Genomic DNA, 47,693 nt, shown 5'->3' on the forward strand with positions numbered 1-47,693 from the left:
CAGATATTGCCCGTGGCCCACCAGGTGGATGCGGGCTATCTCCTTGCCTTCTCGCAGCATGGGCAGCTCCACCGGCCCCGGCAGGATCAGGTGGGCCAGTTGCCGCTCCAGGCTCGACCAGGGGGTGGTGATGGCCCGGCTCCAGCTCGCCAGCACCTGGCCATTGGCCAGGTGAATGCTGGCGCTGGCCACATCCTCGTGGGAGGTGATGGCCTGCAGGGCGTCTCTCGCCGCCTCCTCGTCATGGAACACCACGGCCGCCTCCGTGGTGTAGCTGATGGCCCGCGCCACCAGCTCCAGGTTGTGGTCCGCATAGAGGCGCAGGGCCAGCAAGGCGGTGATGGTCAAAAACAGGCCCGCCATGCAGACGGCGGTGAGGGACGTCATCATGTGGGTGCGCCCCAGGCTCTGGCGCAGGGTGATCCGGGATGAATCGAGCGACACTTGATCCTTCATTGCGCCCCCTCCCCGGCCCTGGCCAGTTTGAGCACGGCCGGATGCACCCGCACCCCGCTGCGGGCGAGAGCATCCAGGTTGACCTTGAAGCGCACCCTGTCGACCCCGGCCTGCAGGCAGAAGACGGCGTCGGCGATGCACTCGCTGCTCTGCTCGCTGATGCTGAGGATGGGATGCCCCTTGAGGCGCTCGAACAGGGGCAGTCGCAGCTGTGAAGAGAGCACTCCCACATAGATCACGTCGCAGCGCAGGCCCAGGTTCTCGTCGTCGGTCTCATAGCGGTGCACGTCCACCGGGCGACCATTGGCCTGGCGCTCTATGGTGAGCAGGGCCCCCGCGTACTCCGTCGGTGCCGTGATGCACAGGCGCAGGGTGGCGGGCTCGCTCGGCCAGCGGGTATAGCTGAGGATGTCGAGGACGGTCTGACGCACTTGCTCGGCACGCGCCTCGGCACTGGTCAAGGGCTCCGCCTGCACCAGCGGGCAGAGCAGGGTGACCAGCAACACCAGGGCCCGGATCAAGGAGTGTGATTGCATGATGCCCTTGTGCTCACGTCAGTACCCAGGGGGAGGAAGGGGAGATGTGGAGCGAGCTTACCAGCCGTTTGACCAGGACCCATCCACTGCCATATCGGCTGCGTCACGGAGTGTCGCAGCAACCACAAGGGCCCCTGACGAGAGGGGCCCCTGACATCAATTCCACTCATTTCGCTACTTCTTGCCGATCCCGTATTCACGCAGCTTGTTGGCGATGGCGGTGTGGGAGACCCCGAGCCGCTTGGCCAGCTGGCGGGTGGACGGGAAGGCCGGGTAGAGCCGCGCCAGCAGCTGGCTCTCGAAGCGCTTGACCGCCTCGTCGAGTCCCCCCTCGAACCACTCGTCGATAAGGGGCATGGTATCCGCCGCCATGGGCAGGTCCACGTGCTCCGGCCCTATCTCGTCCCCTTCCAGCAAGGTCATGGCCCGGTAGAGGCAGTTGCGCAGCTGGCGCACGTTGCCGGGCCAGCGATAGGCGGTCAGGTATTCCGCCATGTTGCGGGTGAAGCGTGGGCGCGGACGCTGCAATTCACTTGCGAAGCGGGAGACGAACTGCTGGGCCAGGGCCATGATGTCCGCCTTGCGCTCGCGCAGGGGCGGCAGGCTTAGGCTCAGCACGTTGAGGCGATAGTAGAGATCCTCCCTGAACTTGCCCTCGTGCACGAGATCCAGCAACTGTTTCTGGGTGGTACAGATGAAGCGCACATTGACACGCACCTCCTGTTCGTCCCCGACCCGGCGGAAGACACCATCCTGCAGCACCCGCAGGAACTTGGTCTGCAGATGGGGAGACATGTCGCCTATCTCGTCCAGCATCAGGGTGCCGCCGCTCGCCAGCTCCAGTACCCCGCGCTTGCCCTCGGTGTTGTTGCCAAAGGCGCCGGGGGCATAGCCAAACAGCTCGCTTTCGGCCACGTTGTCCGGCATGGCGGCGCAGTTCAGCGCCATGAAGGGGTGGCTGGAGCGCAGGCTGGCGCCATGGCAGGCACGGGCCAGCAGCTCCTTGCCGGTACCTGTCTCCCCGACGATCAACAGAGGCGCGTCCTGCATCGCGAGCTTGGCGGCCTGGGCCAGCACCTCCTTCATCTTCTGGCTCTCGGCCTGCAGATGCTCGAACCCCCCCACCTCCACCGCGTGCAGGGCGCTGAAGTGCATGCCGACCCGGCGGGCGGACTTGAGCACCACCACGGCGCCGGCCAGGGCCTGCCTGCCCTTCTCTTCCGCCACGAAGAGCGGCATGAGATCCCCCAGGTACTCTTCACTGCCGAGGCTCAGCTTGCAGGTCTGGGGCCGGATCTCCCCCGCCTCCAGCCAACGGCTGAAGGAGAACCCCTTGACCAGGGAGCCCAGCGCCATGCCACGCACCTCTTCCGGCGGCAGCGCGAGCGTGGTGAGGGCGGACTGGTTGGCCTGGGTGATCTTCCCTTTGGCATCGAGTGAGAACACCAGATCAGGCAGCGCCTTGAGCAGGGCCTCGATCTCGTGGTGCTCCCGCTCGGAGGGCATATAGGGGATGGTCTTGACGTCATAGACGCCGGGAATGCGGCGAATGCCCGGCATCAGGTGCTGGAAATCGCTGAATTCCAGTTCGGGGAAGTTGAGATAGATGATGCCTGAGGTATCGATTTCGATGCCGCGCAGATCGATGTTGTGCTCCACCAGGCGGTCGAGCAGTTCCCGGGTCAGGCCCAGGCGGTCTTCACAGCTGACTTCAAGACGCATTCGGAACACAATTCCTAGCTAACATTCTGATTCATTGGATGATACAGACTCGATCCCGCCAGTGCGAGCGCTGACCCATAAAAATGCGGGCCCGCCCTGTTTTACCAGGCGGGCCCAGGGGGCAAAAAAAGGGGAAAACGGCTTACTTCAGCAGTTCGTCGGTGCGCGCCGCCATGATGAAGTCGTTGCGGTGCAGCCCCCCTATCTTGTGGGTCCACCAGCTCACCGTCACCTTGCCCCATTCGGTGAGGATGGCGGGATGGTGGAACTCCGCCTCCGCCAGCTCCCCCAGGCGGTTGGTGAAGGCCAGCGCCTCCTTGAAGTTGCGAAAGCCAAACTCCCGGCGCAGTTGCAGCTCACCGGCCACCACCAGGGGTTGCCAGTCGGGGATGGCGTGCATCAGCGTCGCCAGCTCCTCGTCGCTGACCTTGGGGGCATCGGCGCGGCACGCTTCGCATCGTTGGCTTGCCAGTTCGGACATGGGGGACTCCTTTCGTTGATCAGTCGGAAAATAGGTAACTAACCTCAGCTCGCCTGCTTGTCAGGGGCCGGGGCGAACAGGGGCGCATTGAGGCCGAGGCGGCGCGCCTCGGCGAGCGTCGCCATGATGTCTTGCTCCGCCAGCCGGTAGAGGGCATCCAGGCTCGGCAACACGTAATAGATGGGCTGCATGATGTCGATGCGATAGGGGGTACGCAGCACCTCCATCAGGCTGAAGGGCTGCAATCTGGGCTGTCCCCCCAGGGCATAGGCCGTCTCGCCGATGGAGGAGAGGATGCCGCCGCCGTAGATGCGAAGGCCATCGCTCCCCTGCCCCTTCCCGGCCGCCTCCTGCACCAGGCCGAACTCCACGGTGAACCAGTAGAGACGCGCGAGGAAGACCCGCTCCTCCTTGCTCGCCTTCTGGCCGAGCTGGCCGTAGACATGGGTGAAGTGGGCGAAGGCCGGGTTGGTGAGCATGGCGCAGTGACCGAACAGCTCGTGGAAGATGTCCGGCTCCTGCAGATAGTCGAGCTCGTCCCGGCGGCGGATGAAGGTGGCCACCGGGAACTGGCGGTTGGCCAGCAGCGAGAAGAAGCGATCGAAGGAGATGAGCGCCGGCACGGCCACCACGGACCAGCCGGTGGCGGGTTGCAGCACCCTGTTGATCTCTGCCAGCTGGGGGATCCTGTCCCGGGGCAGATCGAGGCGCGCGAGCCCGGCCACATACTCCTCACAGGCCTTGCCGCCGAGCTCCGCGAGCTGGCGCTCGATGAGGATCTGCCAGGTGCCGTGCTCCTCGTCGCTGTAGTGGATGACGCCCTGCTCGTCCGGTTTGTGTGCTGTATAGAGGCTGGCCATGATCCCTTCCATCCCGCGCCCCGTTTGGGCGCTCCTGCGTGGGCTCTGCGGGCGGAGGCCTGTTTGCACAGGCCCGCTCGCAGAGGTCTATGGGATCACTGTAACGGTTTGCCCCCTAAAAAAGCAGCCGACCCCGAGGTCGGCTGCTGCGCACAAATGTAAATAATTTGTGACGCCTGAATGTGCTCATCTGGCGCCGGTGTGGCCCGCCATGCGGTGGCGAAATCGCCTCACACCATCAGCGGTTGAGATAACCCGCCAGCTGACCGATAAGCCGCTTGCGCAGCTCGCCGAGCTTGGGTTTCTCGTCCCCGCACCAGGGCAACGGGCGACAGGCTTCTATGGTGCGCAGCCCGAGCCGCGCGGTGAGCAGGCCAGCCCCCACCCCTTGCGCGGCGCGGGCCGAAAGCTTGGCGGTGAGCTCGGCGCCGAGCAAGTCCATCCCCACCTCGGTGACGAGCTCGGTGGCGCCGGCATAGAGCATGTTGCGAAACACCTGACGGATCAGCTGGATGCGACTCCAGTAACCGAGTTCGATGGCATACACATCCGCGATGTCCTCGATCATCCTCAGGTTTCGCCACAACATCAGCATCATGTCGACGGTGGCAAGCGGGCTCAGAGCCACCAGCACGGCGGCCTCCCCCGACCATTTGGCGACCCGGGCCTGGGCCAGCTTGTCCCGCTCGGTCAACACCAGCTGGCTGTAGAGGGTCAGCACCTCACGGTCGCTGTGGCTCTCGTCGAGCTGGGAGAGCCAGTTGTTGTACCCCTCCCGCCCCTTGTCGCCGCTCTTCTGTGCCAGGGCCTCGCAGAAGGCCTGACCCTGTCCCACCCCCTGGTGGGCCAGCAGATCTTCGGCGCGCGAGCGCACATCCTGGCGCCGCTTGAGGGTGCGCAGGCGCAGCCACTCGCGCCCGGCCACGGACGCCGTGCCCGCCAGCACCAGGCCTGAGGCCAGCAGCCAGGCGCCGCCCCAGAGCGGGGACGAGGCGAATTGGTCGACGAGGAAGGCGCCAAATTGGCCAAGGGAGAGCAGCCCCACGGCCCCCAGCCCCCAGCCGAGCAGGCGGTGACTGCGGCGGGGCCTGACCGTCAGGGCCGGCTCCACCTCGGTGAAGTCGTCGAGCTCGTCCAGGCGCTCGAAGCTCGCCTCCTCCAGCCGCTGGGCCGGTGCGGGGGCGGGTTCTGGCGGCGCCACCTGCAACACGGGATCCAGCACCACCTTGCCTTGCAGCGGCCCCTCATCCAGGGGATGCGGTTTTGTCTGATCGTTCATCGCTTATGTTCCTCGGTGCCTGCCGGCAAGGGGTTGCCCCGCCAGCAGGCCAGCTGATTATTCGAGGTGATCCCCGAGCAGGAATTCCAGCGCGGCATCGAGCCGGATATGGGGCAGCGCCTGATGGGCGCTCATGGGCAGCGGGCGAAACGCCTGAAAATCGAAGCCCTGGTTTTGCCACCACTGAGCCGGCGGGATCTGGGACGGCACCTCCCCCGGGAACAGCAGCAGCGGCTCCCCCTCCAGGCTGGTGCCACGAATGGCGGGAAACTCCCGGCCGTTGGCCTGTCCCTTGCCCACCTCGGTGGCCTTGATGGCGGCAAGCGCCAGGCATTCGGTCTCTATGCCCTCGAAGCGCGCCTGGCCCCGGCCGCTGCTCACCAGATGCTGCAACAAGGAGACCAGGGGAACGTGCTGCTCCGGCGTCACGTGATCCGCCTTGCTCGCCACGAACAGGAGCTTGTCGATGCGCGGGGCGAACAGGCGGCGCCACCAGTTGCTCTTGCCGTAGGCGAAGCTCTCCATGATGCGGGCGATGGCCTGCTGCATGTCGCCAAAGCTGGCGGCGCCGGCGTTGAGGGGTTGCAGGCAGTCCACCAGCACGATCTGGCGATCGAAGCCGGCGAAATGCTGTTCGTAGAAGCCCTGCACCAGGTGCTGCTTGTACTGTTCGAAACGCTGCTTGAAGGTGGCGTAGAGGGTGCCGTCGGCGGGCTCATGGGCGGGGTTGTCCCACACCCAGGGCACGAACTGCAGCAAGGGGGCGCCGGCGTACTCCCCCGGCAGCACGAAGCGACCGGGCTGGATGAGGTGCAGGCCGAGCTCCCGCTTGCAGGCGTGCAGGTAGTCTGTGTAACGCTCAGCCAGCTCGCTCGCGGGTTTCTCCTCGAACGGCTGCTCCGCCTGCCAGTGCGGCTCAAGCCAGCTGGCTGCAAGTTGCTGCAGCTCGGGGCGGCGCAACTGCTGCTCAACCTGCTCGCTCCACTGCTCGTAACTGAGATCCAGCAGCGGCAAGTCCAGCAGCCACTCACCGGGGTAGTCCACCAGATCCACGTAGAGGGTGGAGATCTCCCCCAGGTGGCGGCGCAGGGGGTGGCGGGTGCGATAGCGAATTTCGAGGCGCACCTCGGCCACCCCGCGGGTGGGCTCCGGCCAGGCGGGGGGGTCGCCGAACAGGGAGTCGAGCCCCCGCTCGTAGGGGAAGGTGGGAATGTGGAGGTTTTGCTGGGGGACGCGGCGCGCCCCCAGAATGCGCCCCTGGCGCTGGGCATCCCAGAGCGGCAGACGGCCGTCGATGGCCGCGTGCTCCAGCTGGTTCACCAGCGCCGTGATGAAGGCGGTCTTGCCACTGCGTGACAAACCGGTGACCGCCAGCCGAATGTGGCGATCCCGCACCCGGTTCACCACGTCCGTGGCCTTGTGCTGCAGCACTGACCACTGTTGTTCAAGCTTGTTGCGTAGCAATTTTTTAGATGTCAAGGCGTGCTCAATCCTCTGTGCTGACGTGCCCCGGCCCCTCTCTGGCCCAGGGCGCGCCTATCGATGCATCACAGCTTGCTGAATTCCCGTTGCAAGTTGAACTCCTTGGAGGTGACCAGCTTCTCCATGCGCTGCAGCCTGGGCTCCAGGCTGTCGAGTTCCCGGGCGATGCGCCCCAGCGCCTGATGGGGGGTCACCCCCGCCTGCCAGCTGCGCGCCTTCATGCGCAGCTCGCCAAAGTCGGCATCCTGCTCCCGATAGAGGGTGACCGGTTTCTTGTCCAGCAGGAACCAGGCCGCGATATAGGCGGTGAAGGTGATGAAACCGGCGAAGATGAGGCCACTGATGGCCAGCAGCCGCACTATCCAGGTCTCCACTCCGAAGTACTCGGCGAGGCCGGCGCAGACGCCGGCTATCTTGCCCTGCTGGGGATCACGGTAGAGGTTGCGTTGGCTGTTGGCGGCGCTCATACCTTGTTCCTCCAGCCGGGGACCTCGGCGTCCAGGATCGACTCCAGGGCACCGACCCGCTCCTGCATCTTCTCGGCGCGCACCAGCAGCCCTTGCAGCTGTTCCCGCTCGTTATCGGCAAGGCCCGCCCCTATCCTGCCCTTGGCGCGATAGTGCAGCACCAGCCAGATGGGGGCGACGATCACCATGAAGACGATGAGCGGCGTCGCCAGGATGCCAATGATGTCTTCCATTCATTATTCTCCCTGCTTGGAGGATGTATCGCCCTGGCCCAGCTTCTGACGCATGGCCTCGAGCTCGCGACTGATCTGATCGTCCACTTCCAGCTCGGCAAACTGCTGGGCCAGGGCCTTGTCGGACTGGCCGAGGTCGGCGCGGGCTTCCATCTCGTCGATGCGGCGCCCCATGCGCTCGAACTTGCTGACCACGGCCTGGCTGTCGCCACGGGCCACCTGGCTCTGCACGTTCAGACGGCTGCTGGCCGCCTCGCTGCGAATGGCCATCGCCTTCTGGCGGGCACGGGCGTCTTCGAGTTTGGCCTCCAGCTGGCGAATTTCATCCCCCAGCTTGTCGATGCCGCTGTCCACCGCCTGTTGCTCACGATAGAGGGTCTCGGCCAGTTCGACCTGCTTCTTCTTCTCGATGAGGGCGGCCCTGGCCAGATCTTCGCGACCCTTGGTCAGCGCCAGTTCGGCCTTGGCCTGCCACTCGTCCACCCGCTCCTGATGGCGGCTGACCTGGCGGCCTATCTCTTTCTGGTTGGCGAGGAAGCGGGCCAGGTTGGAGCGCTCCTTCACCAGTTCATCTTCCATCTCCTGGATGATCAGGCGCACCATCTTCTGGGGATCTTCTGCCTTGTCGAGCAGGGCCGTCAGGTTGGAGTTGATGATGTCGGCCAGGCGGGAAAAAATACTCATGATTGTACTCCTGTGATGGGCATTGGGTTGTTTCTCCATTGACAATGGCAACTTGTGTGCCAATCTGGAACAAATTTTAACTTATTGATTTATATGGGTGCCTAGAACGAAATTCAAGGCCGCCGTCTCAAGGGGTGATAAAAATCACCAACTCTTGGTAAGATTGACCAGATTTTTCAACGAGCAGGGAGCAAGATGAGCACAACCACGGAGAGCTTGTTGGGTGAGTCCAACGCATTTCTCGAGATCATCGAACAGACGTCGCGACTCGCCCCCCTGCGCAAACCCGTGCTCATCATCGGCGAGCGGGGAACCGGCAAGGAGCTCATCGCCCACCGCCTACATTATCTCTCGGCCCGCTGGGATCAAAGCTTTGTCACCATCAACTGCGCCACCCTGAGCGAGAGCCTGCTGGAGACCGAGCTGTTCGGCCACGAGGCGGGCTCCTTCACCGGCGCCGCCAAGCGCCATCAGGGCCGCTTCGAGCGCGCCGACGGCGGCACCCTCTTCCTCGACGAGCTGGCCACCACCAGCGCCCGGGTGCAGGAGAAGCTGCTGCGGGTCATCGAGTATGGGGAGTTCGAGCGGGTGGGCGGCGCCAAGGCCCTCAAGGTGGACGTGCGCCTGGTGTGCGCCACCAACGAGGATCTGCCGGCCCTGGCCGACAAGGGGCTGTTTCGCCACGATCTGCTGGACAGGCTGGCCTTCGATGTCATCACCCTGCCCCCCCTGCGGGAGCGCCGTGACGATATCCTGATGCTGGCGGAGCACTTTGCCCACAGCATGACCCGGGAGCTCGGCTATCCGCTGTTTGCGGGTTTCTCCCGCAAGGCGACCCAGCTGATGCTCGACTACCCCTGGCCCGGCAACGTGCGGGAGCTGAAAAACGTGGTGGAGCGCAGCATCTACCGTCAGGGCAACCCGCAACTGCCCCTGGCGGAGCTGGTGCTCAACCCCTTCGACTCCCCCTGGCGCCCTCGCACCGCCAGCGCACAGGATACCCCCTCAGCGGAAGAGAGACCCATGGGGAGCACACAGCCCCTGCAGTTGCCCCTGGATCTCAAGAGCACTGTGGCCGAGTTCGAGATTAATTTACTCAAGCAAGGGATGCAGCAATCCCAGTATAATCAGCGCAAAGCGGCCCAATTGCTGGCCCTGAGCTACCACCAGTTCAGGGGCATGCTGCGAAAATATCAACTGCTCGACGGGGATGATGGCAGTGGCAATGCAGAGCACGACGGCCCCTGAGTGGTCGTTCGCCAAGGGCCACGCCGCCCCGATGATCGAATGTGGCAAGATTGCGGCCAGGATGTGGATGACGGGCCGCTAAGGCAGCCGCTCGGGTCCTCGCCACTCGCCAGCCCGGGTGCTGGCACCTTCGTATAAAAAATGGTTCCATAATGAGAATGCTCAAACCAATGCTGCTCGGGCTGCTGGTGCTGGTCACCGGCTGTCAGAAACAGGACGAGGCCTCCAAGACGGGGCTCATCTATTGCGTCGAGGGGGCACCCCAGACCTTCAACCCGCAGCTCGCCAACTCGGCGGTGACCCTGGATGCCAGCGCTCGCCCGCTCTACGATCGCCTGCTGGAGGTGAACGCCAATACCCTGGGCATCGAAGGGGGCCTCGCCACTCGCTGGCGCGTCAGCGATGACGGTCTGACGTACCGCCTCACCCTGCGCAAGGGGGTGAGCTTCCACCGAACCCCCTGGTTCAACCCGTCCCGCCCCTTCAACGCCGACGACGTGCTGTTCACCTATCAGCGCCTGCTGGATGAGCATCACCCCTTCCACCGCATCTCGGGGGGCGACTACCCCTATTTCTCGAGCCTCGGCCTCTCCTCCCTCATCAAGCGGGTCTACAAGCAGGGCCCCCATGAGGTGGTCTTCGAGCTGAACCGGCCGGACTCCTCCTTCCTCGCCACCCTGGCCAGCGACTACGCCATCGTGCTGTCGGCGGAGTATGGGGAGCAGATGCAAAAAGCCGGTACCCCGGAGCTGCTCGACAGCCGCCCCATCGGCACCGGCCCCTTCAGCTTCAAGGAGTACCGTCACAACGAGTACGTGCGCTATCTGCGCCACCCGGGCTACTGGGGCGGTGAGGCCAAGATCGAGCAGCTCATCTATGACATCACCCCCAAGTCCTCCAAGCGGCTCGCCAAGCTGCTGACCGGCGAGTGCGACGTGATGAACACCCCCTCCGCCAGCCAGCTGTCGGTGATCGACAAGGATTCCCACCTCAATCTGTCGGTGCAGTCCGGCATGAACGTCGCCTTCCTCGCCCTCAACACCCGCAAGGCGCCGTTCAACAAGGTGAAGGTGCGCCAGGCCATCGCCAGCGCCATCAATGTGCAGAACCTGCTGCAGGCGGTCTATTTCGAGACGGGACAGCCGGCGGCCAGCCTGCTGCCCCCCCTCTCCTGGGGCTACAACCCCTCCCTGCAGCTGCGCAAGCAAGATCTCAAGCTCGCCCGCCAGCTGCTCGCCGAGGCCGGTTTCCCCCACGGCTTTGAGATGCAGGTGCTGGTGCAGCCGGGAGCCCGTCCCTACAACCCGGACGGCCTCAAGACCGCCCAGCTGATGCGCAGCGATCTCGCCAAGATAGGGGTAAAACTGAAGATTGTGCAGCAGGCCTGGCCGGTCATCGAGACCCGGCTCGCCAAGGGGCAATATGACAGCCTGCTCTCCGGCTGGGTCGCCGACAACGCGGATCCTGACAACTTCTTCCGCCAGTTGCTGAGCTGCGCCGCCGTCGAGCGGGGCAACAACTACAGCCGCTGGTGCAGCCCCGCCTTCGATCAGCTGCTGGACGATGCGGTGACCACGCCACAGCTCGCCTTCCGGCTGCGCAATTACTACTATGCCCAGACCCTGCTCGGCGAGCAGTTGCCGGTGATCCCCCTGGCCCATGCCCTGCGCACTCAAGTGAGCCGCAACGACATCGAAGGGCTGACCCTTATGCCCTTTGGGGGCACCACCTTCAACCAGGCCTATCGGGAGTGAGCATGCCCCTTTCCCTTCATTCCAGCGATGACCCCCTGTCATCCCATCGTCAGCGAGGGCAGGCGTAACCATGTTCTTCTATATTCTGCGCCGCATCACCCTGCTGCTCATCACCCTGCTGGTGCTGAGTATCGGGGCCTATCTGCTGGAGTATCGCCTCATCAGCCAGGTGCCGGACTTCTGGCACGGCTACCCGGACTTCCTGCGCCGGATCTTCGCCGGGGATCTCGGCGTCTCCAGCGTCTCCGGTCTGCCGGTGCTGGATGAGATCCGTCACTACTTCCCGGCGACCCTGACTCTCTGCCTCGCGGCCTTTGCCATCTCCTTGCTAGTGGGCATTCCGCTCGGCACCCTGGCCGCCCTCTATCAGGGGCGCAGCGTGGATCTCTCCATCATGACCGCCGGCCTCATCGGCTACGCCGTGCCCGTGTTCTGGCTCGGGCTGCTGATGGTGATGTTCTTCTCCCTGGATCTCGGCTGGCTGCCGAGCTCGGGTCAGATCAGCCTGCTCTACGACGTGCCCTCCATCAGCGGCATCGCCATCATCGACGTGCTGCTGAGCCATGAGCCCTGGCGCGAGGCGGCCCTGCACGATGCCCTGCGCCACCTGGTGCTGCCCTCCCTGGTGCTGGCCGTGGTGCCCACCACAGAGGTGATCCGCCATGTGCGCAGTTCCCTCATCGACGTGATGAAGCAGAACTACATCAAGGCCGCCGCGAGCCGGGGGCTCTCCCGCCGTCAGATCGTCTGGCGTCACGGTCTCAAGAATGCCCTGCCCCCCGTGCTGCCCCTGCTCGGCCTGCAGCTTGGCAGCGTGCTCACCTCCGCCATGATCACCGAGGTGGTGTTCGACTGGCCCGGCATCGGCCGTTGGCTGGTGAGCAGCATAGCGCTGCAGGATTATGCCGCCATCCGGGGCGCCTCCCTGGTGGTCGCGAGCTTCGTCATCTTCATCAGCGTCAGCACCGAGCTGCTGACCACCATCATGTATCCGGCCAGGCGTAAAGAGCTCTATGCAAAGCAATACTGAACAGGTTCACGGGATGCGCCTCAACACTGAACACACCGATGGCCTGGGGAGAGCCTGATCCATGCAAGATAAATCGAATCTCTACCCGGAGCTCAAGATCCTCTCCCCCCTGGAGCAGACCTGGGCCTCCTATCGCCGCAACCCCCTGGCCATGGCCGGACTCTGGTGTTTCGGCCTGCTGCTGCTGGTAACCCTCATCGGCCCCCTGGTGGTGCCCTATGGCATCGACGATCAGCACAGCAGCCGCCTGCTGCTGGCCCCCTCCTGGGCCAGTACCGGCAACATCGACTACTTCCTCGGCACCGACGATCTGGGCCGTGACATCCTCTCCCGCCTGGTGGCGGGGGCACGGCTCACCTTCGGCAATGCCCTGCTGGTGGTGCTGATCGCCCTGGTCATCGGCTCCGCCATCGGCATACTCGGCGGCATGAGCAAGGGGGTGAAGTCGAGCGTGCTGCACCATCTGCTCGACACCCTGCTCTCCATCCCCTCCCTGCTGCTGGCCATCATAGTGGTCGCCATCCTGGGGCCCGGGCTCTTCAACACCCTGATCGCCATCACGCTGGCGCTCATTCCCCCCTTCATCCGGGCGACCTACAACGCGGTCCACACCGAGATGCAGAAGGAGTACATCATCGCCAGCCGCCTCGACGGCTCTCCCCCCTCGCGCATCATGCGCCTCGCCATCTTGCCGAACATCGTCGAGACCCTGGTGGCCCAGACTACCCGTACCCTCTCCGCCGCCATCCTGGATATCTCGGCGGTGGGCTTCCTCGGTCTCGGCGCCCAGTCTCCTCAACCTGAGTGGGGCGCCATGCTGGCGGATTCGAGCGATCTCATCTACCTGGCCCCCTGGACCGTGACTCTGCCCGGCATGGCCATTCTGTTCAGCGTGCTGGTCACCAACGTGGTGGGCGAAGGCATCCGCGAAGCGCTCAAAGAGGGGAATGACTGATGCGGCCCTTGTTCCATATGCCCGGCGCTATGCTGAAAGAGAGACCCGATCACAATGGGGGACATGACTGATGCCGCTGCTCGACATACGCAACCTGACCATCGAAATCGACACCCCCCAGGGCAAGGTCAAGGCGGTGGACAGGGTCAGTCTGACCCTGAGCGAGGGGGAAATTCGCGGTCTGGTGGGTGAATCCGGCTCCGGCAAGAGCCTGGTGGCCAAGGTGATCGTCGGCATCCAGAAGGACAACTGGACGGTGCGCGCCGACCGGATGCGCTTCAACGACATGGACTTGCTGACCATGGCCCCCAAGGAGCGGCGCCGCATCATGGGCCGGGAGATCGCCATGATCTTCCAGGATCCCATCAGCTGTCTCGACCCCTCAGAGGAGATAGGCACCCAGCTGGAAGAGGCCATCCCTACCGACTCCTTCGTCGGCAAGTTCTGGCAGCGCTTCCAGTGGCGCAAGAAGCGGGCCATCGCCCTCTTGCACCGGGTCGGGGTCAAGGATCACCGCAAGGTGATGCGGGCCTACCCTCATGAGCTCTCCGACGGCATGTGCCAGAAGGTGATGATCGCCATGGCCATCGCCAATCAGCCGCGCCTCCTGGTGGCCGACGAGCCCACCAGCGCCATGGAGTCCACCACCCACTCCCAGATCCTGCGGCTGCTGGACAAGATGAACAAGCTGGGCAACACCACCATCCTCATCATCAGCAACGACGTGGCCGCCATCGCGAACCTGACCGACACCATCAACATCATGTACTGCGGCCAGATGGTGGAGGTGGGGACCCGGGAGCAGATCATGACCAGCCCCCATCACCCCTATACGGACGCCCTGCTCAAATCCATTCCCGACTTCGACAAACTGGTGCGCCACAAGTCCCGGCTGGAGACCCTGCCCGGGGTGATCCCGCCGTTGCAGCACTTGCCCATCGGCTGCCGCCTCGGCCCCCGCTGCCCCTATGCCCAGAAGCAGTGCGTGCAGACCCCGCTGATGAGCAAGGTCAAGGGCCATCAGTTCAGCTGCCACTTCCCGCTGAACATGGAAGAGCCGAAGAAATGAGCCTGATCATGAATACCGCCATGCATGAAGGAACCAAGCCCGTGATCGAACCCTCCCTGCTGCAGGTCAGGGGCCTGTGCAAGACCTATCAAAACCGCACCGGCCTGTTCCGGCGTCAGGCGGTGGAGGCCATCAAGCCGCTCTCCTTCAGCCTGGAGACGGGTCAGACCCTGGCCATCGTCGGTGAGGCGGGTTCCGGCAAGAGCACGCTCGCGCGCATCCTGGCGGGCATGATAGAGCCGAGCGGCGGCGAGATCTCGGTCGAGGGCCAACCCCTGGTACACGGCGACTACCAGACCCGCTGCAAGCTGCTGCGGATGATCTTCCAGGATCCCAACACTTCGCTGAACCGCAAGATCCGGGTCGGCCAGATCCTGGAGACCCCCCTTCGTCTCAACACGGCGTTGAGCGAGGAGGAGCGGCGGGAGAAGGTGGTCCAGACCCTGCGCATGGTGGGCATGCTGCCGGATCACGCCCTCTTCTACCCCCAGATGCTCTCCGCCGGCCAGCAGCAGCGGGTAGGGCTGGCACGGGCGCTGATCCTCAACCCCAAAATCGTGGTGGCCGATGAAGCCTTGTCCACCCTGGACATCTCGGTACGCTCCCAGATCATCAACCTGCTGCTGGAGATGCAGGAGACCACAGGGCTCAGCTATGTGCTGGTGGCCAACGATCTCGGCATCGTCAGCCACATCAGCGACGAGGTGCTGGTGATGCACGAGGGCCGGGTGGTGGAACGCGGCAAGACCCTCAAGGTGTTCGCCGATCCCCAGCACGAGGTGACCCGTCGCCTCATCCAGAACTACAACAACGAATACCGCAGATAAACCTCCGGCCCGGGTTCACCGGGCCGTCTCCACACCGTTTCCCCAGTCATAAAAAACCCGCTTGTAGGCCGGGTATGCCCCTCGAATAAGTCATCTCGCTGCCAGGTGCCAAAAATGAATTCAGGCTCCCCTCGCGCCATTTTTCAGCCATAAAAAAACCGGCTGGTGAGCCGGGTATGACTCTCAAAAAAGTCATCTCGCCGCCAGGTGCCAAAAATGGATTCAGGCTCCCCTCGCACCATTTTTCAGCCATAAAAAAACCCGGCTTGTGGGCCGGGTATTGCGCTCAAAAAAGTGATTGCGTCGCTCGTAGTAGGAACACCTCAGATACTAGGTGCCCCCCCTTGGCTCAACAACTGTCAGATCTGACAGGCAGCCCGCTATGGAACCTGAACTGCGGATCCGGCGAGCGGATGAGCTCGGCCTCGATGGAGCCGAAGAAGGCCACCCGCTCGCTGATGTCCTCCCCCGCATACTGCTCGGCCAGGGCCAGATAGTCCTGGTAGTGGCGCGCCTCTGAGCGCAGCAGGGAGACATAGAAGCGACCCAGCTCCTCGTCCAGATGAGGCGCTATCTTGGCAAAGCGCTCGCAGGAGCGCGCTTCTATGTAGGCGCCGATGATCATCTTGTCCACCACGGCAGCCGGCTCATAGGTGCGCACATGGGTGAGCAGGCTGCGGGCGTAGCGAGAGGCGCTGACCGGGCCGTAGGCTATGCCGCGCGCCGCCATGATCTCAAGCACTTGCTCGAAGTGATGCAGCTCCTCCTGGATCAGCCGCACCATGGGAAACAGCAGGGGGTTGCGCTCCAGCTCGGCAAAGACGCTCCTGTCCGATTCGCCCATGGTGCGCTTGCCCAGGATCTCCGCCTTCTCCGGGATGGCGTCCAGCTCCCGGTAGAACTCGAGCTTGGGCAGCAGGTGGCGCTTGCCCTTGGGCAGGCAGTAGCGGCGAACCAGGCTGTGGGCGGTCAGGGCGGCCTTGTTCTCACAGTTGGCGTGATCGATGAGCAGGGTCGACAACTGGGCGGGATCCCGCGCCATCTCCACCCACTCATCCGGGGTCTCACAATGCAGGAACTGGCGAACGGGGGCTAACAGGTCATCCATCTGAACTCTTCTACTCTCTGGTTGAAATTGATTGGCATAGGCTGATGCGGTGGGGCTCGCGAAGGGCGCCCATGCTAACGGATCCCGCCCCCGCTGCCCACCGCCATCACTCCAGCAGGCGTTTGAGAGAGCCCCGCCGGATAAGCTTGCCATTGAAGGTGGGCAGCACCTCGGGCGCCCCCTCCTCCACCATGCTGATCAGGCGACTGATGGTCTCCTGGATCATCTCGGTCACCGGCATCTTGACGCTGGCCAGCGAAGGAATGACATAGGGGGCCAGGGCGATGTCATCGAATCCCACCACCGAGACCTGCTCTGGCACCGCCACACCGGATGCATGCAAATGCTTGATGGCACCGATGGCCATGTCATCGTTGCTGGCGATCAGGGCGCTGAAGGGTACGCCTCGTGCCAGCAGGGTCGCCGCGGCGGCCGCACCGCAGGCGGGGGTCCACTTGCCGGGGGCGATCAGCGCCTCTTGCACGGGAAGGTCGTGGCGAGCCAGGGCCTCGCGGTAGCCGGCGAGGCGCTCTATGCCGGTCGGCGAGTCCACCGAGCCCGCGATGAAGGCGATCTCCCTGTGACCCATCTCCACCAGCTTGTCCACCACGGCCGCCGCCGCGACCCTCTGATCCGAGTAGACGCAGTGGCTGTGATGGCGCGGCAGTCGCCGGTTGAGCACCATGATGGGCTGGGGATGCTGCTCGATGATCTCGTCCATCTCCTCGACGCTGAGGAAACGGGGATAGATGATGACGCCGTCACAGCGCGAGTCCAGCAGGTACTGGATGGCCTGGCGCTCCTCCTCGGCGCTGTGCTTGCCGTCCGCCAGGATCAGCTGGCGGCCCCGCGCCTCCGTCATCCGCGCCGCATGGGAGAGCAGCTCGCTGAAATAGACGCCGTGATACAGGGTGTTGGTCACCACCAGCCCCAGGGTCTGGGTATTCTTGGTCGCCAACTGCCTCGCCACCAGGTTGGGGCGATAACCGCTCTCCTCGATGGCCTGAAACACCCTATCCCGGGTTTCCTGGCTGGTATAGCCATTGCCCGACAGCACCCGGGAGACAGTCGCCTTCGACACCCCTGCCCGCCTCGCCACCTCCAGCATGGTCGTCATCTTGTTTCATCCCTCCGCGTTGACGGGGCGCAGTGTACTGCACGGGACCCACTTGTGCTAACGGGAATGGACGCCACCCGCCCCTTTCAGTGATCCCTTTCACGATTCTGCACTATGGCGGTGCGACCGTCTTGTCTACGAGTATGAAACTGAGCATGCTATGTGGAACCGGTTCCACAATTCAGTTCCATTCCCGTTCTTCTCGTCGTCACCGACGGGGATCGACAGGCCCCATTTGGTAAAAAGGATACGACTCGATGTCAAAGAACTATACGGCCCTGGCCGACAAGGTCATCAGGGCCCTCGGTGGAACCGGCAACATCGCCGCCGTCACCCACTGCATGACGCGCCTGCGCTTCGTGCTGCAAGACCCCACCCAGGTGGACAGCCCGGCGCTCAAGGCCACCGCCGGGGTGCTTGGAGTGGTCAGCAGTGACAACCAGTGCCAGGTGATCATCGGCAACATGGTCTCCCACGCCTATCGGGAGGTGATCGCCCTGCTGCCGAGCGGTGCACAGGGAGACGTGCCAGCGGCCAAGCCAGGTTTCAGCCTGCGGCGCCTCGGCGCCGGCATCCTGGATGCGCTGATCGGCACCATGTCGCCCCTCATCCCGGCCATCATAGGCGGCTCCATGGTCAAGCTGCTGGCCATGGTGCTCAGCATGAGCGGCGCCGTGGAGGTCACCTCCCCCAGCTACATCATCCTCAACGCCATCGGCGACGGCGCCTTCTTCTTCCTGCCCCTGATGGTGGCGGCCTCGGCGGCGGTCAAGTTCAAGACCAATGTGTCGCTGGCCATCGCCATCGCCGGCGTGCTGGTACATCCGAGCTTTATCGAGCTGATGGCCAGGGCCGCCCAGGGGGAGCAAGTCAGCTTCGCCTATATTCCGGTTACCGCGGTGAAATACACCTACACCGTCATTCCGGCCCTGGTGATGACCTGGTGCCTCTCCTATATCGAGCGCTGGGTGGACAGGATCACCCCGGCGGTGACCAAGAACTTCTTGAAACCCATGCTCATCGTTCTGATCGCCGCGCCGCTCGCCATCCTGCTCATCGGCCCCATCGGCATCTGGATTGGCACCGCCATCTCGGGCCTGGTCTACACGGTCCACGACTACCTCGGCTGGCTGTCGGTGGCCATCATGGGGGCCCTGTGGCCGCTGCTGGTGATGACAGGCATGCATCGCGTCTTCACCCCCACCATCATCCAGACCATCGCCGAAACCGGCAAAGAAGGCATGGTGATGCCCTCCGAAATCGGCGCCAACCTCTCCCTCGGCGGCTCTTCCCTCGCGGTCGCTTGGAAGACCAAGAACCCCGAGCTGCGCCAGACCGCGCTCGCGGCGGCCGCCTCCGCCATCATGGCGGGGATCTCCGAGCCCGCCCTCTACGGCGTGGCCCTGCGCCTGAAGCGGCCGCTCATCGCCAGCCTCATCAGTGGCTTCATCTGCGGTGCCGTGGCCGGCATGGCGGGGCTTGCCAGCCACTCCATGGCGGCCCCGGGTCTCTTCACCAGCGTGCAGTTCTTCGATCCGGCCAACCCCATGACCATCGTCTGGGTGTTCGCCGTGATGGTGCTCTCCGTGGTGCTCTCCTTCATCCTGACCCTGCTGATGGGATTTGAAGACATTCCGGTGCAAGAGGAGCACTCCAAGGCCAGCGCCGAGGAAGCCGCGCCGACGCTGCAAGTCAAGACAGCCGCCAGCCTGTGAATTTCCATCACCTGACATGACAAGAGGTAACAGATGTCGGTAACCAGATTTCCGAAAGACTTCCTCTGGGGCGGCGCCCTGGCCGCCAACCAGGCGGAAGGAGGCTATCGTGAAGGGGGCAAGGGGCTGAGCACGGTGGACATGATCCCCCACGGCCCCAACCGCATGGCGGTCAAACTCGGCCAGGAGAAGCGCTTCACCCTGCGAGATGACGAGTACTACCCGAGCCACGACGCCATCGGTTTTTATCATCACTACCAGGACGACATCGCCCTGATGGCCGAGATGGGCTTCACCGTGTTTCGTACCTCCATCGCCTGGAGCCGGCTCTACCCCAGGGGGGACGAGCGCGAGCCAAACCCAGAAGGGATCGCCTTCTACCGCGCCCTGTTCGAGGAGTGCCGCAAATACGGTATCGAGCCCCTGGTGACCCTGTGCCACTTCGACGTGCCCCTGCACCTGGTGGTGGAGTACGGCTCCTGGCGCAATCGCCAGATGGTGGAATTCTTCACCCGCTACGCCCGCACCTGTTTCGAGGCGTTCGACGGCCTGGTGAAGTACTGGCTCACCTTCAACGAGATCAACATCATGCTGCACAGCCCCTTCTCCGGCGCCGGCCTGGTGTTTGAAGAGGGGGAAGACCAGGAGCTGGTGAAGTATCAGGCCGCCCACCACGAGCTCATTGCCAGCGCCTTGGCGACCCGGACTGCCCACGAGGTAAACCCCCACAACCAGATAGGCTGCATGCTGGCGGGGGGCAACTTCTACCCCTACTCCTGCAAGCCGGAAGATGTGTGGGCCGCGCTCCAGAAGGAGCGGGAGAACCTGCTGTTTATCGATGTGCAGGCTCGCGGTGCCTACCCGAGCTACGCCGCCAGTCTGTTTCGCGAGAAAGGGATCCATCTCATCAAGGAGGCCGGAGATGATGACATCCTCAAGCACACGGTCGACTTCGTCTCCTTCAGCTACTACGCCTCCCGCTGCGCCTCCGCCGACATGAACGCCGGCAACACCAGCGCGGCCAACGTGGTCAAGTCTCTGCGCAATCCTCATATCGAGGTGAGCGACTGGGGCTGGGGTATCGATCCCCTCGGCCTTCGCATCACCATGAACACCCTGTACGACCGCTACCAGAAGCCGCTGTTCCTGGTGGAGAACGGTCTCGGCGCCGTGGATGAGGTGAATGAGCGGGGCGAGATAGAGGACGACTACCGCATCGCTTACCTGCGCGAACACATCCGCGCCATGGGGGATGCCATCGGAGATGGTGTACCCCTGATTGGCTACACCAGCTGGGGCTGCATCGATCTGGTGGCCGCCTCCACCGGCGAGATGAGCAAGCGCTACGGCTTCGTGTATGTGAACAGGGACGACGCCGGCAAGGGCAGCCTGGCCCGCAGGCGCAAGAAGTCGTTCTGGTGGTACAAGAAAGTCATCGCCAGCAACGGCGAGGATCTGGCGTAACAAGGCGCTGCGACACTGCGATAAAAAGAGGGGGCCTGGGCCCCCTCTTCGTTTCATCTCATGTCATCGGCAGCGAGAAAACGTTTAACTGCCTTCGTTAAAAATTTCCAGGTTGCTGGTGCCTTCCTGCCACTCGCGCACGGCCTTGTTGTCGTCGCTGCGCATGGCATTCAAGTGATCCAGGTAGCCCTGATCCACGTCTGAGGTGACGTAGTGGCCGTTGAACACCGAGGTCTCGAAGTGGCGCAGCTCGGGGTTGATCTCCCGCACCGCCTCTTCCAGATCTTCCAGATCCTGGAAGATGAGGCCGTCGGCGCCGATGAGTTTGCACACCTCTTCCACTTCCCGGCCGTGGGCGATCAGCTCGTTGGCGGTGGGCATGTCGATACCGTAGACGTTGGGGAAGCGGATCTCCGGGGCGGCGGAGGCGAAGTAGACCTTGGCGGCCCCCGCTTCCCGTGCCATCTGGATGATCTGCTCCGAGGTGGTGCCACGGACGATGGAGTCATCCACCAGCAATACCTTCTTGCCCTTGAACTCGGAGCCGATGGCGTTGAGTTTGCGGCGCACGGACTTCTTGCGCTGGGTCTGGCCCGGCATGATGAAGGTACGGCCGATGTAGCGGTTCTTCACGAAGCCCTGACGGTAAGGCAGGTCCAGGGTGTGAGCGATTTCCAGCGCCACGTCGCAGGAGGTCTCGGGGATGGGGATAACCACGTCGATGTCGAGATCTTCCCACTCGCGAGCGATCTTCTTGCCGAGCTTGCGGCCCATGTTGAGGCGGGCGGCGTAGACGGAGACCTTGTCGATGCAGGAGTCTGGACGAGCGAAGTAGACGTACTCGAAGATGCAGGAGCTCATCTGCGGATTGTCGGCGCACTGCTCGGAGAACAGCTGGCCCTGCTCCGTGATGTAGATGGCTTCACCCGGGGCGACGTCACGCACCGTCTCGAAGCCGATGGCGTCGAGGGCCACGCTCTCGGAGGCGAGCATGTATTCGATCTGGCCCTGCTCGTCGGTGCGACGACCCAGGATCAGCGGACGGATGCCATTGGGGTCACGGAAACCAATGAGGCCGTGGCCGATCACCAGGGTGACCACGGCGTAGGCGCCGCGGATCTGCTGGTGGGTCTTGCGCACCGCGGAGAAGATGTCCGCCGGCGCCAACGCCATCTTGTCGCACAGATCCAGCTCGTGGGCCAGCACGTTCAACAGCACTTCGGAATCGGAAGTGGTGTTGATGTGACGGCGGGCCACCTTGAACTGCTGCTCCTTGAGTGCCTTGGCGTTGGTGAGGTTGCCGTTGTGGGCCAGCACCATGCCGTAGGGCGAGTTCACATAAAAGGGTTGGGCTTCAGCGGCACTGGAGCTGCCTGCGGTGGGATAACGGACATGTCCTATGCCGATATTCCCCTTCAGTCGCTGCATGTGGCGCACTTCAAACACATCCTTCACCAGGCCATTGGCCTTGCGTTGCCGGAAGTTTCCACTGTCTATGGTCACGATCCCGGCGGCGTCCTGTCCCCTGTGCTGCAACACCGTCAAGGCGTCGTAGAGGGCCTGATTGACGGGGGTGGTGCCAACTATACCGACAATACCACACATGTCTTTGCTACCTCGAAGTCACTGTACCGGTTGAATGAAACTCGATGAGCTCTGTATGAACCCAAAAAACCACTGGATCACCGGCTTGAACTCGGGAACCAGCTTGGACGCCGCCCACCAGTCGCTCTGGGAGAGACTGGTGAAGGTATCCATGAAAAACAGCAGGGCACTGACGATCAGTACCCCGCGAATGGCGCCAAAACAGATGCCGAGCACCCGATCGGTGCCGGACAGGCCCGTCTTGTCCACCAGCATCCCCACCACGTAGTTCACCACGCTGCCGAGGATCAGGGTCGCCACGAACAGGGCGGCGATGGCCAGGCCGTTGCGCACCAGGGCGTCGGAGAAGGAGGTGAAATAGACGGCGAGATCGGGGTAGAAATGGCTGGCGATGAAGAAGGCGACGAACCAGGTGACGAGGGACATGGCCTCCTTGACGAAGCCGCGCACCAGGCTGATGAGGGCGGAAAAACCGATGATGCCGATGATGGCGTAATCAATCCAGACCATAGAAACGGGTGTCCTGCGAAATTGCGGCGCAGTCTAACAAAAACGATTGCGCAATGCTTGATAAAATTGTGTTAAAGGTTCAATGCAGCGCCGATAGAGGCTGGTTTTCGCCCCCAAAAACGATTGAACGGCGCCCAAATGCACAACGCCATGGCACTGCCATGGCGTTGTCATTACCCCTGTCGGCTTAGCCGATATGGGTCAGGCCACCCATGTAGGATTGCAGCGCCGCCGGGATGGCGATGCGGCCGTCGGCCTGCTGATAGTTCTCCATCACGGCCACCAGGGTGCGACCCACCGCCAGGCCAGAGCCGTTCAGGGTGTGCAGCAGCTGGGGCTTGCCGTCGATGCGAACCCGGCCCTGCATGCGGCGAGCCTGGAAGTCGGTACAGTTGGAGACGGACGAGATCTCGCGATAGGTGTCCTGAGCCGGCAGCCAGACTTCCAGATCGTAGGTCTTGGCGGCGCAGAAGCCCATGTCGCCGGTGGCCAGCGCCATCACGCGATACGGCAGCTCCAGCAGTTGCAGCACCTTCTCGGCGTGACCCACCATCTCCTCCAGGGCCTCCCAGGATTTCTCCGGGTGAACCAGCTGGACCATCTCGACCTTGTCGAACTGGTGCATGCGGATGAGGCCGCGGGTGTCACGGCCATAGGAGCCCGCCTCGGAGCGGAAGCAGGGGCTGTGGGCGGTCATCTTGATGGGCAGGTCCTGCTCCTCGAAGATCTCGTCGCGGGCCATGTTGGTCAGCGGCACTTCTGAGGTCGGGATCAGGGAGAACTTGCGCACATGGCCCTCTTCGTCCCCTTCCCCGTTGATGCCGGTGTTGAAGAGATCTTCGGAGAACTTCGGCAGCTGACCGGTGCCATACAGGCTGTCCGGGTTCACCAGGTAGGGCACGTAGCACTCGGTGTAACCGTGCTGCTGGGTGTGCAGGTCCAGCATGAACTGCGCCAGGGCGCGGTGCAGGCGGGCTACTTGCCCCTTCATCACCACGAAGCGGGCACCGGAGAGCTTGACTCCGTTCTTGAAGTCCACGCCCTTGGCCGCTTCGCCGAGATCGATGTGATCGCGCACCGGGAAGTCGAACGCGCGCGGGGAGCCCCAGCGGCGCACTTCCACGTTGTCGTTCTCGTCACGGCCGACCGGGGTGGTGTCGCTCGGCAGGTTGGGGATGGCGTCGGAGATGGCCTTGATGTCGGCCAGCAGGGCATCCAGCTCGACCTTGCTGGTCTCGAGCTCCTCGTTGATCTTGGTCACTTCCGCTTTCAGCGGGGCCACATCTTCACCACGACGAGCCGCCTCACCGATGGACTTGGAGCGGGCGTTGCGCTCGGCCTGCAGCTCCTGGGTGCGGGACTGCAGATCCTTGCGTTTCTCTTCCAGAGCGTTGACAGCCGCTACGTCCAGAACGTAGCCACGTGTCGCCAGACGAGCGGCAGCCTCGGCGATATCGCTGCGCAGATATTTGGGATCCAGCATGGTTTACCTACTTTTTTAAATGGGATCTGGGCCTGGGTCATCCGCCCCGGCGAGAAAACAGATCCGGAAGTTAACATCGGTTGGCGCACCCCAGTCGTCTTTAAGAAGAAGGTTGGGTCTTTCCAGCCTTCAAAATCAAGAAGATGGCACCAGGCCAAGACAAACGGGGTCAGAGGGGCAGTGTAGCAGACCGCCCCCCCGCCCGAACAGGGACTATTGCGGTCGTTTTACCAAGTTTTGGGGAGCGGCGTGACCTGCCTCAACCGGGAGGTGCATTGTGCTGCCCAGTCACCTCTTGATTGCCTATTTGTCCCGCTGCTTGGGGCTCTGGCGATCCAGTTCACGCAGATAATCGAGCTTCTGGCCGATCTGCTTCTCCAGCCCCCGCTCCGTCGGCTGATAGTAATGCTTGCCGGCAAGCTCAGGGGGGAAGTAGCTCTCGCCGGCCGCATAGGCACCGGGCTCGTCGTGGGCATAGCGGTACTCGGCGCCGTAGCCGAGCTCGCTCATCAGCCTGGTCGGGGCGTTGCGAAGATGGGGCGGCACCTCGAAATCCGGCAGGTTCCTGGCGTCCTGGAGCGCCGCCTTCCAGGCGGTGTAGACCGCATTGCTCTTGGGGGCGCAGGCGAGGTAGACGATGGCCTGGGCGATGGCCCGTTCCCCTTCCGCCGGACCGATGCGGTGGAAGCAGTCCCAGGCCGACAAGGCCACCTGCATGGCGCGGGGATCCGCGTTGCCCACGTCTTCCGAGGCGATGGCGAGCAAGCGGCGGGCGATATAGAGGGGATCGCAGCCCGCGCTCACCATGCGGGCATACCAGTAGAGGGCCGCATCCGGCGCAGAGCCACGGATGGACTTGTGCACCGCCGAGATGAGGTCGTAGAAGTGGTCCCCCCCCTTGTCGAAGCGGGCCACGTGCTCCCCCACCACGGCGGCCAGCAAGGCGCTGTCGATCATCCGCTCCCCTGCTCCGTTCGCCTCGGCCATATCGGCAAGCAGTTCCAGGTAGTTGAGAGACTTGCGCCCGTCCCCGTCCACCGCCTTGGCCAGCGCCTCCTTCACCCCGGGGGCGAAGTGCAGGCAGGGGTCATTGAGACCGCGGGGATCGGTGAGCGCCTGATCGATCATGGCGAGGATGTCGGCCTCTTCCAGGCGTTTGAGCAGATAGACCCGGGCCCGGGAGAGCAGCGCGTTGTTGAGTTCGAACGAGGGGTTTTCGGTGGTGGCACCGATGAAGGTGATGGTGCCGTCTTCGATGTGGGGCAGGAACACATCCTGCTGGCTCTTGTTGAAGCGGTGCACCTCATCCACGAAGAGGATGGTACGCACCCCGCGCCAGCTGTTCTCCTTCGCCTTGTCGATGGCGGCGCGGATCTCCTTGATGCCGGCGGTGACCGCGGAGAGGCGCTCCACCTCGGCCTGACAGTAGTGCGCCATGAGTTCTGCGAGGGTGGTCTTGCCGGTACCGGGGGGCCCCCACAGGATCATGGAGTGGCAGTGACCCGCCAGTATGGCCTTTCGCAGGGGCTTGTCAGCCCCCAGAATATGCTGCTGGCCGATGTACTGATCCAGGTTCTGCGGCCGCATGCGGGCCGCCAGCGGGCGAAAGTCCGACGAAAAATCCAGGGATAAATTGCTCATCAGGGTTACTCGTCCAATGGGGTGCAGGCCGCCAAGGCGTCCAACAAAACGTCAGGCGGCCTGCTCCCGCTCATCAGCGTTGGTCGTCCAGCGCGACACCCTTGGGGATCTTGAACACGAACTCGTTGCCCTTGAGCGCCGGCTTGCGGTTGAAGTTGCTCAGGGTGAACTCGCTCCACTGCCCCTGGGCCTCTTTCACGTCGAACCGGCTGATGTTGTTGGTCCGGTCGAAGGTGATGCGGAAGGAGGCGATCAGCTCGCTCGGATCCCGGCTGGTGACCGTGTAGACGTCCCCCTGCTGGGTCACGTCGTAGTTCTTCCAGAGGGCATCATCGTTGCCGGCGATCAGCACGAAGGGGGTGTTGAGCACGGCGTCTTTCAGCTTGAGGGCGGTGACCTGCTCGACGAAGGGGTCATAGATCCAGACGTCCTTGCCATCGGCCACGATCAGGCTCTCGTCCGGGGTGGTGGTGTGCCAGTTGAAGCGGTTGGGCCGCTGCACCAGCAGGTCACCGCCGGCTCGCTGCAGCTCCTTGCCCTTGCTGTCGTAGACCACCTGGGAGAATTTGGCGGAGAAGAGGCTGACGCCCGCCAGCTTCTGCTTGAGATCGCCGGCCGTATCCGCCCAGACCTGGCTGCTGGCCAGCAGCAGTACAGAACCCATCAATAATGCTTTTTTCATCGCGATTCCCGTTGAAGAGGGTCAGATAAAAGGCCATGTCCGCAGACATGGCCAGGATGATATGAAGGCTTAGTCGCGCACCGGAGGCGGTGCCAGCACGTCCCGCTGGCCGTTGCCGCCGGGGGAGCTGACGATACCCTGGTTCTCCATCTGCTCGATGAGACGGGCCGCCCGGTTGTAGCCGATCTTGAACTTGCGCTGCACGCTGGAGGTGGAGCCGCGGCGGGATTCCACCACGAAGGCCACCGCCTCGTCGAACAGGGGGTCGAGCTCCTCGTCGCCACCGCCGCCGTAGTCGCCACCGCCGCCCTCACCGTCCGATTCGCCAGAGAGGATCTCGTCGATGTAGTCCGGCTCGCCGCGCAGCTTCCAGTCCGCCACCACCTTGTGTACCTCGTGGTCATCGACGAAGGCGCCGTGTACCCGGGTCGGGTTGGAGGTGCCGGCCGGCATGTAGAGCATGTCCCCCATGCCGAGCAGGGATTCGGCGCCGCCCTGATCCAAGATGGTGCGGGAATCGATCTTGCTCGAGACCTGGAAGGAGATCCGGGTCGGGATGTTGGCCTTGATGAGGCCGGTTATCACATCCACAGACGGACGCTGGGTCGCGAGGATGAGGTGGATACCGGCGGCCCGCGCCTTCTGGGCGATACGGGCGATGAGCTCTTCCACCTTCTTGCCGACGATCATCATCATGTCGGCGAATTCGTCCACCACCACCACGATGTGGGGCAGCTTCTCGAGCTCCGGCGGCATCTGATCCATGGAGTCGCCCGGGCGCCACAGGGGATCCCGCAGGGGCTCCCCGTCGGCGGCGGCCGCCAACACCTTGTCGTTGTAACCCTTGAGGTTGCGCACCCCGACCGCCGACATCAGCTTGTAGCGGCGTTCCATCTCGCCCACGCACCAACGCAGGGCATTGGCGGCGTCCTTCATGTCGGTCACGACTTCGGTCAGCAGATGGGGGATCCCCTCGTAGACCGACAGCTCCAGCATCTTGGGGTCGATCATGATGAAGCGCAGATCTTCGGGAGACGACTTGTAGAGCATGGAGATGATCATGGTGTTCACCCCCACCGACTTGCCCGAGCCCGTGGTACCGGCCACCAGCAGGTGCGGCATCTTGGCAAGGTTCACCACCACGGGTTCGCCGGCGATGTCCTGACCCAGGCCCATGGTGAGCGGGTTGTGGCTGCCGGTGAAGGCCTCGCAGTCCAGGGTCTCGCGCAGGTAGACGGTCTGGCGTACCCGGTTCGGCAGTTCGATGCCGACGAAGGTCTTGCCGGGAATGACTTCCACCACCCGCACGCTGCTGGCGGAGAGGGAACGGGCCAAGTCCCGGGAGAGGTTGGTTATCTTGCTCGCCTTCATGCCAGGGGCGAGATCCAGCTCGAAGCGGGTGATGACGGGGCCCGGATAGACGCCGACCACCTTGGCCTGAACGTTGTAATCGGCGAGCTTGGCCTCCACCAGCCGGCCCATGCGGTCCAGCTCGTCCTTGCTCATCATCTGGGTCTTGGCAGGGGGTCTGTCCAGCAACTCCAGGCTAGGCAGGGGCGCCATGTTGGGCTGCGGGCGACGCTTGGCCTTGGGGGCCACGGCAACGGGTGCGGCGGGTTCATCCTCACCGTCCGCCCAGGGCAGGTCGAGATCATCTTCGTCCTCGCTTGCCATTATCTGCTGCGGGCGTGCTTTGACGGCGCGCTTGGCCCTGGGTGCCGGCGCCTCGTCCTCGTCGTCATCAAACTGCGGATCGAACTGGAAGGTATCTTCGTCCAGTTCCGGCAGGTATTCGTCAGATCTTGTCTTTTGCACCTTGCCGACCGCCTTGGGGCGACGGGTCCAGCTGCTGTGAGGCTCGTCCTCGTCATCGAGATCGATGCCACTCGGGCCCCCTTCCAGCAAGGGATCCGGCCCCTCCATGCGGGGCTGACGCCAGCCACCGGTCAGCCAGCGACCGAGCGTGGTGGGGAAATGGTAGATGGCGCTGACGCTGCCGGTGCAGCTCGCACCGATGCGCTCGACTATGGTGAGCCAGGACCAGCCGGTGAACAGGGTGATGCCGGTGGCCACGAAGCAGAGCAGCATCAGGTTGGCACCGACGCCGCCAAACAGCGGCACCACGGCGGAGGCGATCACGTCCCCCACCAGGCCACCGGCGGAGAAGTTCTGCAGATCGTTGAAATTCATGCTGGCGATGGCGGACATGCCGAGCACCGTCAATACGAAGCCGATGATGCGTACCGACAGGGTGAGGTAATCCACCTCCAGCAGCTTGCTCGGACGCCAGAACAGGCTCCAGCCGAGCAGCACTACCAGGGGGGGAACCAGATAGGAGAAGGCACCGAAGGTGAACATGGTGATATCGGCAAGCCAGGCGCCGGCACTGCCTGCCAGGTTTTTCACATCCCCCTGCCAGGAGGTTTGGGACCAGCCGGGATCGGCGGGGTGATAGGACAACAAGGCGAGTAAAAGGTAGGCAGCCATCAGGGTGATGGCGATCAAGACGGCCTCGAAGATCCGTTGGGTACCTGACAAAGGAGTAAACAGCTTTTTATCGGCCAAACTCCGGCTCCTTTCTGAAAACATGTAATGCGGGGATAGGTGGCCTAGTATCCCTGAAAAGCCCACCGATTGTCAGCCTGTGCCTGCGGGCGGAACCCTGGTCACAACCAGGCTGATAAGAAGAAACGAGCGGACCAGCCGCTCGTTTCTGACTATCGTGACTCGTCATCGTAGTTGCAAGTCACAGCACAACCCACCTTAGCGGGTGCTGATCACCAGGCGACTGCTCTGCTTCACCTCTTCCATCACCACGTAGGTGCGGGTGTCGTTGACACCGGGCAGGCGCAGCAGCGTCTCCCCGAGCAGGCGGCGGTAAGCCGACATGTCGCTGACGCGGGTCTTGAGCAGATAGTCGAAATCGCCGGAGACCAAATGGCACTCCTGGATCTCTTCGAGTACCTGAACAGCCTTGTTGAACTGCTCAAACACGTCGGGAGCACCGCGATTGAGGGTAATTTCCACGAATACCAGCAGGGACGCGTCAAGATAATGAGGGTTCAGAATGGCGGCATATCCTTCGATATAACCTTGTCGCTCGAGGCGACGAACCCGTTCCAGACACGGTGTAGGACTCAGGCCAACTCGCTTGGACAACTCAACATTCGAGATCCTGCCGTCCTTTTGCAGTTCGTTCAAAATGTTGCGGTCAATCCTGTCCAAATCCTTCAGCCGACTCTTAGCTTCCATCATTTAATTCCATCCTTTGGCTATTTTTTGGTAAGAATCACCAGTCATTTTATAATAATGGTCACAAATCCTGTCAATACCTGAATATACTAGGCGCAAATGTTGCTTAACATGTTGGCAACATAAACCACCAATCGATAGACGAGGGATAGCATGATTATCGGTGTACCTAAGGAAATAAAAAACCATGAATATCGCGTAGGCATGGTTCCGGCCAGTGTACGTGAACTGACAGCACGAAACCATACTGTTTTCGTGCAAAGCGGGGCGGGAAGTGGCATTGGCTTCACTGACGCAGATTATCTGGCTGCCGGCGCCGAAATATTGGCCTCCGCTGCCGATGTTTTCGCCAAGGCGGAGATGATCGTCAAGGTCAAGGAGCCCCAGGCTGTCGAGCGCGCCATGCTGCGCCCGGGCCAGACCCTGTTCACCTACCTGCATCTGGCGCCAGACCTGGCTCAGACCCGGGAACTGGTGGACAGCGGCGCCGTCTGCATCGCCTACGAGACCGTCACCGATGCCCGTGGCGGCCTACCCCTGCTGGCCCCCATGTCTGAGGTGGCCGGACGCATGTCTATTCAGGCGGGTGCCCAGGCGCTGGAAAAATCCCGCGGCGGTAGCGGCGTGCTGCTCGGCGGCGTGCCCGGTGTCGAACCAGCCAAGGTGGTGATCATCGGCGGCGGTGTGGTTGGCTCCAACGCGGCCCGCATGGCCATCGGCCTGCGCGCGGACGTCACCATACTCGACAACAACATCGACACCCTTCGCCGCCTCGACAGCGAGTTCCAGGGATCGGCCAAGGTGGTCTACTCCAACCGCGAGACCCTGGAGCGCCACATACTGGCGGCGGATCTGGTCATCGGCGGCGTGCTGGTGCCCGGCGCCACTGCGCCAAAACTTGTCAGCCGTGACCACATTGCGCGCATGAAGCCCGGTTCCGCCGTGGTCGACGTGGCCATCGATCAGGGTGGCTGTGTGGAGACCTCCCACGCCACCACCCACCAGGATCCCACCTTCATCGTGGACGAGGTGGTGCACTACTGTGTGGCCAACATGCCGGGCGCCGTGGCGCGGACCTCCACCGTGGCCCTCAACAACGCCACCCTGCCCTTCATCATCCGGCTGGCGGATCAGGGTTATCGCAAGGCGCTGCTCGGCGATCCCCACCTGCTGCACGGCCTGAACGTGATGGCGGGCAAGATCACCTGCCGGGAAGTGGCCGAGGCGCACCATCTGGCCTACACAGATCCCCTGACCCTGTTGAACTGATCCCTCCCCCGCCGGGGTGAGTCGATGAGTGAAAATCCGCCCGCGATGGGCGGTTTTTTTATGGCATTTTTCCTGCGTCCTCTGCCCTTCCCGGACGATTGCCACAATCGATGCGCTGGCCTTTGACCCCAGATCACGAATTACCTACAATCGCGCAAACTCATCACGTCTCGGAAATCACATCATGAGCCAAGTCACTCACAGCAAACTGCTGATCCTGGGATCCGGCCCGGCAGGCTACACCGCCGCCGTCTACGCCGCCCGCGCCAACCTCAACCCCCTGCTGATCACCGGCATGCAGCAAGGTGGTCAGCTGACCACCACCACCGAAGTGGAAAACTGGCCGGGTGATACGGAAGGGTTGACCGGCCCGGCCCTGATGGAGCGCATGCAGGCCCATGCCGAAAAATTCGATACCCGCATCCTGTTCGATCACATCAATGAGGTGGAGTTGACCCAGCGTCCGTTCCACCTCAAGGGTGACAACGGTGAATACAGCTGCGATGCACTCATCATCGCCACCGGCGCCTCCGCCAAATATCTGGGCTTGCCCTCGGAAGAGGCCTTCAAGGGTCGCGGCGTCTCCGCCTGCGCCACCTGTGACGGCTTCTTCTATCGCAACCAGGAAGTGGCCGTGGTCGGCGGCGGCAACACCGCCGTGGAAGAGGCGCTCTATCTGGCCAATATCGCCAAGAAGGTGCACCTCATTCATCGCCGCGACGAGTTCCGCGCCGAGAAGATCCTGATCAAGCGCCTGCACGACAAGGTGGCGAGCGGCAACATAGTCCTGCACACCCACCAGACCCTGGACGAAGTGCTGGGGGATGAGATGGGCGTAACCGGCGTGCGTCTGCGCAGCACCCGGGACGACAGCACCACCGAGCTGCCGCTGATGGGGGTCTTCATCGCCATCGGCCACCAGCCCAACACCCAGATCTTCGCCGGCCAGCTGGCGATGGAGAATGGCTACCTCAAGGTCCGTGGCGGTCTCGAAGGTTTCGCCACCCAGACCAGCATCGAGGGGGTCTTCGCCGCCGGTGACGTGGCCGACCACGTCTATCGCCAGGCCATCACCTCCGCCGGCACAGGATGCATGGCGGCGCTGGATGCGGAGCGATATCTGGACGCGCAATAAGCACAAGGATATAAAGGGCATGCCAAGAGGCATGCCCTTTTCTTTTTAAGGAGCCGGATGAAGCGAAAAATATTGATAGTCGAAGACAGCCTGACGATCCGCCGGATGTTGATCCAGGCCATCGCCCAGCAGACCGGGCTGGAGGTTGATGCCTTCGATACCCTGGCGGGGGCCCGTCATTGCCAGGGGGAAGAGTATGTGGTGGCGCTGGTGGATCTCACCCTGCCGGACGCCCCGAGCGGAGAGGCGGTCAGCGTCCTGCTGGCGCAGGGCCTGCCGGTGGTGATCCTCACCGCCGACATCAGCGAGGAGAAGCGGGAAGCCTGGCTGGAGGCCGGAGTGCTGGATTATGTGATGAAGGATTCACGTCACTCCCTCCAATACGCCGTCAGCCTGGTGCATCGCCTCTACCTCAATCAGGCCATCGAGGTACTGGTGGTGGATGACTCCCTTACCTCCCGCCATCGCACCATGGCCCAGCTGCGCAAACAACTGCTGCTGGTCCATGAGGCCAATTGCGCCCGCGATGCCCTGACCCTGCTGGAGCAGCATCCGGCCATTCGGCTGGTGCTGGTGGACTACTACATGCCGGAGATCGACGGCATCAGTCTGGTACGCATGCTGCGCGAGCGCTACAGCAAGCAGCAGCTCGCCATCATAGGGATCTCTGTGTCGGACAAGCGTGGCCTCTCGGCGCGCTACCTCAAGCAGGGGGCGAACGACTTTCTCAACCAGCCGTTCGAGCCCGAGGAACTGCAGTGCCGGGTCAGTCACAACCTGGAAGCCCTAGAGCAGTTCAACAGCATTCAGGAATCCGCCAACCGCGACTACCTGACAGGGCTCTACAACCGGCGTTACTGGTTCAACGAGGGTCAGAAGTGGTTCGAGGAGCATCAACAGCAGCAGACACAGATCTCCCTCTGCGTACTCGATGTGGATCACTTCAAGCAGGTCAACGATCACTGGGGCCATGCCATCGGCGATCAGCTGCTCTGCCATTTGACCCGGCTGCTCGCCCAGTTCTTCCCCGATGCCATGATCGCCCGCTTCGGTGGCGAGGAGTTCGCCCTGATGGTGCCCCATTGCACCGTGCCTGTCCTGCTCAAACGGCTGGAGGGTCTGCGCCAGCAGATGCGCCAGCAGCCCCTCTCCCGGGAGACACCGCTCTTTGTGCGCGCCAGCTTTGGCGTCATCAACGTCGGGCGGCTCTCCATGGATGAGGCACTGTCCGAAGCGGATCGCCAGCTCTATCTGGCGAAGAACACAGGTCGCGACAAGATAGTGTGTCAGGAAGCCTGAGCATCTCGCCAAGGCACTCCGTGTAGTACCGCCCGGCCCGCCCTCTTGCGGCAGCGCCGGGTAAATATCCCCTCTTCCTTTATCTCTTTATCTCTATGCCTTGCCACCCGTTGACCGCTCAGTAGGTCTTGTCGACCCGCACGCCATCGCTGAAATAGAGAATGCGCACCTTGTCACCACTCGCGAATACCATGGCCGGATCGTAATCCTGGATCACGTTGATGAGCCCGTTTTGTTCGTTGCGAATGAGCAGCTCCACCAGCTTGTTCTCTACCACGCTGCCGCCGGACTGGTACTGCTGCACCGCGGCCGCCCCCGCGAGCGCCCCCACGGCGGTCGCTATTTCCCGCCCATGACCGCCACCAAACTGGTTGCCAAGCAGACCTCCCAGCACGGCGCCGCCCAGGGTCTTCCAGCCACTGTGCTCGGATTCCACTATCTGGCGCTGGGTGATGTTGCGCACCGTATCCACTTGACCAAACACCACCTGATCCACGGGGCGCGCCGTGTTGCGCTCATAAGGCGCGGCCCAGGCGGTTGCCGTGACAAAGCCGAGCAAGCTGGATACTATCAGGATAATGGCCTTCATCTGTGAACCTCGTCTTATGTCTCGCTATCTCACCCAACTGGATGATGAGCTGTGCTGGTTTCCCGATCCCCGCCACGCGCTGGAAGAGCCCAACGGCCTGTTGGCCATCGGGGGGGATCTCTCCCCTGACCGTCTGCTGGCAGCTTATCACAGGGGGATCTTCCCGTGGAATGAGCCCCACCAGCCGCTGCTGTGGTGGTCACCGGATCCCAGGGGCGTGGTCGAACCCGAGCAACTGCACATCGGCCGCAGCCTTCACAAGTTTATCCGCCGAACCTCATTCGATATTTCCGTCAATCGTGCCTTTAATGAGGTGATAGTGGCCTGCGCCGCCCCCCGTCGCAATGCCAGCGGAACCTGGATAAGCACGCCCATGATCGACGCCTATCAACAACTCCATCGCCTTGGCCATGCCCACTCCGTCGAGATCTGGCAGGATGGCGAGCTGCAAGCCGGGCTGTATGGGCTCTCACTCGGGCGCCTCTTCTGCGGCGAGTCCATGTTCAGCCGCATCGACAACGGCGCCAAGCTGGCCATGGTCGCGCTCTGTCGTCACTTCGGCCGCCATGGCGGCGCCCTCATCGATTGCCAGATGCAGAACGATTTCCTCGCCACGTTGGGGATCCAGCAGTGGCCGAGGCCGCAATTCTTGAGCGCCTTGAACAGGCTGTCCCAGCAGCCCCTGCAGGAAGGCTGCTGGCTGCCGAGGAGCATCAGCCTATGACCGAAGAAGTGATCCTGAAAGTCGGGCTGACCCCCAGACACCCGTGCAGCTACCTGGGGCAGGAGCAGGAGCAGTTGCTGGTGCTGATGGATCACGACCTGCTCAATGCCAACGGTTACGAACGGCTGCTGACGGCGGGGTTTCGGCGCAGCGGCAATGACATCTATCGCCCCCACTGCCCGGCCTGCAGCGCCTGCCAGTCCCTGCGGATCCACAGCGAACACTTCGTGCCGAGCCGGGGTCAAAAGCGCGTGCGTCATCAGAATCGGGATCTCGAGCTGGTGCTGAGCTACGACGACAAGCCCGAGTATTATCAGCTCTACGAGCGCTACATCCGCGAGCGTCACCGCGATGGCAGCATGTACCCCCCCAGTCGCACCCAGTACAAGGGCTTCCTGCACTGTGACTGGATGCCCCCGCTCTATCTGGAAATGCGCAAGGAGGGGCGCCTCATCGGGGTCGCCACCACGGATCTGCTGCCTCACTCCCTGAGCGCCATGTATACCTTCTTCGATCCGGACTATGCCGATCGCTCTCTGGGGACCTTCGCCATCCTGAGTCAGTTGGAACTGGCCCGGCGGACAGGCCGCAGTTGGCTGTATCTGGGTTATCTGGTGGAGGCGTGCCGCAAGATGAATTACAAACGCCAGTACCTGCCCCACGAGCTGCTGGTACAGGGGGAATGGAAAAAGATCGATGCCAAGCCCGAGTAAACTTTACACATAGCCTTAAATCCGGCATGATCCAGCGGTTTTTTGTTGTGGCTTATCAAGAGGATTCAATGGCTAAAGAAGACAGTATTGAGATGCAGGGTACCATTCTCGAAACCTTGCCCAATACCATGTTCCGTGTGGAACTGGAAAATGGTCACGTGGTTATCGCTCATATTTCCGGCAAGATGCGCAAAAACTACATCCGTATCCTGACTGGGGACAAAGTAACGGTGGCTCTGACTCCGTACGATCTCTCCAAGGGACGTATTGTTTTCCGCTCTCGCTAAGCCAGGAATTCAGCAAAAAACCCCAGCCTTTCGGTTGGGGTTTTTTGCTATTTCTGTCGTTAGTCGGCTTTAGTGAGACACAGCTTCAACATTGACCTGAAAATCAAAGCTGAGGCTGTCATTCACCAGCTCCACTTTCACCACACCCCCATCGACCAGGGAGCCGAACAGGATCTCGTTGGCCAACGGCTTCTTGAGGTGTTCCTGAATGACCCGCCCCATGGGTCTGGCACCCATGGCCCTGTCATATCCCTTCTCTGCCAGCCAGTGACGCGCCCCTTCTGATACCTCGAGGGATACCCCCTTGGCATCCAGCTGCACCTGCAGTTCGACGATGAACTTGTCGACGACCTGGTGGATCACCTGCATGTCCAGATGGTTAAACCAGATGGTGTGATCGAGCCGGTTACGGAATTCCGGGCTGAAGGTTTTGTTGATCACCGCCATGGCGTCGTGGCTCATGTCCTGTTGCTGGAAGCCGATGGACTTGCGCTGGGTCTCCTGCACGCCGGCGTTGGTGGTCATCACCAAGATCACGTTGCGGAAATCCGCCTTGCGGCCGTTGTTATCCGTCAGAGTACCGTTGTCCATCACCTGCAACAGCAGGTTGAACACATCCGGATGTGCCTTCTCGATCTCGTCCAGCAACACCACGGAGTGAGGGTGCTTGAGCACGGAATCGGTCAAGAGCCCACCCTGCTCGAAGCCCACATAACCGGGAGGCGCCCCAATCAGGCGGGAGACGGTATGGCGCTCCATGTATTCGGACATGTCGAAACGCAGCACCTCGACCCCGAGCGCCTTGCCCAGTTGCTGGGTGACCTCTGTCTTGCCCACCCCGGTGGGGCCGGCAAACAGGAAGCAGCCCACCGGTCTGCGCTCGTTGCCAAGACCGGAGCGTGACAGACGGATGGCATCGGTCAGCACGGTAATGGCCTTGTCCTGCCCGAACACCACCATCTTGAGGTTGCGCTCCAGATTCTTCAGCACTTCCTTGTCGGAGGAAGAGACCGATTTCTCCGGGATGCGGGCGATCTTGGCCACGATGGCTTCAATCTCCGGCACATTGATCACTTTTTTACGCTTGCTGGCTGGCAACAAACGCTGGCCCGCCCCCGCCTCATCGATCACATCGATGGCCTTGTCCGGCAAGTGGCGGTCGTTGATGTACTTGGCGGAGAGCTCCACCGCGGCCCGGATCGCCTTCACGGTGTAACGTACGCCGTGGTGCGACTCATAGCGGCTCTTGAGCCCCATCAGGATACGGGTGGTGTCGTCCACGCTCGGCTCGACGATGTCTATCTTCTGGAATCGGCGCGCCAGGGCGCGGTCTTTCTCGAAGATCTGGGAATACTCCTGATAGGTGGTGGAACCGACGCAGCGCAGCAAGCCATTGGAGAGCAGCGGCTTGATGAGGTTGGCGGCATCCAGCTGGCCGCCGGACGCGGCACCCGCACCTATGATGGTGTGGATCTCGTCGATGAAGAGGATGGCCCCTTCCTGGCGCTCTATCTGCTTGAGCAGCACCTTGAGGCGCTTCTCGAAGTCACCGCGATACTTGGTGCCCGCCAGCAGGGAACCCATGTCCAGAGAGTAGATGGTGCTGCCCGCAATCACCTCGGGCACATCCCCCTTGACGATGCGATAGGCCAGCCCCTCGGCGATGGCGGTCTTGCCCACACCGGCCTCCCCCACCAGCAGGGGGTTGTTCTTGCGGCGGCGGCAGAGCACCTGGATGGTACGGTTGAGCTCCTGATCCCGCCCGATGAGGGGGTCGATACGCCCCTCCAGCACCAGCTGGTTGAGGTTGGTGGCGAAGCTCTCGATCTGGGCGGAAGAGACCTCGTCGTCAGACTCAGGACTGTTGCCGCCACTCTCGGGTTTGCTGTCCTTGCGCACCCCATGGGAGAGGAAGTTCACCACATCCAGCCGGCTTATCTCGGCCTTTTTCAGGAAGTAGGCGGCCTGGGACTCCTGCTCGCTGAAGATGGCGACCAGCACATTGGCACCGCTCACCTCGGTGTTGCCGGAGGATTGGACATGGAACACGGCCCGTTGCAGCACGCGCTGGAAGCCCAGGGTGGGTTGGGTTTCACGGTCTTCGTCATCGCGAGGGATGAGCGGAGTAGTCTGATTGATGAATGCGCGGATTTCCTTGCGCAGTTGCTCCACGTCCGCACCACATGAACTCAGCGCCTCATGGGCTGAGCTGTTATCCAGCAGGGCTAACAACAGGTGCTCGACGGTCATGAATTCGTGGCGCTCGTCACGGGCCAGCTTGAAAGCCTCGTTCAGCGTCTTTTCTAGATCTTTGTTCAACATAGGCACCTCCCCTCAGTACAACCACAATGCGGTGTCGTTATCGCCATCAAGTCATCAGATTCAAGCCTTTTCCATGGTACATAGCAGTGGATGTTCGTTGTTACGTGCGTAGGTGTTGACCTGGACTACCTTGGTCTCGGCAATCTCGGCAGTGAAGGTGCCGCAGACTCCCTTACCACTATAATGCACACTCAGCATGACCTGAGTCGCCTTGTCCAGATCCATACCAAAGAACCTTTGCAGCACCTCCACCACGAACTCCATGGGCGTGTAGTCATCGTTGTTCAACACGACCTTGTACATGGATGGCGGTTGCAGCTTCGTTTTCTCTGCTTCTGCAATCTCTTCATTAGCAAAGAGTTCTTTCTGCTTGCTCATAATTGCGCTTTGGTACCTCTAGATTACTACCGTCTCGTCGAAGATTGTCAATAGACTTGTTAACCAGATCACATCGGTTGTTAACAACTTCTTGACTCGCTCAAAAGTTGGACTAGATTGGTTACTTGCTAATCGGCGCCCGTCTGCTATGGGCTGATGCTCTAGTTATATAAGGCTGGCGCAGGTTACTCAACGACTTCAGGGTAATCAATAAAAGGATGTAGATGTATGGCAACCGGAACAGTCAAGTGGTTCAACAACGCAAAAGGATTTGGGTTTATCTGTCCGGAAGGCGGTGGTGAAGATATCTTCGCTCACTACTCCACGATTCAAATGGAAGGTTACAAGACCTTGAAAGCAGGTCAGGCAGTCAACTTTGAACTGCAGCAGGGGCCGAAAGGAAATCACGCCTCTGTCATCGTGCCAAACGAAGCACAGAACATGTAAGAGTCAAACTGGATAAATTAAAAAACGGCAGACCATGCGGCTGCCGTTTTTTATTGGGAGGATCCCTGAGAAAAAGGAAGGCCATGCCTTCCTTTTTGTTGTCTGAGACGAGCAAGCGGCCGTCGCTAGCGCGCCAGCAAAATGTTCAGCATGCGGCGCAGGGGCTCGGCGGCCCCCCACAGCAGCTGATCGCCCACGGTGAAGGCGGCCAGGTACTCCGGGCCCATGTTGAGCTTGCGCAGACGCCCCACCGGGATGCTGAGGGTGCCGGTGACGGCGGCCGGGGTCAGCTCCCGGGCTGTGATGTCGCGATCGTTCGGGATCACCTTGACCCAGTCGTTGTGGGCGGCGATCAGCGCCTCGATCTCGGCCAGCGGCACGTCTTTTTTGAGCTTGATGGTGAAGGCCTGGCTGTGGCAGCGCAGGGCGCCGATGCGCACGCAGAGGCCGTCCACCGGGATGGCGGCGTCTTCGATGCCGAGAATCTTGTTGGTCTCCGCCTGGCCCTTCCACTCCTCACGGCTCTGGCCGTTGTCGAGCTTGGTGTCGATCCAGGGGATGAGGCCACCGGCCAGCGGCACGCCGAAGTTGTCCACCGGCAGGGTGCCGGAGCGGGTCTTCTCGGTGATCTTGCGCTCGATGTCGAGGATGGCGGAGGCGGGATCCGCCAGCTCCACCGCCACTTCGTCCCGCAGCAGCCCCATCTGGGTGACCAGCTCGCGCATATGACGGGCACCGCCACCGGAGGCGGCCTGATAGGTGGCCACGCTCACCCACTCCACCAGGTCTGCCTTGAACAGGCCGCCCAGGGCCAGCAGCATCAGGCTGACGGTGCAGTTGCCGCCGACGAAGGTCTTGACGCCCTTGGCCAGGGCCTCGTCGATGACGTCGCCGTTGACCGGATCCAGGATGATGACGGCGTCCTTGTCCATGCGCAGGGAGGAGGCGGCATCGATCCAGTAGCCCTTCCAGCCGGCGGCCAGCAGGCGCGGATAGACATCCTTGGTGTAGTCGCCACCCTGGGCCGTGATGATGATCTCCTGGGCCGCCAGCGCGTCGATGTCGAAGGCATCCTGCAAGGTGCCGGCATCGACGCCGAAGTTGGGGGCGGCCTCACCGGCCTGGGAGGTGGTGAAGAAGGTGGGCTGAATGCGGGCAAAGTCTTTCTCTTCCTGCATCCGGCTCATCAGCACCGAACCCACCATGCCACGCCAACCGACCAAACCTACTTTTTTCATAATGTCCTACCCTGGATAGCTGCTATAGAAACTGTGTATTAAACGTCGCAACCCCTTGCCGGACGCGGGGTCCGTTTACAAATGGATCACAAGAAGAGTGTTGCACGCATGCGTCTGTCCACATTACGGATTGTCGCGGCGGGCGCAAGTCGAATTGCGCAATATTCTGTGTCGATTGCCGCAATATCCACCGCGGCGCCTCCGCCGCTGACGTCCCTTGGCAGTCAGGGCCGCTTTGGGGCATGATGGGCTCGACTTGGCGGCCATGCCGCCCCTCGGGGACGACCCCGAGGCTCCTCCTCTCGCAGGGACGACCCTGCCCCTCTGGAAACTCCCTGATGGCGTGGTTACTCCTGCTACTGGCCGGCCTGTTCGAGGTCGCCTGGGCCATAGGCCTCAAATACACAGACGGCTTCAGCCGCCCCCTCCCCACCCTGCTGACCCTCTTTGCCATGGGGGTGAGCGTATTCTTGCTCGCCATGGCGGTCAAACAGCTGCCCCTTGGCACCGCCTACGCGGTCTGGACCGGCATAGGCGCCGTCGGCACAGTGCTGATGGGGATCTGGCTGTTCAACGAGCCCGCCACCCTGGCACGGGTGCTCTGCCTGATGCTGATCATCGGCGGCATCCTGGGGCTGAAGTTTATTGGCTAACCAATAAAAAGGGGATCGGACTGACCGATCCCCTGCCCCATCCCTGTGACCCCTGTGCTGACCCATGCCGAGCGGCACAGATCCATGCCGACATCCCACTGCCTGGTGCAATTTTTCATCCTGTTTTGTCTGCTGGACAGATATGAGGCAGCATCTTTCGCTGCCCTGTTCCTGCATTGATCCCTGGGTCGGCGCTCGCATCCCAGCCCTGTAATCCGAAACCCGCGTGCATAAAAATGGCCACCCAGGGTGACCACCTTCTGCTTGCCTATATTACGCCGCTTAGCTTACTTACACCTCGGAAGCTCTATACCTCCGTCAGGCAGCCGATCAGCTCATGCTTGATGCGGGCCTCCGGCATCATCTGCTTCAATCCCTCGATCAACCGATCGCCGGCCTCCTGCAGCGCCGAGAGCGGCATCGGCGGCAGGCTCTCCAGGATGAACCACATCTGGCCGGACTCGGCACTGAGCCGGGTTCTGATCCCCTGGCGCCAGTTCCAGCGCCGGCAGGTCACACCCTTGTCATCGCGCCACACCACCTCCCCCGGCTCCGGGCTCTCATGGGCAGGTGCGCCCTCCTTAATGGTGTCGAACAGCTCGCTGCCGTCGGCGACTATGAGGCGCGGCGCCCCCTCATAGGCTGTGAGATCTTCGCCGCCCACCGGGATGGCGTACTCGATGCTGATGGCGTTATAGAGATCCACCACGGGATCGATGCAGGGCAACGAGCCGTCCCGCAACACCCGTTTGCGCAGGGCCTGGGCCGAGCAAGGAAAACGCTGGGGCTTGGCGCCGAAGCGCTTGAATATCTCGTCCCAGGCATTGAGGTGATCCTGAGCCCAGGGGACCTCCCCCGCCGCGACCGACTGGCAGGCCCGCGCCAGCGCCCGGCTGCCGACCTCGGCATCGACGATGGGGGCCCCGTCGACCAGAATGCTCAGGGCCCGAAATCCCGGTGCCAGGGCGGTCACGCCGGGTGCGATCTGTGGTGTCATCAATGGCATAGCAACTCCCGATAAATTGGCTCTGGGCAGGCAATCATGCAGGGCGACCCGCATCAGTGCGTGGCGTTTCTCACCTCCCGAAGCAAGAGGGCCCATCATGGCGGCTGAAAGCCCATAAAAAAAACTACTTTTTCTTAATATTGTTTAGAGAAACTAATGAAGAAGGGGCATATAGGGCGCCGATGACACTCTGCAGCGCCCCTGGAGTGGGATAGTCCTCGCCGCGTCCCCGCCGACTCATGCTATTATCTGCGGCCTAACATGAGTCAATAAAATCAGGATATTGTGATGACCGACCACACCTTTATTCCCGGCAAGGACGCGGCGCTGGAAGACTCCATCGAACGCTTCCAGACCAAGCTGCAAGCCCTGGGGTTTGATATCGAGGAAGCCTCCTGGCTCAACCCCGTGCCCAACGTCTGGTCCGTGCATATCCGCGACAAGGAGTGCGCCCTCTGCTTCACCAACGGCAAGGGTGCCAGCAAGAAGGCGGCGCTGGCCTCCGCCCTCGGCGAGTATTTCGAGCGTCTCTCCACCAACTACTTCTTCGCCGACTTCTATCTGGGCGAGCAGGTAGCGAATGGTGACTTCGTTCACTATCCGAACGAGAAGTGGTTCCCCATCGAGGGGGATCAGCTGCCCGCCGGCCTGCTCGACAGCTTCACCCGCAAGTTCTACAACCCGGACGGGGAAGTGACCGCCGACATGCTGGTGGATCTGCAATCTGGCAACGAGGGCCGCGGCATCGTCGCGCTGCCGTTCGAGCGTCAGTCCGATCACCACACCGTCTACATTCCGATGAACATCATCGGCAACCTCTATGTCTCCAACGGCATGAGCGCCGGCAACACCAAGACCGAGGCCCGCACTCAGGGTCTGTCCGAGGTGTTCGAGCGCCACGTGAAGAACAAGATCATCGCCGAGGCCATCAGCCTGCCGGAAATTCCGGCCGAGGTGATCGCCCGCTATCCCGGTATCAAGGCCTCCATTGATGCGCTGGAGGCCGAAGGCTTCCCCATCTACAGCTTTGATGCCTCCCTGGGCGGTCGTTACCCCGTCATCTGCGTGGTGCTGCTCAACCCGAGCAACGGCACCTGCTTCGCCTCCTTCGGTGCCCATCCTCGCTTCGAAGTGGCGTTCGAGCGCACCGTCACCGAGTTGCTGCAAGGCCGTGGCCTGAAGGATCTGGACGTGTTCGTGCCCCCTTCGTTTGACAATGAGCAGGTGGCGGATCACCACAATCTGGAGACCCACTTCATCGACTCCTCCGGCCTCATCAGCTGGGATCTGTTCAAGCAGGATGCGGACTTCGAGTTCGCCGATTGGGACTTCCGTGGCACCTCCCAGGAGGAGTTCGATCACCTGATCGGCATCTTCCACGAGCTGGAGCAGCCGGTCTACATCGCCGACTACGAGCACCTTGGCGTCTACGCCTGTCGCATCCTGGTGCCCGGCATGTCCGACATCTATCCGGTCGAGGATCTGCTGCTGGCCAACAACACCATGGGCGCACACCTGCGGGAAGTGATCCTGGCGCTGCCGTCCCTGGAGTGGGATGCCGAGCAGTACATGGCCCTGTTCGATCAGCTGGATGAAGAGGGTCACGACGAGCGCACCCGGGTGCGCGAGCTGCTCGGCATCGCCGCCACCAAGGGCACTGCCCTGCACACCCTGCGGATCGGTGAGCTCAAGGCCATGCTGGCGCTGGCCGCAGGCGAGCTGGAGAGTGCGCTGGATCTCATCGACTGGACCATGGAGTTCAACCAGTCGGTGTTCCCGGCGGCCCGCGCCAACTATTACCGCGCCCTGCGCGCCTGCGTCGAGCTGTTCCTGGACGAGGAGCGCGATCCCGAGCAGTACCGCCCCGTGTTCGCCCGCATGTTCGGGGAAGCGACCCTGGCCGAGGCCTGGGCCCACGCCCGTGGCGAGGCACGCTTCCACGGCCTGGAAACCGCGGACCTGTCTCTCACCCAGTTCCCGCTGCACCAGAAGCTGCTGGCGGCCTATGAGAAGCTACAGAAGGCCAAACGCGCCCATTCCTGGGCCTGATGTGGGAGTGTGACGAAGGGGCCTGATGGCCCCTTCTGTTTTATGGTCTACGCTTTGGGCGGTTTGTCATTCAGAGATGAAATAAATAACAAAAAATACCCCTAAGGGGGTTGTCAACCAAGCGGCTTCTGTGCGGGGCTGTCGCAAAGATAGATTGACGATATATTTTTGCAAAAAATAAAATTTAAACACATAAAATCATCAACTTAATGTAAATTGCATTTCTGTTTCACATGAAATCGGGTGTAAAGTCAAGCTGCCAGCGGGGTCAAATTTCTGTAGTAAAATTACATTCACAATCTGTAATTCTTGATCCGAGTCAATTTTGACGAAATGGCCCTTTGTTATGATTTCCACAGGCAAAATATGCAGGTACATGAGAATTGAAAGCAGAATCTCCCTTTGATTGTCTCAAGCCCGAAGCCATCGCCGCACTGGCCGAAGACATTACTTATGCCAAGGCCACCAAGCCTGCATACAAGGTCATCCCCCTGGCCATCACCGCCGGCGCCTTCATCGCCATCGCGTTCATCTTCTATATCACCGTCACCACCGGCAGCAGCGGCATGTCCTGGGGCATGTCCAAGCTGGTGGGCGGCCTCTGCTTCTCCCTGGGCCTCATCCTCTGCGTGCTGCTCGGTGCCGAGCTGTTCACCTCCACCACCCTGACCCTGGTGGCCAAGGCGGCCAATCGCATCAGTTGGGCTCAGCTGTTCAAGAACTGGGGCCTGGTTTATTTTGGTAACCTGATCGGCGGCCTCATCATGGTGGCGCTCATCATCATGTCCGCCGAGTACACCGCCGACAACGGCCAGTGGGGCCTCAATGCCCTCAACGTCGCCCAGCACAAGATCCACCACAGCTTCTTAGAAGCCGTCGCCCTCGGCATTCTCTGCAACCTCATGGTGTGTCTCGCCGTGTGGATGGCGTTCGGCGCCCGCAGTGCCACCGACAAGGTGATGGTCATGCTGCTCCCCGTCGCCATGTTCGTGGCCTCCGGTTTTGAGCACAGCATCGCAAACATGTTTATGATCCCGGTTGGCATCGCGATTCACAGCGTGGCCGGTCCGGAATTCTGGCAGGCCATCGGCCAGGATCCGGCAACCTTCGCCGACCTGACCGTATCCAACTTCGTTCTACACAACCTCATTCCGGTCACCATTGGCAATATCATCGGTGGTGGCGTTATGGTTGGTTTGACTTACTGGTTTATCTTCCGTCGCCATCATTAAGGACGGCGACAGACACATAAATACCTTGAGAGGTAATGAAAATGGCAGAACTTAACGAACAGTTCCAACAAGCATGGGAAGGCTTCGCAGCCGGTGAATGGCAGACCTCTGTCAACACCCGTGATTTCATCCAGAAGAACTACACCCCCTATGAAGGTGACGAGTCCTTCCTGGCTGGCGCGACCGAAGCCACCACCAAGCTGTGGGACAAGGTCATGGAAGGCATCAAGATCGAGAACCGCACTCACGCGCCGGTCGATTTTGATACCGACCTGCCCTCCACCATTACCGCTCACGATGCCGGCTATATCGACCAGAGCCTGGAGCAGATCGTCGGTCTGCAGACTGACAAGCCGCTCAAGCGCGCCATCATCGCCAACGGCGGTATCAAGATGGTCAAGACTTCCTGCGAAGTGTACGGCCGTCAGCTCGACCCCATGGTCGAGAAGATCTTCACCGAATACCGCAAGACCCACAACCAGGGCGTGTTCGATGTCTACACCAAAGACATCCTGAACTGCCGCAAGTCCGGCGTCATCACCGGTCTGCCGGATGCCTACGGCCGTGGCCGTATCATCGGTGACTACCGCCGTGTCGCCCTGTACGGTATCGACTTCCTGATGGCCGACAAACTGGCCCAGTTCAAGTCCCTGCAGGCCGATCTGGAAAACGGTGTCAACCTGGAAGCCACCATCCGTCTGCGCGAAGAGATCTCCGAGCAGCACCGTGCCCTGGCCCAGATGAAGGTAATGGCCGCCAAATATGGCTGCGACATCTCCGTACCGGCCAAGAACGCCAAGGAAGCCGTACAGTGGACCTACTTCGCCTACCTGGCGGCGGTCAAGTCCCAGAACGGTGCCGCCATGTCCTTCGGTCGTACCTCCAGCTTCCTGGACGTGTACATCGAACGTGATCTGAAGAAGGGCCTGATCACCGAGCAAGAAGCCCAGGAGCTGATGGACCACATGGTCATGAAGCTGCGCATGGTTCGCTTCCTGCGTACCCCGGAATACGATTCACTGTTCTCCGGCGACCCGATGTGGGCCACCGAGACCCTGGCCGGTATGGGCGTTGATGGCCGCACCTTGGTCACCAAGAACAGCTTCCGTATGCTGAACACCCTGTACACCATGGGTCCGTCCCCCGAGCCGAACCTGACCATCCTGTGGTCCGAGAAGCTGCCGGTCGGTTTCAAGAAGTACTGCGCCAAGGTATCCATCGAGACCTCTTCCGTTCAGTACGAGAACGACGACCTGATGCGTCCGGACTTCAACAACGATGACTATGCCATCGCTTGCTGTGTGTCCCCGATGATCGTCGGCAAACAGATGCAGTTCTTCGGTGCCCGTGCCAACCTGGCCAAGACCATGCTGTATGCAATCAACGGCGGTATGGACGAGAAGCTGAAGATCCAGGTCGGTCCCAAGACCGAAATGGTCAAGTCCGAGTACCTCGAGTACAACGACGTGATGGATCGTCTGGATCACTTCATGGACTGGCTGGCCAAGCAGTACGTCGCCGCCCTGAACATCATCCACTACATGCACGACAAGTACAGCTACGAAGCCTCCCTGATGGCGCTGCACGACCGTGACGTCTATCGCACCATGGCTTGCGGCATCGCCGGTCTGTCTGTTGCGGCCGACTCCCTGTCTGCCATCAAGTACGCCAAGGTCAAGCCGGTACGTGATGCCGATGGCGTCTCCATCGACTTCGAGATCGAAGGCGAGTACCCGCAGTTCGGTAACAACGACGCTCGCGTCGATGACATCGCCTGTGACCTGGTCGAGCGCTTCATGAAGAAGATCCAGAAGCTCAACACCTACCGTGGCGCCGTGGCGACCCAGTCCGTGCTGACCATCACCTCCAACGTGGTGTACGGCAAGAAAACTGGTAACACCCCGGATGGCCGTCGCGCCGGTGCACCGTTCGGCCCGGGTGCCAACCCGATGCACGGTCGTGACCAGAAGGGTGCCGTTGCTTCACTGACTTCCGTCGCCAAGCTGCCGTTTGCCTACGCCAAAGATGGTATCTCCTATACCTTCTCCATCGTACCGAACGCCCTGGGTAAAGACATGGAAGCCCAGAAAGCCAACCTGGCTGGCCTGATGGATGGTTACTTCCACCACGAAGCCAACCTGGAAGGTGGTCAGCACCTGAACGTCAACGTGATGAACCGTGAAATGCTGCTGGACGCCATGGAAAATCCGGAAAAATATCCGCAGTTGACCATCCGCGTATCCGGTTATGCCGTTCGCTTCAACTCCTTGACCAAGGAGCAACAGCAAGACGTCATCACCCGTACCTTCACCGCCTCTCTGTAATAGAGTCTCGGTGAACAGAAACCGGCGCCCAGGCGCCGGTTTTTTTATGGCTGTTGGCCGCTGTGCAAGCCGCTGCCCACCTCGCAGACCCGCTGGTTTGTGGGCTTTGACCCGCACGCTCGACCAGACATTGGCCTCCTAACGCCCCTCGCTATGCCCCTCTCCACTCCCCTCCTGCGCTTGATGCACCGATGCGCTCACAGGCACTCAGGCACTCAGGCACTCAGGTACGCAGGTACTCAGGTACTCAGGTACTCAGGTACTCAGGTACTCAGGTACTCAGGTACTCAGGTACTCAGGTACTCAGGTACTCAGGTACTCAGGTACTCAGGTACTCAGGTACTCAGGTACTCAGGTACTCAGGTACT

The 47,693-nt window shown here is 61.8% G+C and carries 44 protein-coding genes (1 of these 44 running past the window's edge); 19 read left to right on the forward strand and 25 right to left on the reverse strand.

The annotated features are described in order from the left end of the window. The 10 genes from ACRCYW_RS17380 to pspA all read right to left on the reverse strand — a co-directional run. On the reverse strand, positions 1 to 456 hold the 5' portion of the coding sequence (locus ACRCYW_RS17380; protein ID WP_438551273.1) for a diguanylate cyclase domain-containing protein. It extends 795 nt beyond the left edge of the window; 456 of the gene's 1,251 nt are visible here — the first part of the coding sequence; it begins with the start codon at positions 454 to 456; its stop codon lies off the left edge, out of view. Next, on the reverse strand, positions 453 to 992 hold the full coding sequence (locus ACRCYW_RS17385) for a YfiR family protein (protein WP_438551274.1): 540 nt from the start codon (positions 990 to 992) through the stop codon (positions 453 to 455). Before ACRCYW_RS17385 ends, ACRCYW_RS17380 begins: the two co-directional genes overlap by 4 nt. 174 nt (positions 993 to 1,166) lie before the next feature. Further along, on the reverse strand, positions 1,167 to 2,714 hold the full coding sequence (tyrR, locus tag ACRCYW_RS17390) for a transcriptional regulator TyrR (RefSeq protein WP_438551275.1): 1,548 nt from the start codon (positions 2,712 to 2,714) through the stop codon (positions 1,167 to 1,169). A 142-nt stretch (positions 2,715 to 2,856) separates the two neighbouring features. Further along, a complete protein-coding gene (locus ACRCYW_RS17395) occupies positions 2,857 to 3,195 on the reverse strand; it encodes a 4a-hydroxytetrahydrobiopterin dehydratase (protein WP_438551276.1) in 339 nt (112 codons plus the stop codon). A gap of 44 nt (positions 3,196 to 3,239) precedes the next feature. Continuing rightward, a complete protein-coding gene (gene phhA, locus ACRCYW_RS17400; protein ID WP_438551277.1) occupies positions 3,240 to 4,055 on the reverse strand; it encodes a phenylalanine 4-monooxygenase in 816 nt (271 codons plus the stop codon). Positions 4,056 to 4,293: 238 nt separating this feature from the next. Continuing rightward, positions 4,294 to 5,334 (reverse strand): YcjF family protein, encoded by a 1,041-nt coding sequence (locus ACRCYW_RS17405; RefSeq protein ID WP_438551278.1) that lies wholly within the window; start codon positions 5,332 to 5,334, stop codon positions 4,294 to 4,296. A gap of 57 nt (positions 5,335 to 5,391) precedes the next feature. Then, positions 5,392 to 6,798 carry a YcjX family protein gene (locus ACRCYW_RS17410; protein ID WP_438551317.1) on the reverse strand — a complete coding sequence of 469 codons (1,407 nt, stop codon included), beginning with the start codon at positions 6,796 to 6,798 and terminating at the stop codon, positions 5,392 to 5,394. 83 nt (positions 6,799 to 6,881) lie between these two features. Further along, positions 6,882 to 7,283 (reverse strand): envelope stress response membrane protein PspC, encoded by a 402-nt coding sequence (gene pspC, locus ACRCYW_RS17415; protein WP_438551279.1) that lies wholly within the window; start codon positions 7,281 to 7,283, stop codon positions 6,882 to 6,884. Continuing rightward, positions 7,280 to 7,516 (reverse strand): envelope stress response membrane protein PspB, encoded by a 237-nt coding sequence (pspB, locus tag ACRCYW_RS17420; RefSeq protein WP_349922051.1) that lies wholly within the window; start codon positions 7,514 to 7,516, stop codon positions 7,280 to 7,282. The genes pspC and pspB overlap by 4 nt, the downstream gene beginning before the upstream one ends. A gap of 3 nt (positions 7,517 to 7,519) precedes the next feature. Next, on the reverse strand, positions 7,520 to 8,200 hold the full coding sequence (gene pspA / locus ACRCYW_RS17425) for a phage shock protein PspA (RefSeq protein ID WP_438551280.1): 681 nt from the start codon (positions 8,198 to 8,200) through the stop codon (positions 7,520 to 7,522). Positions 8,201 to 8,395: 195 nt separating this feature from the next. Between pspA and pspF the strand changes: the two genes are divergently transcribed. From pspF to ACRCYW_RS17455, 6 genes are all read left to right on the forward strand, one after another. Further along, positions 8,396 to 9,448: a phage shock protein operon transcriptional activator gene (gene pspF, locus ACRCYW_RS17430; RefSeq protein WP_438551281.1), complete on the forward strand. Its 1,053-nt coding sequence runs from the start codon at positions 8,396 to 8,398 to the stop codon at positions 9,446 to 9,448. Between the two features lie 158 nt (positions 9,449 to 9,606). Next, the gene (sapA, locus tag ACRCYW_RS17435) at positions 9,607 to 11,202 is read left to right on the forward strand and encodes an ABC transporter substrate-binding protein SapA (RefSeq protein WP_438551282.1); all 1,596 of its coding nucleotides are present in this window, start codon (positions 9,607 to 9,609) and stop codon (positions 11,200 to 11,202) included. Between the two features lie 70 nt (positions 11,203 to 11,272). Continuing rightward, positions 11,273 to 12,232 (forward strand): ABC transporter permease, encoded by a 960-nt coding sequence (locus tag ACRCYW_RS17440; RefSeq protein WP_438551283.1) that lies wholly within the window; start codon positions 11,273 to 11,275, stop codon positions 12,230 to 12,232. A 61-nt stretch (positions 12,233 to 12,293) separates the two neighbouring features. After that, positions 12,294 to 13,187 carry an ABC transporter permease subunit gene (locus ACRCYW_RS17445; protein ID WP_438551284.1) on the forward strand — a complete coding sequence of 298 codons (894 nt, stop codon included), beginning with the start codon at positions 12,294 to 12,296 and terminating at the stop codon, positions 13,185 to 13,187. Between the two features lie 70 nt (positions 13,188 to 13,257). After that, a complete protein-coding gene (locus tag ACRCYW_RS17450; protein WP_438551285.1) occupies positions 13,258 to 14,256 on the forward strand; it encodes a peptide ABC transporter ATP-binding protein in 999 nt (332 codons plus the stop codon). Between the two features lie 41 nt (positions 14,257 to 14,297). Then, positions 14,298 to 15,083, forward strand: coding sequence for a peptide ABC transporter ATP-binding protein (locus ACRCYW_RS17455; protein WP_438551318.1), 786 nt, complete (start codon positions 14,298 to 14,300; stop codon positions 15,081 to 15,083). Between the two features lie 46 nt (positions 15,084 to 15,129). On the opposite strand, the gene ACRCYW_RS17460 is transcribed toward ACRCYW_RS17455, so the two are convergent. The 3 genes from ACRCYW_RS17460 to ACRCYW_RS17470 all read right to left on the reverse strand — a co-directional run bounded on the left by ACRCYW_RS17460 (position 15,130) and on the right by ACRCYW_RS17470 (position 17,308). Next, entirely contained in the window at positions 15,130 to 15,336 is a 207-nt protein-coding gene (locus ACRCYW_RS17460; RefSeq protein ID WP_438551286.1) for a hypothetical protein, read from the reverse strand. A gap of 96 nt (positions 15,337 to 15,432) precedes the next feature. Beyond that, positions 15,433 to 16,191, reverse strand: a complete 759-nt coding sequence (gene miaE, locus ACRCYW_RS17465) for a tRNA isopentenyl-2-thiomethyl-A-37 hydroxylase MiaE (protein WP_438551287.1) — start codon at positions 16,189 to 16,191, stop codon at positions 15,433 to 15,435. A 106-nt stretch (positions 16,192 to 16,297) separates the two neighbouring features. Next, a complete protein-coding gene (locus tag ACRCYW_RS17470; RefSeq protein ID WP_438551288.1) occupies positions 16,298 to 17,308 on the reverse strand; it encodes a LacI family DNA-binding transcriptional regulator in 1,011 nt (336 codons plus the stop codon). A gap of 257 nt (positions 17,309 to 17,565) precedes the next feature. Between ACRCYW_RS17470 and ascF the strand changes: the two genes are divergently transcribed. Further along, on the forward strand, positions 17,566 to 19,023 hold the full coding sequence (gene ascF, locus ACRCYW_RS17475; protein WP_438551289.1) for a PTS cellobiose/arbutin/salicin transporter subunit IIBC: 1,458 nt from the start codon (positions 17,566 to 17,568) through the stop codon (positions 19,021 to 19,023). Positions 19,024 to 19,056: 33 nt separating this feature from the next. After that, a complete protein-coding gene (locus ACRCYW_RS17480) occupies positions 19,057 to 20,487 on the forward strand; it encodes a 6-phospho-beta-glucosidase (RefSeq protein ID WP_438551290.1) in 1,431 nt (476 codons plus the stop codon). An 84-nt stretch (positions 20,488 to 20,571) separates the two neighbouring features. Here ACRCYW_RS17480 and purF read toward each other — a convergent pair whose 3' ends face one another. The 7 genes from purF to lrp form a co-directional block, all read right to left on the reverse strand. Further along, positions 20,572 to 22,092, reverse strand: a complete 1,521-nt coding sequence (gene purF / locus ACRCYW_RS17485) for an amidophosphoribosyltransferase (RefSeq protein WP_438551291.1) — start codon at positions 22,090 to 22,092, stop codon at positions 20,572 to 20,574. 18 nt (positions 22,093 to 22,110) lie between these two features. After that, positions 22,111 to 22,602: a colicin V production protein gene (cvpA, locus tag ACRCYW_RS17490; protein WP_438551292.1), complete on the reverse strand. Its 492-nt coding sequence runs from the start codon at positions 22,600 to 22,602 to the stop codon at positions 22,111 to 22,113. A 187-nt stretch (positions 22,603 to 22,789) separates the two neighbouring features. Next, positions 22,790 to 24,085, reverse strand: a complete 1,296-nt coding sequence (gene serS / locus ACRCYW_RS17495) for a serine--tRNA ligase (RefSeq protein WP_438551293.1) — start codon at positions 24,083 to 24,085, stop codon at positions 22,790 to 22,792. A 303-nt stretch (positions 24,086 to 24,388) separates the two neighbouring features. Further along, positions 24,389 to 25,726 carry a replication-associated recombination protein A gene (locus ACRCYW_RS17500; protein WP_438551294.1) on the reverse strand — a complete coding sequence of 446 codons (1,338 nt, stop codon included), beginning with the start codon at positions 25,724 to 25,726 and terminating at the stop codon, positions 24,389 to 24,391. Positions 25,727 to 25,799: 73 nt separating this feature from the next. After that, positions 25,800 to 26,408 carry an outer membrane lipoprotein chaperone LolA gene (gene lolA, locus ACRCYW_RS17505; RefSeq protein WP_438551295.1) on the reverse strand — a complete coding sequence of 203 codons (609 nt, stop codon included), beginning with the start codon at positions 26,406 to 26,408 and terminating at the stop codon, positions 25,800 to 25,802. Between the two features lie 69 nt (positions 26,409 to 26,477). Then, entirely contained in the window at positions 26,478 to 28,973 is a 2,496-nt protein-coding gene (locus ACRCYW_RS17510) for a DNA translocase FtsK 4TM domain-containing protein (RefSeq protein ID WP_438551296.1), read from the reverse strand. Positions 28,974 to 29,171: 198 nt separating this feature from the next. Continuing rightward, positions 29,172 to 29,663, reverse strand: coding sequence for a leucine-responsive transcriptional regulator Lrp (gene lrp / locus ACRCYW_RS17515; protein WP_005300047.1), 492 nt, complete (start codon positions 29,661 to 29,663; stop codon positions 29,172 to 29,174). Between the two features lie 150 nt (positions 29,664 to 29,813). On the opposite strand from lrp, the gene ald reads away from it, so the two are divergent. The 3 genes from ald (at position 29,814) to ACRCYW_RS17530 (ending at position 33,363) form a co-directional block, all read left to right on the forward strand. Further along, positions 29,814 to 30,929: an alanine dehydrogenase gene (gene ald / locus ACRCYW_RS17520; protein WP_438551297.1), complete on the forward strand. Its 1,116-nt coding sequence runs from the start codon at positions 29,814 to 29,816 to the stop codon at positions 30,927 to 30,929. Between the two features lie 184 nt (positions 30,930 to 31,113). Further along, the gene (gene trxB / locus ACRCYW_RS17525) at positions 31,114 to 32,064 is read left to right on the forward strand and encodes a thioredoxin-disulfide reductase (RefSeq protein WP_438551298.1); all 951 of its coding nucleotides are present in this window, start codon (positions 31,114 to 31,116) and stop codon (positions 32,062 to 32,064) included. Between the two features lie 57 nt (positions 32,065 to 32,121). Next, positions 32,122 to 33,363: a diguanylate cyclase gene (locus ACRCYW_RS17530; protein ID WP_438551299.1), complete on the forward strand. Its 1,242-nt coding sequence runs from the start codon at positions 32,122 to 32,124 to the stop codon at positions 33,361 to 33,363. A gap of 118 nt (positions 33,364 to 33,481) precedes the next feature. Here ACRCYW_RS17530 and ACRCYW_RS17535 read toward each other — a convergent pair whose 3' ends face one another. Next, positions 33,482 to 33,952, reverse strand: coding sequence for a glycine zipper 2TM domain-containing protein (locus ACRCYW_RS17535; protein WP_438551300.1), 471 nt, complete (start codon positions 33,950 to 33,952; stop codon positions 33,482 to 33,484). Between the two features lie 16 nt (positions 33,953 to 33,968). Here ACRCYW_RS17535 and aat point away from each other — a divergent pair, with 16 nt between their 5' ends. The 3 genes from aat to infA all read left to right on the forward strand — a co-directional run bounded on the left by aat (position 33,969) and on the right by infA (position 35,676). Next, entirely contained in the window at positions 33,969 to 34,676 is a 708-nt protein-coding gene (gene aat / locus ACRCYW_RS17540; protein ID WP_438551301.1) for a leucyl/phenylalanyl-tRNA--protein transferase, read from the forward strand. Further along, positions 34,673 to 35,389: an arginyltransferase gene (locus tag ACRCYW_RS17545; protein WP_438551302.1), complete on the forward strand. Its 717-nt coding sequence runs from the start codon at positions 34,673 to 34,675 to the stop codon at positions 35,387 to 35,389. The genes aat and ACRCYW_RS17545 overlap by 4 nt, the downstream gene beginning before the upstream one ends. A 68-nt stretch (positions 35,390 to 35,457) precedes the next feature. Continuing rightward, positions 35,458 to 35,676: a translation initiation factor IF-1 gene (gene infA / locus ACRCYW_RS17550; RefSeq protein WP_005300033.1), complete on the forward strand. Its 219-nt coding sequence runs from the start codon at positions 35,458 to 35,460 to the stop codon at positions 35,674 to 35,676. Positions 35,677 to 35,745: 69 nt separating this feature from the next. Here the strand turns inward: infA and clpA are convergent, their stop codons facing one another. Further along, positions 35,746 to 37,998: an ATP-dependent Clp protease ATP-binding subunit ClpA gene (gene clpA, locus ACRCYW_RS17555; RefSeq protein ID WP_438551303.1), complete on the reverse strand. Its 2,253-nt coding sequence runs from the start codon at positions 37,996 to 37,998 to the stop codon at positions 35,746 to 35,748. Between the two features lie 60 nt (positions 37,999 to 38,058). Continuing rightward, positions 38,059 to 38,376, reverse strand: coding sequence for an ATP-dependent Clp protease adapter ClpS (clpS, locus tag ACRCYW_RS17560; RefSeq protein WP_438551304.1), 318 nt, complete (start codon positions 38,374 to 38,376; stop codon positions 38,059 to 38,061). Between the two features lie 228 nt (positions 38,377 to 38,604). On the opposite strand from clpS, the gene cspD reads away from it, so the two are divergent. Then, entirely contained in the window at positions 38,605 to 38,823 is a 219-nt protein-coding gene (cspD, locus tag ACRCYW_RS17565; RefSeq protein ID WP_005300025.1) for a cold shock-like protein CspD, read from the forward strand. Between the two features lie 125 nt (positions 38,824 to 38,948). Here the strand turns inward: cspD and asd are convergent, their stop codons facing one another. Then, positions 38,949 to 40,061 (reverse strand): aspartate-semialdehyde dehydrogenase, encoded by a 1,113-nt coding sequence (asd, locus tag ACRCYW_RS17570; RefSeq protein ID WP_332501254.1) that lies wholly within the window; start codon positions 40,059 to 40,061, stop codon positions 38,949 to 38,951. A 338-nt stretch (positions 40,062 to 40,399) separates the two neighbouring features. Between asd and sugE the strand changes: the two genes are divergently transcribed. Continuing rightward, entirely contained in the window at positions 40,400 to 40,714 is a 315-nt protein-coding gene (gene sugE, locus ACRCYW_RS17575) for a quaternary ammonium compound efflux SMR transporter SugE (protein ID WP_438551305.1), read from the forward strand. A 307-nt stretch (positions 40,715 to 41,021) separates the two neighbouring features. On the opposite strand, the gene ACRCYW_RS17580 is transcribed toward sugE, so the two are convergent. Next, positions 41,022 to 41,720, reverse strand: coding sequence for a B3/B4 domain-containing protein (locus tag ACRCYW_RS17580; RefSeq protein WP_438551306.1), 699 nt, complete (start codon positions 41,718 to 41,720; stop codon positions 41,022 to 41,024). Positions 41,721 to 42,008: 288 nt separating this feature from the next. On the opposite strand from ACRCYW_RS17580, the gene ycaO reads away from it, so the two are divergent. The 3 genes from ycaO to pflB all read left to right on the forward strand — a co-directional run bounded on the left by ycaO (position 42,009) and on the right by pflB (position 47,325). After that, positions 42,009 to 43,769 carry a 30S ribosomal protein S12 methylthiotransferase accessory factor YcaO gene (gene ycaO / locus ACRCYW_RS17585; RefSeq protein ID WP_438551307.1) on the forward strand — a complete coding sequence of 587 codons (1,761 nt, stop codon included), beginning with the start codon at positions 42,009 to 42,011 and terminating at the stop codon, positions 43,767 to 43,769. Positions 43,770 to 44,152: 383 nt separating this feature from the next. Beyond that, positions 44,153 to 45,001 carry a formate transporter FocA gene (gene focA, locus ACRCYW_RS17590; RefSeq protein WP_438551308.1) on the forward strand — a complete coding sequence of 283 codons (849 nt, stop codon included), beginning with the start codon at positions 44,153 to 44,155 and terminating at the stop codon, positions 44,999 to 45,001. A gap of 41 nt (positions 45,002 to 45,042) precedes the next feature. Beyond that, on the forward strand, positions 45,043 to 47,325 hold the full coding sequence (pflB, locus tag ACRCYW_RS17595; protein ID WP_438551309.1) for a formate C-acetyltransferase: 2,283 nt from the start codon (positions 45,043 to 45,045) through the stop codon (positions 47,323 to 47,325). Positions 47,326 to 47,693: the final 368 nt, after the last annotated feature.

Origin of the sequence: Aeromonas sp. (assembly GCF_051657805.1) — a bacterium.
Classification (GTDB): domain Bacteria; phylum Pseudomonadota; class Gammaproteobacteria; order Enterobacterales; family Aeromonadaceae; genus Aeromonas.

What these genes read in the sequence shown, in the direction of transcription:
- ACRCYW_RS17530 (WP_438551299.1), top strand. Translation starts at nt 32,122, where the DNA reads ATGAAGCGAAAAATATTGATAGTCGAAGACAGCCTGACGATCCGCCGG.
- miaE (WP_438551287.1), bottom strand. Translation starts at nt 16,191, where the DNA reads ATGGATGACCTGTTAGCCCCCGTTCGCCAGTTCCTGCATTGTGAGACC.
- ACRCYW_RS17395 (WP_438551276.1), bottom strand. Translation starts at nt 3,195, where the DNA reads ATGTCCGAACTGGCAAGCCAACGATGCGAAGCGTGCCGCGCCGATGCC.
- ACRCYW_RS17500 (WP_438551294.1), bottom strand. Translation starts at nt 25,726, where the DNA reads ATGAGCAATTTATCCCTGGATTTTTCGTCGGACTTTCGCCCGCTGGCG.
- ACRCYW_RS17470 (WP_438551288.1), bottom strand. Translation starts at nt 17,308, where the DNA reads ATGACGACCATGCTGGAGGTGGCGAGGCGGGCAGGGGTGTCGAAGGCG.
- ACRCYW_RS17580 (WP_438551306.1), bottom strand. Translation starts at nt 41,720, where the DNA reads ATGCCATTGATGACACCACAGATCGCACCCGGCGTGACCGCCCTGGCA.
- asd (WP_332501254.1), bottom strand. Translation starts at nt 40,061, where the DNA reads ATGAAAAAAGTAGGTTTGGTCGGTTGGCGTGGCATGGTGGGTTCGGTG.
- ACRCYW_RS17405 (WP_438551278.1), bottom strand. Translation starts at nt 5,334, where the DNA reads ATGAACGATCAGACAAAACCGCATCCCCTGGATGAGGGGCCGCTGCAA.
- pspF (WP_438551281.1), top strand. Translation starts at nt 8,396, where the DNA reads ATGAGCACAACCACGGAGAGCTTGTTGGGTGAGTCCAACGCATTTCTC.
- ACRCYW_RS17450 (WP_438551285.1), top strand. Translation starts at nt 13,258, where the DNA reads ATGCCGCTGCTCGACATACGCAACCTGACCATCGAAATCGACACCCCC.
- ACRCYW_RS17480 (WP_438551290.1), top strand. Translation starts at nt 19,057, where the DNA reads ATGTCGGTAACCAGATTTCCGAAAGACTTCCTCTGGGGCGGCGCCCTG.
- ald (WP_438551297.1), top strand. Translation starts at nt 29,814, where the DNA reads ATGATTATCGGTGTACCTAAGGAAATAAAAAACCATGAATATCGCGTA.
- ACRCYW_RS17460 (WP_438551286.1), bottom strand. Translation starts at nt 15,336, where the DNA reads ATGGCTGAAAAATGGTGCGAGGGGAGCCTGAATCCATTTTTGGCACCT.
- sapA (WP_438551282.1), top strand. Translation starts at nt 9,607, where the DNA reads ATGCTCAAACCAATGCTGCTCGGGCTGCTGGTGCTGGTCACCGGCTGT.
- pspB (WP_349922051.1), bottom strand. Translation starts at nt 7,516, where the DNA reads ATGGAAGACATCATTGGCATCCTGGCGACGCCGCTCATCGTCTTCATG.
- clpS (WP_438551304.1), bottom strand. Translation starts at nt 38,376, where the DNA reads ATGAGCAAGCAGAAAGAACTCTTTGCTAATGAAGAGATTGCAGAAGCA.
- aat (WP_438551301.1), top strand. Translation starts at nt 33,969, where the DNA reads ATGTCTCGCTATCTCACCCAACTGGATGATGAGCTGTGCTGGTTTCCC.
- cvpA (WP_438551292.1), bottom strand. Translation starts at nt 22,602, where the DNA reads ATGGTCTGGATTGATTACGCCATCATCGGCATCATCGGTTTTTCCGCC.
- serS (WP_438551293.1), bottom strand. Translation starts at nt 24,085, where the DNA reads ATGCTGGATCCCAAATATCTGCGCAGCGATATCGCCGAGGCTGCCGCT.
- clpA (WP_438551303.1), bottom strand. Translation starts at nt 37,998, where the DNA reads ATGTTGAACAAAGATCTAGAAAAGACGCTGAACGAGGCTTTCAAGCTG.
- lolA (WP_438551295.1), bottom strand. Translation starts at nt 26,408, where the DNA reads ATGAAAAAAGCATTATTGATGGGTTCTGTACTGCTGCTGGCCAGCAGC.
- tyrR (WP_438551275.1), bottom strand. Translation starts at nt 2,714, where the DNA reads ATGCGTCTTGAAGTCAGCTGTGAAGACCGCCTGGGCCTGACCCGGGAA.
- ACRCYW_RS17445 (WP_438551284.1), top strand. Translation starts at nt 12,294, where the DNA reads ATGCAAGATAAATCGAATCTCTACCCGGAGCTCAAGATCCTCTCCCCC.
- purF (WP_438551291.1), bottom strand. Translation starts at nt 22,092, where the DNA reads ATGTGTGGTATTGTCGGTATAGTTGGCACCACCCCCGTCAATCAGGCC.
- phhA (WP_438551277.1), bottom strand. Translation starts at nt 4,055, where the DNA reads ATGGCCAGCCTCTATACAGCACACAAACCGGACGAGCAGGGCGTCATC.
- ascF (WP_438551289.1), top strand. Translation starts at nt 17,566, where the DNA reads ATGTCAAAGAACTATACGGCCCTGGCCGACAAGGTCATCAGGGCCCTC.
- infA (WP_005300033.1), top strand. Translation starts at nt 35,458, where the DNA reads ATGGCTAAAGAAGACAGTATTGAGATGCAGGGTACCATTCTCGAAACC.
- ACRCYW_RS17440 (WP_438551283.1), top strand. Translation starts at nt 11,273, where the DNA reads ATGTTCTTCTATATTCTGCGCCGCATCACCCTGCTGCTCATCACCCTG.
- pspA (WP_438551280.1), bottom strand. Translation starts at nt 8,200, where the DNA reads ATGAGTATTTTTTCCCGCCTGGCCGACATCATCAACTCCAACCTGACG.
- sugE (WP_438551305.1), top strand. Translation starts at nt 40,400, where the DNA reads ATGGCGTGGTTACTCCTGCTACTGGCCGGCCTGTTCGAGGTCGCCTGG.
- pflB (WP_438551309.1), top strand. Translation starts at nt 45,043, where the DNA reads ATGGCAGAACTTAACGAACAGTTCCAACAAGCATGGGAAGGCTTCGCA.
- ACRCYW_RS17385 (WP_438551274.1), bottom strand. Translation starts at nt 992, where the DNA reads ATGCAATCACACTCCTTGATCCGGGCCCTGGTGTTGCTGGTCACCCTG.
- lrp (WP_005300047.1), bottom strand. Translation starts at nt 29,663, where the DNA reads ATGATGGAAGCTAAGAGTCGGCTGAAGGATTTGGACAGGATTGACCGC.
- cspD (WP_005300025.1), top strand. Translation starts at nt 38,605, where the DNA reads ATGGCAACCGGAACAGTCAAGTGGTTCAACAACGCAAAAGGATTTGGG.
- ACRCYW_RS17545 (WP_438551302.1), top strand. Translation starts at nt 34,673, where the DNA reads ATGACCGAAGAAGTGATCCTGAAAGTCGGGCTGACCCCCAGACACCCG.
- pspC (WP_438551279.1), bottom strand. Translation starts at nt 7,283, where the DNA reads ATGAGCGCCGCCAACAGCCAACGCAACCTCTACCGTGATCCCCAGCAG.
- ACRCYW_RS17535 (WP_438551300.1), bottom strand. Translation starts at nt 33,952, where the DNA reads ATGAAGGCCATTATCCTGATAGTATCCAGCTTGCTCGGCTTTGTCACG.
- ycaO (WP_438551307.1), top strand. Translation starts at nt 42,009, where the DNA reads ATGACCGACCACACCTTTATTCCCGGCAAGGACGCGGCGCTGGAAGAC.
- trxB (WP_438551298.1), top strand. Translation starts at nt 31,114, where the DNA reads ATGAGCCAAGTCACTCACAGCAAACTGCTGATCCTGGGATCCGGCCCG.